Consider the following 55746-nt stretch of genomic DNA (forward strand, 5'->3'; position numbering starts at 1 on the left):
AAAACCCCTTAATGGCCCGCGCAGCTAACAATCCATTATTTTTCCCGGGGGGGCTGGGTGTTTGGTTGGGGGGGGCTCGAAATGACGAAGTCAGTGGACCCCTCGCAAGAGTCCCCCCAAACCCTACGCAAACTCCAAAATCAGCGCGTCCACCGCGAGCGTCGCGCCGGCGGTGGCGTGGATCTTCTTCACGGTACCATCCTGCTCGGCGCGCAGCACGTTCTGCATCTTCATGGCTTCGACCACCGCGAGCGTCTCGCCGGCCTTGACCTCCTGCCCTTCGGTCACCGCGATCGAGACCACGAGGCCGGGCATCGGACAAAGCAGCTTCTTGCCGGTGTCGGCAGCCGTGGTCACCGGCATCAGTCGCGCCGAGGCTGCTTCCGCTTCGGTCCAGACATAGACCGGCACCTCGACGCCCTGATGCGCGAGGCGGATGCCGTTCGCGATCGGGCGCACCTGCACCGCGACGACGTGGCCGTCGATGGTGCCCTGCCAGACCGGATCGCCTGGCTTCCACGGCGACTGCAACAGATGCGCATTGCCGGCCCTGCCGTCGGCATCGAGGAAACGCACCGCGACCGCCTCGCCCTCGCGCGCGATCTCCAGCAGGATCTCCTGGCGGTCGAGCCAGACCGCACGGCGACGCTCGCGCTGCACGATGCGGCCGCCCATCTGACCCGAGATCTGCCGCTTGCGCTCGCCGAGCACGTGATCGATGGCGGCGCCGACCGCGGCAAGCCGCCGTGCGACCTCGCCTTCCGGCACGCGCACGGCAAAGCCCTTGGGGAATTCCTCGGCGATGAAGCCGGTGGAGAGCCGGCCTTCGCGCCAGCGCGGATGATGCATCAGCGCCGACAGGAACGGGATGTTGTGACGGATACCGTCCACGTAGAACGAGTCCAGCGCGGTGGCCTGCGCCTCGATCGCGGCCGCGCGCGACGGCGCGTGAGTGACGAGCTTTGCGATCATCGGATCGTAATGGATCGAGATCTCGCCGCCCTCCTGCACGCCGGTGTCGTTGCGCACGGTGATGCCGTCCTGGCTCGCTTCCGCCGGCGGACGGTATTTCACCAGACGACCGATCGAGGGCAGGAAGTTGCGGAACGGGTCCTCGGCGTAGAGACGCGACTCCACTGCCCAGCCCGTCAGCGTGACGTCCTTCTGCGTGATCGCGAGCTTCTCGCCGGCGGCGACGCGGAGCATCTGCTCGACGAGGTCGACGCCGGTGACGAGCTCGGTAACGGGATGCTCGACCTGGAGGCGCGTGTTCATCTCGAGGAAGTAGAAGCTCTTGTCCTGCCCCGCGACGAATTCGACGGTGCCGGCGGAGTCGTAATTCACCGCCTTAGCGAGTGCGACCGCCTGCTCGCCCATCTTGCGGCGGGTGGCTTCGTCGAGCAGCGGCGACGGCGCTTCCTCGATGACCTTCTGGTTGCGGCGCTGGATCGAGCATTCGCGCTCGCCGAGATAGATCACGTTGCCGTGCTTGTCGCCGAGCAGCTGGATCTCGATATGGCGGGGATCGACAATGAACTTTTCAATGAACACCCGGTCGTCGCCGAACGAGGCCTTGGCCTCGGCCTTGGCGAGGTTGAAGCCCTCGGCGACCTCGGAGGTCGAATGCGCGATGCGCATGCCCTTGCCGCCGCCGCCGGCGGAGGCCTTGATCATCACGGGATAGCCGATCTCGTCGGCGATCTTGACCGCGTGCGTGGCGTCCTCGATGACGCCGAGATAGCCGGGCACGGTCGAGACTTTTGCCTTCGCGGCAGCCCTCTTGGATTCGATCTTGTCGCCCATCGCCGCGATCGCGCCCGGGTTGGGGCCGATGAAGACGATGCCGGCCGCCTCCAGCGCGCGCGGAAACGCCTCGCGCTCGGACAGGAAGCCGTAACCGGGATGCACGGCCTCGGCGCCGGTCTTGCGGCAGGCCTCCACGATCTTCTCGATCACCAGATAACTCTCGGCCGCAGCCGGCGGGCCGATCAGCACGGCCTCGTCGGCCATCTCGACATGCAGAGCGTCGCGGTCGGCCTCGGAATAGACGGCGACCGTTTGAACTCCCATGCGGCGAGCGGTCTTGATGACCCGGCAGGCGATTTCGCCGCGATTGGCGATCAGAATGCGTTTGAACATGCTTTTCTTGAGTCTCGACCTTGGGCGGGACCCTTCCCTGGCCGTTGGAGCCTATGGGATGGGCCGTGTGGCTCCCGTGGTACATCAAAATAGGCCGGAGGCAACGGTCAAAATCCGGCCCCTCTGGCGTACCAGCGCAAGACCGAAGCAAGACCGAAACGGGCTTTGCAAGCTCCCGGACGGCCTACGGCTTCCCGGCCTTGCCCACGTTCCGGACCAGGCCGTGAATGAAGCCGAGCTTGTCGACGACGACCGGCGAGAGGATGAACGGATAGAGGTCGCGCATGCCCATGGCGCGGTTGACGCTGTTCATGGCGAAGGTGAAGGGCAGCCATGCGTTGACGATCGCCTCGACGTCCCTCGCTTCGTAAGGGTTGAAGCGGATGCGCGTCGTCAACTCCCCGTCGCGATCCACCTTGGGCCGCACCTCCATGCCGAACTCGCTAGCCATCTCCAGGGTGTCGACGATGTGAAGATAGTGCGCCCAGGTCTCGGCGAAATCTTCCCACGGATGCGTGGTCGCGTAGGCCGAGACGTAGTTCTGCTGCCAGTCCGGCGGGGCGCCTTCGGCATAGTGGCGCTGCAACGCCTGGCCGTAATCGGCGGAATCGTCGCCGAACACGGCGCGGCATTCGTCCAGCTCGCCGCCGTTGCGCACCAGCACGTCCCAGAAATAGTGCCCGACCTCGTGGCGGAAATGCCCGAGCAGCGTCCGGTAGGGCTCGCCCATCTCCAGCCTGCGCCGCTCGCGCTCGATGTCGTCGGCCTCGGTCAGCGCGATCGTGATCAGGCCGTTGTCGTGGCCGGTCAGGACCTTCTGCCCGCTCTGCGCATCGTCGGCGAGGAAATTGAAGATCAGGCCATGTTCGGGATTGTCCTGCCGGGTCTGGAGCGGCAGCTTCCAGCGGATCAGGGAATAGAACAGCCGGTGCTTCGCCATCTCCAGCTCACGCCAGCCGGCGAGTTGCGCCTGATCCGACAGGTCCGGCACGACGCCGTTATGGCGGCAGGCGCGGCAATAGCCGGTGGTATCACCTGCATCCGTCAGCCAGTTGCACGAATCGTGCTCGGCATTGCTGCACAGCATGCGACTTTCGCCCTTGGTCGCCAGCGTCTTCCAGGCCTCTCCGTCGGGCTCGATCGCCGACATCGTCTCCTTCTCCGGCAGGAAGGCGACCCGATGGCCGCAGCGTTCGCAGGCGCGGTTCTCGAAATAGAGGACGTTGCCGCAGGCCTGGCAGACAAAAAGCTTCAAGATTTAGCCTCTTCGGAAAGGGAGCTTTTGGGAATGAAAGTTGTGGCGCCTCGCGGATACGCGCGCGGAGGGCTCATCGTTCCAAGGTTCGGAACAAATAGCCAGACTTGGCGTTCGTTGATGCCCACCATACTGCATTCGGCGACGCCTTTCTTTCCATATTCCTTTTGAGCAATGGCCATCACGCGTCGTCTGTGTGAATATCGGTCGGCCACGTGCGCTCCCGCATCACAACGGCCAACGCCTTGAACGATCCTTTGCCCGAGACCATCGCCGCCGAAAGGCTGCGCCAGCACCTGGAAGATGTCGCGCGCGAGCGTGACAACGCCTATCGCGCGCTCCAGGAACGCGAAGCCGAGCTTGCGCGCATCCAGCGCATCGGCAAGGTCGGCGGTCTCGAAGTCGACTTCCGCGAAGGCTTCAAGAACCGCCGTTCGCCGGAATATCTGATGCTCCACGGCCTGCCGCCGGAAGCTGCCGGCGAGTCGCACGAGGATTGGATCAATCGCGTTCATCCCGATGACCGCGACGCTGCGGTAAAGCACTTCATCGATGCGCTGTCCGGCACGAGCGAGGACTACACCGCCGAATACCGCATCATCCGTCCCAGCGACGGCGAGACCCGCTGGATCCGAGTCGTCGCCAAGATCGAGCGCGATCGTGACGGCCGTGCCCTCCGCCTCGTGGGCGCCCATATCGACGTCACCGACCAGATGCTGGTGCGCGAGACCCTGCGCGAGAGCGAGGAGCGCTTCCGGCTGATCGCCGACAGCGCGCCGGTGCCGATCTGGGTCACCAAGCTCGACCGCACACGGTCCTTCGCCAACCAGGCCTATGTCGATTTCGTCGGCCTGCCCTACGACCAGGCCATCTCTTTCGACTGGCGCAAGGTGCTGCATCCGGACGACCTGCCGCATGTGCTGCAGCAATCCGTCCAGGGTGAAGCATCGCTCAAACCGTTCGTGCTGGAAGCCCGCTACAAGAATTCCGCCGGCGAGTGGCGCTGGCTGCGTTCGGAATCGCAGCCGCGCTGGGACCCGACCGGCAGGCATATCGGCTTCATCGGCGTTGCCCACGACATCACGGTGGCCAAGCAAGCCGAGATCGAGCTCCGGCAGCTCAATGAGACGCTGGAAGAACGCATCGTCGAGCGCACCGCCGAGCTCGAATCCAACGAGGCGCGGCTGCGCGCGATCCTGGAAACCAGCAACCAATATCAGGGCCTCGTCAATCTCAGGGGCGAGCTGCTTTACGCCAACACGACCGTGCTCGACGCCATCAAAGCGAGCCCTGCGGACGTGATCGGAAAGCCGTTGTGGCAGACGCCCTGGTTCAGCACGACGGAGGGCATGAGCGCACTGGTGCGCGAGGCCTTCGACACCGTGCTCAAGGGCGAAGCCGTGCGGCTGGAGATGCGCCTGCGCCTTCCCATCGGCGAGCGCGATTTCGAGTTCGGCATGCGCCCGGTGCTCGACCGCCACGGCAACATCACCGGCGCGGTGCCCGAGGCTGTCGACATCACCGAGCGCCGCCGCGGTGAGGAAGCGTTGCGGCAATCGCAGAAGATGGAGGCGATCGGCCAGCTCACCGGCGGCGTCGCGCATGACTTCAACAATCTGCTCACCATCATCCGCTCGGCCACCGATTTCCTGCGCCGCCGCGAGCTGCCGGAGGAGCGCCGCCGCCGCTATGTCGATGCCATCTCCGACACCGTCGAGCGTGCCTCCAAGCTGACCGCCCAGCTGCTGGCGTTTGCGCGCCGGCAGCCGCTCAAACCGCAGATCTTCAACGTCGCCAGCCAGGTTGAAGGCGTCGCGCAACTGGTCCGGCCGCTGGTCGGTGCTCGCATCGAAATCGCGGTGGAGGTTCACGATGGCGACTGCTTCACGGTCGCCGATATCGCGCAATTCGAGACCGCGCTGATCAACCTCGCGATCAACGCGCGCGACGCCATGGACGGCGAAGGCCGCCTCACCATCGCGGTCCGGAAGGTTCAGGGCATCCCTAACCTGCGCGCGCAACCGGCGCGCGGCGGCGACTATGTCGCGATCTCGGTCGCCGACACCGGAAGCGGCATCGCGCCTGAAAACATGGAAGCCATCTTCGAACCGTTCTTCACCACCAAGGAGGTCGGCAAGGGCACCGGCCTCGGCCTGAGCCAGGCCTTCGGCTTCGCAAAGCAGTCCGAGGGCGACATCGCCGTGACGAGCAAGCATGGTGAAGGCGCGACCTTCACCATCTATCTGCCGCGGGCGCAAAGCCCCGCGACGGATCAGGAAGCCGCGGCGCTGACCTATGAGGCCGCGTCCACCGGGCGCGGCTATCGCGTGCTCGTAGTGGAAGACGACGACGAGGTCGGCCGGTTCTCCACGGAGCTGCTGGAAGACCTCGGTTATGTCGTCCGCCGCGCCGCCAACGCCAATGCGGCGCTCGCCATCCTCGGCGAGAACGAGTTCGCCGTCGATCTCGTCTTCTCCGACGTCATCATGCCCGGCATGAACGGCGTCGAGCTCGCCGGCATCATCCGCGAACGCTATCCGGGCCTGCCCGTCGTGCTCACCTCTGGTTACAGCAACGTTCTCGCCGAGAACGCCGATCGCGGTTTCGAGCTGATCCAGAAGCCGTATTCGGTCGAAGCGCTGTCGCGCATCTTGCGCAAGGCGATCACGGCAAAGCTGTCGATGGCGCGGTGAGAGTGAACATCGCGAGACGCCTCCACAGATTCCGCCATTGCGAGGAGCTCTTGCGACGAAGCAATCCGGAACTCGCTCCGCGGAGACAGTCTGGATTGCTTCGCTCCGCTCGCAACGACGGCGCTATCGCGGCGCCCTAACCCCACAGGCTTTTGAGCAACATTGTGGACTGAAGCTCGGGCCGAGACGCGGCAAATCGCAGATAGCCGTCCGCGCCCGCGGGGGAAGACATCGGCATCGGCTTCCGCTATCGCTCCCGAATGAAGCCTTCCCACTTCGAGGACTGACCGTGCCGTCTGACGCCATCCTGGCCTGGAGCATCATCGTCGCCGCGACCGCGGGCGTCATCATCCGGCCCTTTCGCCTGCCGGAGGCGATCTGGGCCGTCATCGGCGCCGGCGCGCTGGTGCTGCTCGGCCTGCTGCCGTGGCAGGATGCGCTCACCGGCATCGAGAAAGGCGTCGATGTCTATCTCTTCCTGATCGGCATGATGCTGATCGCCGAACTGGCGCGGCTCGAGGGCCTGTTCGACTATCTCGCAGCGCTCGCCGTGGAATATGCCGGCGGCTCGCCGCAGCGGCTGTTCCTGCTGATCTACATCGTCGGCACGCTCGTCACCGTCCTGCTCTCGAACGACGCCACCGCGATCGTGCTGACGCCCGCCGTCTATGCCGCGACGCGCGCAGCCGGCGCCAAGCCGCTGCCTTATCTCTTCGTCTGCGCCTTCATCGCCAACGCAGCAAGCTTCGTGCTGCCGATCTCCAACCCGGCCAATCTCGTCGTGTTCGGGGCCCACATGCCTGCGCTCACCGAATGGCTGCGCCTGTTCGCCCTGCCCTCGGCGGCCTCGATCCTGCTGACCTACGTCGTGCTGCGCCTGACCCAGCACCGCGCCCTGAAGGAAGAGACGATCGCGCGCAGCGTGCCGCATCCAAAACTCGGCCGCGGCGGCAAGCTGACGGCCATCGGCATCGCGGCGATCGGAATCGTGCTGGTCACGGCCTCCGCGCTGGACAAGCAATTGGGCCTGCCGACCTTCGTCTGCGGCGTGGTGACGGCCGCAATCGTGCTGCTGCTCAACCGGCAATCGCCGCTACCCGTGCTGCGCGGCGTCTCCTGGAGCGTGCTGCCCCTGGTCGGCGGGCTGTTCGTGATGGTGGAAGCGCTGATCAAGACCGGCGTGATCGGGCAGCTCAGCGCGCTGCTGCATGAAGCTGTCGGGCAATCCGTGACGAAGGCGGCCTGGAGCGTCGGCATCGCCACCGCAGTCGCCGACAACATCGCCAACAATCTTCCCGTTGGCCTCGTTGCCGGCTCGGTCGCCGCCAGCCATCATTTACCCGCGCCGGTCGTCAGCGCCATCCTGATCGGCGTCGATCTCGGGCCCAATCTGTCGGTGACCGGTTCGCTCGCCACCATCCTGTGGCTGGTGGCGCTGCGGCGGGAGAAGATCGAGGTCGGCGCCTGGCCGTTCCTCAAGCTCGGACTGCTGGTGACGCCACCGGCCCTGATCGCGGCCTTGGCGGCCGCGATCAGGTAGCTTGCGAGATCAATCGTTCTCGTAGCCGTAGACTTCCGGCAGGATGAAGATCGCGGCGAGCAATCCGATCAGCGGGAAGATCGCGACCATCAGCGTGGCATTCGCCTGCCCGATTGCAGCGAACACCGTCGGGAACAGGAAGATCGCGAGGAACGACGGCAACTTCACGAACATGTAGGCGAAGCCGCTGGCGGTGCCGCGGTATTTCGGCTTGGCGACCATGGTCGGGATCGTCATGCAGTTCGACGCGTCCCAATAATGGCCCCACAGCATGGCGGCAGCCGCGAACGGCAGCAGGATCTTGTTGTCGGTGTAGAGCGCGAAGGCGGCAACCAGCAGCGAGGCCAGCACGATCGAGAAGCCCGCGATCGAGATGCCGCGATGGCCGATCTTCGGCGTCAGCAGCGGACCGACCCAGCCCGACACGGCGGCGAAGGAGAACAGCGCCATCGTCACCAGATTGATGCCGAGCACGCTCGACACGCCGACCATCACAAAGAGCACCGGCAGGTAGAACGCGAAGGTCGAGAACTCGCTGGCCTGCGCGAAGCAGGCGATCCAGCCGTAGATCGTGGCGCGCCAGCGGATCGGATCCTTCTTAAGGTCGGCGAGGAACGCGCGGGTCGAGACCTTGGGCACCTCCACGTCATGGTCCGGCAGCATGGCGAGATCGTCGTTGAACATCTCGCCCGCGACCTGCTTGGCCTCGCGGTAGCGTCCCTTCTGCACCAGCCACACCGCCGTCTCAGGCACGTCGTGGCGCATCACCAGGATGATCAGCGCCGGCAGCGCCCCGAGGCCGAGCGTCACGCGCCACAGCATCTCGTGCTGCATGTCGATCAGCAGGAAGATCACGATGACGCCGATGGTGAGGACTTCACCGACCGCGAACATGAACTGCCAGCGGTTGCCCATGACCTCGCGCTCGCCCTTGGCCATGGATTCCATGATGTAGGTGTAGCCGGTCGAAATATCCGAGCCGAGCGGAACGCCGAGCAGGAAGCGGATCACGACGAGCCAGCCGACGCTGGGCACGAAGGCCTGCGCCAGCGCCAGCACGATGAACATCACCATCGTCACCAGGAACATGACGCGGCGGCCGATCTTGTCGGAGAGCCAGCCGCCGAGCAGCGCACCGATCATGGCGCCGCCTTGCGTACCGGCCGCGGCCAGGCCCAGCATCAGCGGATCGGGATTGTACTGCTCCTTGATGAAGATCAGCACGAAGGCGATCGAATAGAGATCCCAGGCCTCGACCAGGATCGAGGCCATCATCAGCCAGCCGACCTTGTTGCCCTTGGGGCTGTAGTTCGTGATGAGGTAGCGGACCGCGGCTTCGCTCGCGGTCGGTTGTGGCATCGCCATCGTCGACATCTTTGGTCCTCTCTTCAAAACTTTCTAAAGCGCGATGAGATCAGGATCGTCACCGCGCTTTGGCCTAATTGTTTGAGCACGATCTCTTCGGAAAACCGCTGCACACTTTTCCGGATCATGTGCCAAGCAGCGGCTCGATGCTGCAATCGAGCAGGCGCGGGTCGATCCCGACCTCCATGCCGGTGAACATCTCGCCCATGTAGTCGATCAGTGCATCGCTCGCCTTCACTGCGTCCTCGACGCGGCGGCTGGCGACGGCAGCGAGAATGGCGAGGTGATGATCGATCGTGCCCGACAGTTCGGCCTGTCCCGGCATGAACCGGTGGTGGATGTAGCCGATGCGTCGGTACAGCGTGTGCAGCGGCCGCAGCGTGTGCACCAGAAAGGGCTCGCCTGCCGCCTCCAGCACCAGCGCGTCGATGCGGCGGTCGATATGATTGAACTCGTCGAGGGTCAGACTGGCGCGGCGCTCGCGCAAAAGACGCTCGATGTGCAGCGCCTGATTGCGGTGCGAGAGGCTGGCGCGATCGGCCGCGAGCCGGATCACGAAGCGCTCCATGTCGCGGCGCAAGGCCAGCAGCATGCGCTCGCGTGCCAGATCGATCGGCGCAATGCGCAGACCGTGGCGCGGACGGATGATGATCAACGTATCGGCGGAGAGACGATTGACGGCGTGATGAACCGGCGTACGGCCGAAGCCGGTGATGTGCTGCAATTCCAGCATCGTCATGAACTGGCCGGGCTTGAGCTCGCAATGGACGAGCAGCTCTTCGATCCTCTGATAGGCCAGCTCGAAGAAGTTGAGACGGTTGCGCCGGGAGGGCTTGCCCTCGCCGTCGTCGTTCCTCACCACCTCGAGCGCGCGCTTGCGCGTTGCCATCTCGTCTCTCCCCTCAGCCCGCGCCGTCGTTGCAGGGCGGCGCCTTGTTGGTGATATCCCTAAAACATGTTGTGATATATTACAAGCGGGCGTAAGACTCCGCCCGTGCCCGCACCATGCTGCGGTGCAGAATGACAACAAGACGGCGCTGCGCGCCTGCGATGGGAGGAGTATTGCCGTGAAGATCACGTCGATCGAGACGCTGCGCACCGAAGAATTCTCCAACGTCATCTGGGTGCGCGTCCACACCGACACGGGCATGATCGGCCTCGGCGAAACCTTCTACGGCGCCGGCGCGGTCGAGGCCCAGATCCACGACACCTTTGCCGGCCGCCTGCTCGGCCGCAATCCGCTGCACATCGAGGCGATCCATCGCGACATGCTGAACCTGCCGATGGCGCAGTCGTCCACCGGAGTCGAATATCGCGCGGCTTCGGCAATCGACATCGCGCTATGGGACCTGTTCGGCAAGGTCTGCAATCAGCCGGTGCACCAGATGCTCGGCGGCCTCTGCCGCGACAAGCAGCGCATCTACAACACCTGCGCCGGCACCCAATATGTCCGCTCCACCAATATCAGCCCGGTCGCGAATTGGAATCTCGGTGGCTCCAAGGGCCCCTACGAAGACCTCGACGGCTTCATGAACCATGCCGATGCACTTGCCGAAAATCTTCTGGAAAGCGGCATCTCGGCGATGAAGATCTGGCCGTTCGATCCGGCGGCGCAGGAGAACAAGGGTCTCTACATCTCCGCCGCGCAGATGAAGCAGGCGATCGAGCCGTTCGAGAAGATCCGAAAAGCGGTCGGCGACAAGATGGAGATCATGGTCGAGCTTCATTCGCTCTGGAACCTGCCGACCGCAAAACAGATCGCGCGCGCGCTCGAGCCCTACAAGCCGACCTGGTACGAAGACCCCATCCGGATGAACTCGCCGCAGGCGCTGGCCGAATATGCCCGCTGCACCGACGTCTGGGTCTGCGCCAGCGAGACGCTGGGCTCGCGCTTCCCCTACAAGGATATGCTCGACCGCGACGCCATGCATGTGGTGATGGCTGATCTGTGCTGGACCGGCGGTCTCACCGAAGGCCGCAAGATCGCGGCGATGGCCGAGACCTATCACCGGCCCTTCGCACCGCACGACTGCATCGGCCCGATCGGCTTCATCGCCGCCATCCACATGTCGTTCAGCCAGCCCAACACATTGATCCAGGAATCGGTGCGCGCCTTCTACAAGGGCTGGTACAATGAGCTCGTGACCACCATGCCCACGATCAAGGACGGTTTCGTCTATCCGATGGAAGGCCCCGGCCTCGGCGTCGACCTTCTGCCCGCCGTATTCGACCGCTCCGATCTGACCGTGCGCCGTTCCGACGTCTGAGGATTCTTGAGATGAGCACCGCCCTCTTCGACCTTTCCGGCCGCACCGCGCTCGTGACCGGCTCCTCCCGCGGCCTCGGCCGCGCCATCGCCGAGGGCATGGCCAAGGCCGGCGCCAGGATCATCGTCAACGGCGTCGATCCCAAGCGCGTCGAGCAGGCCGTCGCCGAGTTTCGCGCCGCCGGCTACCTCGCGGAAGGCGCCGCGTTCAATGTCACCGACGAGCCCGCGATCGTGGCCGCCTTCAACGACTTCGACAACAAGGGCATCGCGGTCGACATCCTCGTCAACAATGCCGGCATCCAGCACCGCAAGCCGCTGGTGGAGTTCACCACCGACGAGTGGCGCAAGGTGATCGAGACCAACCTCACCAGCGCCTTCGTGATCGGCCGCGAGGCGGCCAAGCGCATGATCCCGCGCAAGCACGGCAAGATCATCAATATCGGCTCGCTCGGCAGCGAGCTCGCGCGTCCGACGATTGCGCCCTACACGGCGGCGAAGGGCGGCATCAAGAACCTGACCCGCTCGATGGCGGTGGAATGGGCCCAGCACGGCATCCAGGCTAACGCGATCGGCCCCGGCTATATGCTGACCGACATGAACGAGGCCCTGGTCAACAACACCGATTTCAACAACTGGCTGATGGGCCGCGTTCCCTCCAAGCGCTGGGGCCGACCGGACGAGCTGGTGGGCGCTGCAATCTTCCTGGCGTCGGATGCCTCGACCTATGTCAACGGCCAGATCATCTATGTCGATGGCGGCATGATCGCTGCGATGTGAGCCGCGAAACGCTGAAGGGAGCCAACCATGCGCGCCGTCGTGATCCACGCACCGAAAGATCTGCGGATCGATCTCTATCCGGATGCAGCGCCCGGTCCGGGTGAAGTCCGCGTCAAGATCGCGAACGGCGGCATCTGCGGGTCCGATCTGCACTACTATCATCACGGCGGCTTCGGCGTCGTGCGCATCCAGCAGCCGATGGCGCTCGGGCACGAGATCGCGGGCGTCGTCGCAGCCGTCGGTGACGGCGTCACGAACGTGAAGCCGGGCACCCGCGTCGCGGTCAATCCGAGCAAGCCGTGCGGCCAGTGCCTGCATTGCCAGGAAGGCATGCGCAACCAGTGCCTCGACATGCGCTTCCTCGGCAGCGCGATGCGCTTTCCCCATGTGCAGGGCGGGTTTCGCGAATTCATCACGGTCGATGCGGCGCAGGCCGTTCCGATCGCCGACAAGCTGTCGCTGGCGGAAGCCGCGGTCGCCGAGCCACTCGCGGTGTGCCTGCATGCCGGCAAGCAGGCCGGGCCCCTGCTCGGCAAGCGCGTGCTGATCACCGGCTGCGGCCCGATCGGTGCGCTGATGATTTTGGTGTCGCGCTTCGGCGGCGCGGCCGAGATCGTGGTCACCGATGTCGCGGACGCGCCGCTTGCGGTCGCCAGGAAGCTCGGCGCCACTCACGCCATCAACGTCGCGGCCGATGCCGCCGCGCTCGATCCCTGGCGCGCCGGCAAGGGCGTGTTCGACACGCTGTTCGAAGCCTCCGGCAATCAGGCCGCGCTCCGGACCGCGCTCGATGTGCTCAGGCCCGGCGCCACGCTCGTGCAGCTCGGGCTCGGCGGCGAGATGACGCTGCCGATCAACTCCATCGTCGCCAAGGAATTGCAGCTCCGCGGCACCTTCCGCTTCGATCCCGAATTCGAGCTGGCGGTGCGGCTGATGGGCGAAGGTCTGATCGACGTCAAGCCGCTGATTACGGCAACCATGCCATTCGAGAACGCGGTCGCGGCGTTCGAGCTCGCCAGCGACCGCTCGCAGTCGATGAAGGTGCAGCTGACGTTCTGAGGCCTATTGCTGCGGCTGGTTCTCGATCATGCGATCGCTGACCAACCGCACGGCACCCCGTTTCCACGAATAGTCCGCGCCCAGGCGCAGGCCGCTGTCGCCGCGTGCCAGCACCGTGCCGGTCCTGGCGTCGCGCACCCGGAAGCCGAGCGTGTACTCGGTGCGGCTGACCCGCCGCACCACGCCGATCAGCGCCTGGTCGGCGCCAAGCTTCTGCGCAATCGCCGCCTCGCAGCCGTTGCAGTCGCGCAACGCGCGCGCCTTCACCGCCTCGCCGCCGATATCGACGATGCGGTAACGGCCGGATTGACCCAGCGCCTCGCGCACGCTGCCGGTGACCTCGGCCAGATATGACGCATCTGACGTGGCTGACGCGCCCGCCGAAGCGGCGGTCGTATCCTCCAGTTCGAAATCGAACACGGCCAGTGCGATCGGCGCGGGCGTGCCAAGCGCGGCCATGATCTCGCGCGACACGAAGATCTCGGCGCGCTCCCATGATTCATCATTGTCGCCGCGGAAGGTGTAGAGCTTGTCCATCACGACCTTTTTGGCGCCGACGTCGATCACGGCGACCTTGGCCCATTGCACCAGCGTGCTCGTCTTCTGGATGCCGCCGATCACCTTGAAGGCCGCGCCGTCCTGGGCCGAGGGCACGAGCCGGTAGCGCCGGTCTCCGCCAATGTCTTGCCGGAGCGCGGCCATGAAAGCTGCCAGCCGTCGCTCGTGGGCGGCGGTCTGGTTGGCGGGTTCAGCCGACGTATCGGTATAGCTGAAGTCGTCCATGGCGATGCCGATGGCGGTTTCGGCGCCGGCCGGCGCATGAAACGCCGGAATCAGGAGAAGGAGACAGACTGAGAGGATCAACCGGCGCAGGTGCATAAATGTGCCTCGTGTGACGGTGCGGCGCGCCAATCTGGACGGCGCAATCAAGCCATGCAGCGGCGCCGGTCCCGGCGATCGCCGGGAAAATTTCACGACGGTGCACCGCACTCACGCCTGGCGGCTTTGCGCCGGATGCGTTCTGCCGTTTAATGCGGACGCGACTAACCCGTTCGCACCAGGTGCCCGCCGATGTGGAACCGCTCGAGGTTCGATCTCAAAGTCCGTCTGACGTTGCGCGTGGCCGCGATATCGGCCGCCTGCTTCGCCGCCATCTCCGCTTATTTCCTGATTACGGCCGACCGCGCGGCGCATGCGCGCCTCGACGATATCGCCGCGATCGTGGCCAAGACGCTGGAGCTGCAGCAGGGCAAGATCCAGTGGGTGGCGAGCCCCCGCTCGGACTTTCCCAACCTCGACCCCGTTTCGGCTTATGTGATGACGCCCGGCCTGTGCCTGGCGTTCCGCGGCACGAGCGGCGACATCCTCCAGCGTTTCTGCAGCGGCGCGCCCGCCCCGGCGAACCCGCCGCCGCAAGCTTTCACGGCCTTCTATCGCAGCCTGTTCGACCCCGGCCGCGAAGCCGCACGGCCTGTGATCGTGCGCGGAGCGAAGCTCGGCGACGCCGTCGTCTCGGTCGAGCCGGCCGTGCAGACCGCGGAGGCCTGGCACGAGGCCGGCCGCCTGATGCTGGCGCTGGCAATCGCGCTGCCGCTGCTCTGCGCGCTGGTCTACGCCGCATTGGCACGCGCGCTGCGCCCCACCCGCATGATCCGCACCGGCCTCGAGCGGATTGCCGCCAACGACCTCACCACGCGGTTGCCGCCGTTCGACCTTGCCGAACTCTCCGCGATCCGCGACGGCTTCAACCATCTCGCCGAAAGCCTCGAGACCGCGCTTGCCGAACGCAGCGAGCTGACGCGGAAGCTGATCGCGCTCCAGGACGAAGAGCGCCGCCATCTCGCGCGCGAGCTGCATGACGAGTTCGGCCAGTCGCTCGCGGCCATCCGCGCGCTCGCCTCCTCCGCTCGGCAGACCGCCGCGCAGGACTGCCCTTCCCTGCTTGGCGAATGCGACGGCATCGCGCGGACCGCAACCGGCATGATGGAGACGTTGCGCGGCACGCTGTTCCGGCTGCGGCCGCCCGATGTCGAGGAACTCGGGCTCGTCGCCAGCCTCGAAGGCCTCGTCGCGGGCTGGAACGGACGCAGCCGCGGCGAGACGCGCTTCTCGATCCGGTTCGACGGCGCATTCGAGACCCTGCCGGCCACGATCAGCGCCAGCCTCTACCGGATCGTGCAGGAGGCGCTCACCAATGCCGCCAAGCATGCCGTCGCCACGCGGGTCAGCCTGGAATTGACGATGGGGGCCAGCGAGATCGCGCTGGCGATCGACGATGACGGACGCGCGAGCGATCCCGTCGCGAAATCCGGAATGGGCCTGCTCGGCATGCGCGAGCGCGTCGCAGCCTTGCGCGGCCAATTGAGCTTCGAGGCCGCGCCGAACGGCGGCTCCGCACTGCGCGTGGTCATTCCGCTCGCAGCCGCCGATCGGCCGCCGCTGGAGCATGCCGCATGAGCGCGGCCGATGCCACCATTCTGCTGGTCGACGACCATTCCGTCGTCCGCGAAGGCTATCGTTCCGTGCTCCAGAAGCAGCCGGGACTTCGCGTCATCGCCGAAGCCGCCGACGGCGCGGAGGCCTATCGTCTCTACAAATCGGAGGCGCCCGACCTCGTCATCATGGATCTGAGCATGCCCGGCATCGGCGGCATCGAGGCGGTCAGGCGCATCAGGCAGTGGGACAAGAGCGCGAGAATCCTCGTCTTCACCATGCATGAAAATGCCGGCTTTGCCGTGCAGGCGATCCGCGCCGGTGCCAGGGGCTATGTCACCAAGACCAGTCCCCCGGAGACGCTGGTGCGCGCCGTGATGGACGTGCTCGCCGGCAAGATCGCGATTAGTCCCGACATCGATCATGAGCTCGCGCTGAGCCGGCTCGCCGGGGAAAGCTCTGCCGCCGACGTCCTCACGCCGCGCGAGTTCGAGGTGCTGCGGCTGCTGCTCGCCGAGAACACGACAGAGGAGATCGCCGAGACGCTCCATGTCAGCCCGAAGACGGTGGCGAACCTGCATTCCCTGATCAAGGACAAGCTCGGCGTCGGATCCGACATCGAGCTAGTCCGGCTGGCGCTGCGTCAGGGCATCTTGACGGAGGTCGATCTCGGCGAGGCCTGATCGCTCAGGCCAGATAGCGCGTGAGATAGCCTTCCATCGCGTAGAGCGCACAGAGCGCGAGGCTCGACCACACGGCGGCGGTGAAATACAGGAACATCCAGGTCAGCTCGCCCTTCCAGTGCGCGATGTCGTGGGTCACGACCCAGCGCGTCGAGACGTCATGCAGGCCTTCGAGGAAGCCGAGCAACCTGTTGCCCTCTTCGTGCCCTGCCCGCCAGCGGCTGAGATACATCGGCACGTCGACGGTGACGAGGAAGGCCAGGAAGCAGGCGATGCCGATGATGCCGGCAATCAGCGCCCACCGCACCGGTCCCTGGAATTCCGGCATCAGTCGGCACAGCGCGATGCCCGCGAGGAAGAATGTCACCGCCCACAGCGAGTTCTCGATCGCGTTGAAGAGAAAGTTGGTCGTCACCACCGCATACCAGGAGAAGCACTCCGCGATGATGATGATGGGCACGATCACCCACGCGATGTTCACGACCGTCTCGGCGCCCGTCATGGTCCCGAGTTGATGCAGGATGACCGCCCATTGCGCGGCGAAGCACAGTTCGGCCACGGTCGCGACCGTGCGGCCGACGAAGACGCTGGAGAGCCAGGTGTCGAACAGACAGATCCGCTGCACGTCGGCGCGCGGCAGGAACGAGCGGAACGCACAGCCGAAGACATAGCCGGCGCAGAGCAGGAACATCAGCCCGATGTCGGAGCCGCCACTGAGGCTGCCGGCGGGCGTCGGGTAGAATTCGCGGTACAGCATGAACCAGACGAGAATGTTGGCAGCACTGACCAGCGTCAGGGACCCCCACCACCATGCGAGGGGATTTGTCCGCGCCTGCCACTGCAACATGAATCGCTCCGCTGTAGTCAAATTTGACATCCAAGGTAGCAATTCTGTCATAAATCCGTCGTTCCAAGCGACAAAAACTTCGTTATCGCGCTGTCATAATTGACCTGCGCGCTGTCATATTCGTCGTTGCGGCGATATTCCGGAGGCCCTCGTCGAGCCTCCGGACGAGCGTTGGCGCTACCTCTTCATTCCGCCCACATAGGCCGCGAGCTTGTCGAGCGTCTGGTAGCCGTATTCGACGGCACCGAAGCTGATCATACCGTCGCGCTGCACCGTGCTCGACGCCAGCTGCCGCATCATCAGAACCGTCTTGCCATTGCTCTGTTCGGCGAAAGTGATGGTGAAACGGAACAGGCCGGGATCGTCGTCCTGGTCGGCGCCATGGTCCATCTCCATCAGCGACGGCCGTTCGATGCGGCGGAAGCGCATGCGGTTCGGGTAGACCGTGCCGTCCGGGCCGATCATGTTGAAGCGCCAGACGCCGCCAACCCGCACGTCGATCTCGAAGGTCTCGAGCTTGAAATCCTTCGGCCCGAACCATTGCGGCAAATGCTTGGGGTCAGACCAGGCCTCGAACACCAGATCGCGCGGCGCGTCGATCACGCGCGACATCACGATCTCGCGGTCGAGCGACCATTGCGACAGGGCGGGATTGGCAGAATTCGTCATCATCAGGAACCTTTCCGTTTGATCGTCTTGTTACTTGTCTTGGACGGCCGCTTGGCAGCCGTCCGCTCTTTCTTCAGCTTCATCACATAGGCTTCGAAGCGATCGAGCCGCGCCTCCCAGATCGCACGCTGGTGCTGGAACCAGTCTTCCGCAGTGAGGAGTGCGTCAGGACTGAGGCGGCAGGTGCGCACGCGGCCGGATTTCTCCGACAGGACGAGCCCGCTCGTCTCCAGCACGTGGATGTGTTTCATGAAGCTCGGCAGCGCCATCTCGAAGGGATCGGCAAGCTCGCCGACCGACGCCTCGCCGGCGCAGAGCCGCATCACGATCGCCCGCCGGGTGGGATCGGCAAGGGCCGCGAAAACCTGATCGAGTCGGGATAATTGGTTAGCCATGGAGCTAACTATAGGGCTGCCGCCATCCGGCGTCAATAATTGTTAGCCAATTAGCTAAGTTAAATTTTGCCGACGGGTAACCTGGGTGGAGCGAAGCGTAATCCAGGAATCTCTCCGTGAGGCGATAACCCGGATTGCGCTTCGCTCCATCCAGGCTACGAACCATTCGCGCGGAACCCACCACGCGCAATCGTGAATAGGGAGGCACGGTCCTTCCCGCTACAAGAGACCGGGGGCGCATCGAATCCTGCGCCAGAGCCGTGCCGTCTGTTGTCACCTCATCGTATCTCACCCGACGGGCCCTGGCCCGGGCTGCGCTCGTTCCGCTCGCGCTTGCCTGGCCGCGCGGCGCCGCCGCGGATTCCGACATGATCGCGCAGATGCGCGACATCGTCGCGAACGAGCTGGCGCCGACCGCAACACCGGACCAGCCGGGCGGTCTCGCCGCCGCGCTTTATGCCGGCAGCCATGTCGAGTTCTTCAACTACGGCTTTGCCGACGACGCCACGCAAAGGCCGGTCACGCCGGATACGCTGTTCAACCTCGGTTCCCTGCGTAAGCCGTTCGAGGCGACGCTGGTCGCGCTCGGCACCCTCCGCGGCGAGCTGCGGCTCGACGATCGTCTGGCGAAATATCTCCCGGAGCTCACCGGCGACTATGTCCGCCGCGTCACCGTTGGCGAGCTCGTGACGCACACCTCAGGCATGCTGCTGCCGACCGACCATCCGCCCTGGCCGAGCGACACGTTTTCCCGCGCGCAGCTCATCGACATGTTCAACAGCTGGCGACCGCAAGCCGGCGAGGTGCCGGGCAAGCAGCGCGTCTACAGCCACGCCGGCTATGTACTGCTTCAGCTCGTGCTCGAGTGCTGTTACGGCGCTCCGATCGCGACCCTGCTCGAACAACGTATCCTCAAGCCGATCGGCATGAATGCGACCTCCGTGCCCGAACGCGGCGAAGACGGCCGTGCCGTCATGGACGCGGCCTGGATGCAGCGCGCGGTCCAGGGCTACTCGGATCAGGGCATGGCGATCGGCCCCATCGGCAACCAGCAGAGTTATTTTGATTTTCCCGGCACGGGCCAGATGTTTTCCTCGCCGCGGGATCTCGCGACATTCGTTGCGGCCTGCGTCGACGGGCGGTCGATCGATCCTCACTTGCGCGAGGCATTGCGGATGACACAGCACGAGATCTTCCGCGTCGACGAGAAGTTCGGACAGGGAATGGCCTGGGAGACGGTGCGTCTTCCAGGCGCCACCGTCGTCGATAAGCCGGGTGGGCTCAACAACGCCTCCGGCTATATCGGCCTCGTGCCGGCGCAGCGGATCGGGATCGTGCTGCTCGCCAATCGGGGCGAATATCCCCACGAGATCGCGCGCTACAGGATCCTGCCGGCGTTGGCGCGCCTCGTGGCTTCGCACTGAACCCCCGGCCCGCGAAAACTGGAAAGCCCCGGCCCCAGGCCGGGGCTTTCCAGCCAGGGATGGAACGGGATGCTCAGTATCTGGCGACGACCGGTCCGCCGAATTTGTAGTTCACGCCGACGCGCACGATGTTCGACTTGAGATCGACCGAGTGGGTGAAGAGGTTGGTCGGAAATGCGCCGCCAAGCAGATTGGTGCTGGTCACGGTGCTGCGTCCAAGATCGACGTAGAGATATTCCGCCTTGAGCGACCAACCGCCGCCGACGGCGTATTCGGTGCCGACGCCCGCGGTCCAGCCGAGGCGTGTGTCGCGGAATGCGGTCGACTCCGCCGCCGCGGCGAACGTGTCGGTGAAGTTGAAATTGCCCTTCACCTCGGCGATGGCCGCGCCGCCGGTGGCATAAAGCAGCCAGGTCGGAGCCGCGAGGAAGCCGATGCGGCCGCGGATCGTGGCGAGCCAGTCGGCCGAGACCTGCGAGGACACGGTGAAGCCGGTCGGGGCGCAGCAGGGATAGAGCGCCGAACCCGTCGCGCTGCCCTTGAAGCCGAAATAGTTGATGTCGCCTTCGAGGCCGAGCACGGCGTTATTGAGTTGCCAGTTGTAGCCGGCGGTAAAACCGCCCGTGACGCTGGAGCTGTTGACGCGCTGGGCGCCGACTGCCGCAATCGCGGAAACACTGGAGCTCGCGAAATAGGCGGCGGGATCGAACGCAGTCGAGGTGGCCGGATCGGCGCTGCCCCATTGTCCGCCGACATTGCCGCCGACGTAAAAGCCGGTCCAGTTATAGGCCGTCGCCATCATCGGCGCTTTGGTATAGTGCGCCGCGAGGTCGGCAGCCTGCAAGGATGCGGAGCCCAAGACAACCCCGGCAGCCGCCAGCAAAAACTTCTTCATTCCAGTCTCCTTGCCTCACGCGATTGATCTCGCGTTTCGAATGCGCGCGGGCGGAAGTTGTCCGGCGCAGATCGGGCATAGGGCGTGGACTGCTTGCCGTCTTGGGCTGCGGCGAAGTTCATAGCGACTGTGACGTAGTGCGGGCCGTGCGGCGCGCGAACGCGCGACGGGTGTGACCGAGGGGCCACGAGTTATCCCTCATCCGCGGCGCAGGACGCACGGCCGTGTCGCATCGCGACAAGGGCGCTAAACGCGATTCGAATCCCCGCGTCTCAGACCGAACGCGTCAGTCCGCCGTCGACGCGGATATTCTGTCCGGTGATGTAGGCCGCGCCGTCGGATGCCAGGAACGAGATCGTCGCGGCGATCTCCTCGACCTTGCCGTAGCGCCGCATCGGCACGCTGTCGCGGCGCGCATCTACCTGCGGCAGGCTGTCGATCCAGCCCGGCAGCACGTTGTTCATGCGAATGTTGTCGGCGCCATGGGTGTCGGTGAAGATCTTCGTGAAGGCGGCGAGGCCGGCGCGGAACACCGCCGAGGTCGGAAACATCGCACTCGGCTCGAATGCCCAGGCGGTCGAGATGTTGATGATGGCGCCGGCCTTCTGCGTCTGCATGATCGGCATCACCAGCCGGGTCGGACGGATCACGTTGAGCAGATAGGTGTCGAGGCCGGTGTGCCATTGCTCGTCGGTAATCTCCGTGATCGCCGCCCGGGGCCCATGGCCCGCGCTGTTGACGAGCACGTCGATGCGTCCCCATTTGGCCATCGCGCCATCGACCAGCCGCTTCAGATCGTCGTTCGACTTGTTGGAGCCGGTGACCCCCAGCCCGCCGAGCTCGGTTGCCAGCGCCTCGCCCTTGCCGGAAGAAGACAGGATGGCGATGCGAAAGCCGTCGGCTGCGAGCCGGCGCGCGGCCCCTGCCCCCATGCCGCTGCCGCCGGCGGTCACGAGTGCGACCTTCTCTGCTGCCATCTCTGCTGCCATGACCGATCATCCTCTATGATATCGTGGAGGCGAGCCGCGGGCTCGGCCTATCATGAGGCCTTCTACCGCCGGACCAGCCGGAAGGTCCACCGTCGAAAGCGACCTGAAAGATGAGCGATTTGCAGATCCGCAATTTGCGGCCCGAGGAGATCGCCATCGCGGTCGACTGGGCCGCGGCGGAAGGCTGGAATCCGGGCCTCTCCGATGCCGCCTGTTTCGCGATCCCGGACGCGAGGGGCTTCTTCGTCGGCGAGATCGACGGCGAGCCGGTCGCGACCGTCTCCTGCGTCAACTACGACGATCGCTTTGCATTTCTCGGATTCTACATCGTGCGATCGGGTTTTCGCGACAGAGGCCACGGCCTGCGCATCTGGAACGCGGCGATCGCGCATGCGGGCGCTCGCGTGATCGGCCTCGACGGCGTGGTGGCGCAGCAGGACAATTACAGAAAGTCCGGCTTCCAGCTTGCCTACGCCAATGTCCGCTATGGCGGCTTCGTCGCCGCGCCACCGAGGCCGCCCGCCGATGTCGTTGCGCTCGACACGATCCCGTTTACGTTCGTTGAAGCCGACGATGCCACGGTGTTCCCGGCTCCGCGCGGCGCCTTCCTGCGTGCCTGGATCGGCACATCAGGACATGTCGGTCGCGCGCTGCTGCGCGACGGCAAGCTCGCCGCATGGGGCGTGATCCGACCGTGCCGGGCCGGCCGTAAGATCGGCCCGCTCGTCGCCGACGATCGCGCGGCGGCGGACGCAATCGTGCAGGCCCTGCTGGCGAGCACAAACGGCGGCGAGATCTTCCTCGACGTCCCCGCCGTCAATCGCGAGGCGATTGCGCTCGCGGAAAAGCTCGGGCTGAAGCCGGTGTTCGAGACGGCGCGGATGTACACAGGACCGATCGCGCGGCTGCGGATCGACCGCGTCTTCGGCGTGACCAGTTTTGAGCTGGGCTAGCTCAGTAGCAGCGCATGATGTTGACGGTGTGCTCGCCGCCGCCGCGGCCGGGCACAGTCACCTGCTCCGTCGGACAGCTCGGCACGTAAGGCCGGTCGGACGGCACCACGTTCGGCGGGAAGCGATGCGTCCAATCCCAGGGAACGTCGTACGTATAGGTGTAGCGAACGTCGCTGGAGACGGGCTGGGCGGTCTCGGCGAAAGGCTGACCGTAGCCTGCATTGTCATAGTAGAACCCGCCGCCGCCCGGCCAGTAGACCCAGGGCGTGTTGCGGCCACGGAACCTGGCGCCCGGCGCAATCGGCGGACGCACCGCCGGACCGGAAGGCGTGGCGGCATGTGCGACGGCGCCACCGGGCCTGGCAAAACTGTCGCTGGGGGCAAGGAGCAGCGCGGCTGCGCTGAGCGAGGCGAGCAACGCCCCAAATGATCTGGACATCATGATACGCACCAACTCGTTTGGCTTCGCGGATAGCGGCTCCCCGCGACACGCTAGGCCGGGCTGTCGCCCACCCGCAAACGTATAATTAATTATTGGTTAAGGCACGGGATTAACAGGGAACAGACTGCGGCAAGACGCCCGGGAATCCCGACTGATGTGGCAGGTGTTCCGGGAAAACGGACTTCATAACCAGTTGATCGGAGTTGATCGCTTCGGCCGACAACGCCCGGAACGCTCCCGCACTGCGGTCGTTGGCTCCCGACACCAGCAAGGAGCATCTCCAATGCAGAACAAATCGAAACTCCTCTGCCTGATCACGGCTTCACTCGTCGCGGGCACGGCGGCCGCCTCGGCCCAGGGCTATGATTGGAACGGACCGCGCGCGGGATGGGACCGCACCGCTCCCGCTTACCAACCGGTTCAGCCACGCGCGTACTATCCGGATGTCGCCGGACCTTACGGTGCGCTCAACGGCACCAACCATCCGGCGCCGAGCTCGACGCAGGGCGATGTCGGCCCGGAGGGCAACAACAACGGCACCGTGACCGGCGTCTATCGCAGCTGGTAGCGCTCGCTCACGACGTGGCCCATCGTCCATCACGGACGATGGGCCTTCGTGCGTCAGCGGCCCTGCTGCTTGCGCAGCCAGTCCAGCATATCCTGCGGATTTCCGGTGCCCTGCGACACGATGGCGGTGTTGCCGCCGCTGCGGCGATAGACCGTCGTGCGCCCAGGCTCCTTCTCGATCTTGACCTCGGCCTGCGCCGGATCGCCGCTCTGGGTAATGACGGACGTGCCATTCTCGTCCTGAACAATTGTGGTATGGCCGTCACCCGACTCGCCAGCTCCGGCCGGCCCGGCTGTCATCGCCGTCATGATGCTCATTCCTGCTGCAAGTACGATGAACCTCATGTTGCACCTCACCTTCGCGATCACCGGCTGAACTGAAATATCGACAGCCAGTTGAAGCGCCCGAATTGTCGCACCGTTCCCGTGTTCATATCTCCGATCTGGAGCAGGAGGGCGTTGGTGGAATTGCCGACCTGAGTGATGTCGGCAATATTGCTCACGCCCGACTGACCGATCGCCACATTGGTGGTGCCACCCACCTGGATCACATCGACATAATTGCGCGTGCCGTTCTGGATGATCGTCGCATCGACTGTTCCCGTACCACCGATCTGGATGACACGCGCAATATTGATGCGGCTGTTCTCTTCGATCGTGACCGGCTGGACATCGTTGCCGAATTGCACGATCGTTTCGATGCTTACGTTCCGGTTTGTCACGCCGCGCTGGACGGATCCGGCGGATGCCTCGGACGCGACGCTGACGGCGAACAATGCCGCCAATGCCAGGAGTAGCCTAGCGCATTTCATCGCTTGCCCCCATTCCATTTCTGACGACGAGGCCGCGCCGGCTCAATGGCTATTCTGGACAACAGTCGCCGAGTTGAACGCACCGAACTGGGACAGGAAACTGCTGGTGGACTGGCCGGCCTGGCCGACGAACGCGATATTATTCACGCCCGCCTGCCCGACCGATGCCGACGTCGTCCCGCCGAATTGCAGGATTCCGGTCGCGTTGTTCGTCCCGTTCTGAGTGACGGTCGCGCTGGTGCTGCCGCCGATCATGAACACGCCGGCCATGTTGAGCTGGCTGTTCTGGTTCAGCACGACCGGCGGGCCGCCGAGCGACACGATGGTCTTGATGTCGGCGGTCTGGGCACCGGCCGAGCCGGCGCCCACGCAACACAAGGTGAGAAATGCGCCACAGGCGGCGCCTGAAAAATGCCTCATGACATGCCTCGCTATCGAAAAAGATTTGCGATCAAGGAGTCTGCTGCAAAATCGTCGAGCCGTTCAGAATTCCGAGCTGTCCGACGGCCGCCGCGTTGTTCGCGCCGATCTGGCCGATCAGGCTCGAATTGGAGCCACCGGCCTGGCCGAGTAACGCGGTGTTGGACGCCGTCGCGGTGGTGCCGCCCTGCCCGATTACCGAGGTGTTGACGGTCAGGAGCGAACCCATCTGCAACGTGGTCGCAGTATTGGTGGCGCCGAATTGCATCGTGGTGGCGCTGTTGTTGGTGCCGCCACTCTGCGAGATGAAGGAGTTGTTGGTGGTGCCGAATTGCAGCACGCTGGCCGAGTTGCCGGCCTGGGCATCGACGGCGGTCAGCAGGCTGAACGCGACGATCGTGGCAACGAGATATTTTTGATGCATGACATTTCCTCCGCGAAAGTCGGCGGACAAGCTCTTACCGAGTCGTCCCGCCCGAGGCGGTGCTTTCAAGGATGGCACGGACGCGCCGCAGTTGACGCGTCCGGCCAAACGGGGCTGGCTTAGTGCGCCGTCTGCGAGACGGTGCTGCCGTTGATGCCGAACACGCTGAGCTGTCCGACGGCGGCGGCGTTGTTCTGGAGCGCGGCAGGCCCGAACGAGTTCTGGGTGATCGCGCTGCCGTTGTTGCCCAACGCCACCTGGCCGGTCGTCGCCGAGTTCTGCACGCCGATCTGGTTCACCGTGCTGCCGTTGTTGAGCGAGACCGCGCTGGTGCCCTGCATCGTGGTCGCACTGTTGATGATGCCGAGCTGGCTGGTCGACGAGGTGTCGTTGGTGAGGCCCTGCTGCGAGACGCTGGAACCGTTCACGGCGCCCACTTGCACGGTGGTCGAAGTGTTGGCGGCCTGCGCGGCGGAGGACAGGGCGAGCACGGCAACGGAAGCAAAAAACAATTTGCGCATGGAATATCCTTTCTGGCTAAGTTCTCTGACTGGGTTCGGATGCCGTCTTGGAGGAGGCCGACATCGCAGGACAGACTTTGAACCGATCGTGCTGCGTGCGACAGACTGCAGTTCATGCTAATCGCTACGGACTAGACGTTGCACGGCGGCTTGGTGCCAGCGGCACTAGCTGTAAGGTTGTCCCGTGCCGATTCGTGACGTCTCTTCTTCGCGTCCCATGCTGTCGACCAACCGCACCACCTCGATCGGCGAACGAAGCTCCAGCTTTCGCATCATCCTGGTGCGATGGACCTTGGCCGTCACTTCGCTCACCCCGAGTCTCGCTGCGATCGGCTTGGCGACGAGACCTTCCGCCATCAACAGCATGATCTCGCGCTCCCTCGCCGTCAGCGTCTCGACGCGCTGGCGAGCTTCGCGCACGCTATCTTCGCGTTCGAGCCGCCTGCGGTCGCGCTCGATGCCATGCCTGATCGCGTCGAGGATCTCCTGCTCGCGAAAGGGTTTTGGAAGAAACTCGACTGCGCCGCGCTTCATGGCCTCAACCGAGACGCGGACGTCGGAATGGCCGCTGATGAAGACGATCGGGATGAGCACGCCGGTCTCGGCGAGCCGGCGCTGAAGCTCGAGGCCGGTCGGCGCCGTGCCGGGAAAGCGGACGTCGAGCACGAGGCATGAAGGTCCGCCGGAAATACTCTCCCCGAGAAACTCGTCGGTCGACGCAAACAATTTCACCTGGTGCCCGGTCTCCTCGCAGAGATTTCCAATCGCAGTTCGAATCTGAATTTCGTCGTCAATAATATAAACTGTAGCTTGACCTGAACTCATGGCAACGGGCTCCCCGGCTTGGGGCTCGATGAACAAGCAACGAGCCATCCATTCTTCTTGCAAGCGAGATCAAGGTGCTTGGATGAATTCGCGGGGATCGAGCGAGTCGCTCCGATCCGCCGCTTCGACGTCTTAGGGCCAACACCCGTTCAAGACGAGTGAAGGCGTTCACATATCGGGTTTCGTGATTGGGGGGATTCGCCCTCGCGACCTGCGGCATCATGGCGAGGCGCAATATCGACAATGCGACAATCGGGAGCGCAACGACCGGGAATGCGACGATCTGGCGTCGGAACTTCGGTATCGCCGACTGCGTCATGGCGTCGCCACCCACGTGCCGACTTGAACGCCCAGCGCTGGCCGCTTCGGCCAGAACAGACGGGACGTTCAGTCAGCTTGTCGAGTTCGATACCGCGCGCGTCATATCGATACGCTCCGTATGCATTTCCGGCAAGTCACGAAAGACAGCACCCCGCGGACTTTACTTCTGGATCATCAAGCGCGCCCGACCGTCGCCCCTACAGCGGCGACACACTGACGATCGACTGCGTTTTCTGAGATTTACAACCATAGCGCGTTTACAACCATAGCGCGATATTTGTCCTTGCCGCCAACGACGCCATTTCAAGAGGCGGGTTTTTGATATGCGATTTGTGCCAGTTATTGCCTTGCTCGGAACTGCATGTGGCCTCGCCGCGGTCTACGCCGCCCGGCCAGCCGTGATCAGCGACGCGGCCGGGAGCGCCGCGGAGAAGGCGGCCCGCGCCTATGAATCGACCCAGCGGCTGCTCAAACCCGTCGGGCGGGACGCACGGAGCTTCGGATCGGACGCCCCCGTATTCCGCTATGCCTCGATCCAGCGCGGCAGCATCGAGCAGACCATCACCGTCACCGGCGCCCTGCAGCCGGTCAAGACGATCGAGGTGGGTTCCCAGTTGTCCGGGCAGCTCGCCCGGGTCTATGTCGATTTCAACGACACCGTCACCAAGGATCAACCGCTCGCCCTGATCGATCCGCGCAGCTTTGCGGCCAAGGTCGACGAAGCCAGGGCGGCGGTGGCGGTGGCGAACTCCTTTGTCGACATCGAGCGGGCCAAGCTCGACCGCGCCAGGATCGATCTGCAAAACGCCAGGGGCAGCAGAGACGTCCTCGTAGCCAAGCTCGACAGCGCGCAGGCGGTCAAGGCGTCGGCGCAGAAGACCTTGCAGCGCAAGCTGGCTCTACAGTCACAAAACGTCGTGGCGGTAACGGCGGTGGATGACGCCCAGACGGAGTTCACCGCGAGGCTTGCCCAAGAGCGCGAAGCCGAAGTCCTCATGTCCCTGAACGCCTACTCAGTCGACGGCGCGCAGGCCGATATCCGCCGGATCGAGGCGGAATTGCAGCAGGCACGCATGGCCGTGCCGGAGAAGGCGGCCGTTCTCGCTGCCGCCCAGGCCGATCTCGACCGCACCGTGATCCGCTCGCCGATCGATGGCGTCGTCGTTGGCAGGTTCGTCAACGAGGGTCAGACGCTCGCGGTCGGACTGGAATCGCGCACCACGTTCGTGGTCGCGCACCGACTGGAGGACATGGAAATTCACGCGCAGGTCGACGAAGCCGATATCGGGCGTATCGCCCCCGACCAGCGCGCCCATTTCACGGTGGATGCCTACCCGGACCGCCGCTTCGAGGCGGTGGTGCGGCAGGTGCGCAAGGCACCGCAGAACCAGCAGCACGTCGTGACCTACACCGTCGTCCTGGCGACCTCCAATCTCGACGGCGCGTTGCTGCCCGGCATGACGGCCCTGGTGAAGATCGTGATCGAGCGGCAGGATGACGTGCTGAAAGTGCCGCTTGCCGCGTTGCGCTTCCAGCCCTCCGGCACGCAGCCGGATGCCGCGGCGCGCAGCGGGGTGTGGGCGCGCACCGCAAGCGGCTCACTCCGGCGTATTCCCGTGACTGTCGGCGCGGCCGGCACCGAACAGGTCGCGCTCAGGAGCGGAGACCTCGTCGAGGGCAGCCAGGTCGCCGTGGGTCAGGCCATCCGGCCAGCCGGCATGGAGTTTCTCGCCATCAGGTTCGGATCATGACGGCCCCCCAGCCCCTCATCAGCTTGCAGTCGGTCTCCAGGACCTATCGCGCCGACGGAGTAGCGGTGGCTGCGGTGCGCAATGTCAGCTTCGACATCGAACGAGGCGAGATCGTCGCGGTGATGGGACCGTCCGGCTCGGGAAAATCGACGCTGATGAACATGATCGGGCTGCTCGACCTGCCGAGCGAGGGTGCGCTCTATCTCGAGGGAGCCGACGTCGCCGATCTCTCGGAAGACCACCGGTCGTCCCTGCGCGCCCGCAGCATCGGCTTCGTATTCCAGTCCTACAATCTGCTCGCGCGCCACAATGCGATTGAGAACGTCGCGCTGCCGCTGGTCTATTGCGGCATCAGCCGCAAGGAGCGTCTGGCCCGCGCCGAGCAGAGCCTGGAGGCTGTCGGCATGGTGCACCGGGCCCACCACTTCCCACGGCAGCTCTCGGGCGGTGAGCAGCAGCGCGTCGCGATCGCGCGCGCTCTGATCGCCTCACCGCTGATCGTGCTCGCCGACGAACAGACCGGCGCGCTCGACAGCCGTACCGGCGCCGAGATACTGGCCCTGTTCGCCGCGCTCAACCGGACCGGCCAGACCATCGTGATGATCACGCATGATCCTGGGATCGCGACCCAGTGCCGGCGCACGATCCGCCTGCATGACGGCGCGCTCGTTGCTGACGAAACGCTGGCTCCGATCCTGCCGAAACGGAGTTCTGCGCCATGACGATGCTCCAGGGCTTTCAGATCGCGTTGCACGCCTTGCGCCTCAATCCGTTGCGCAGCATCCTCACCATGCTCGGCATCGTGATCGGCGTTGCCTCCATCGTGACCGTGTTTGCGATCGGGTCCGGCGCGCAGCTTCGCCTGCAGGAGCAGATTCGCTCGATCGGCGCCAACGTGCTGATGATCAACCCCGGCGCGGTCTACCAGGGCGGCGTGCGTCTCAAGGATGGCAGCAAGCTGACCATGACCGAGAGCGACGTGCAGGCGATTCTCGAGCAGATCCCCGAGATCCAGGCCGCGGCCGGTTCGATTGCAGGAACGGCGCAGGTCATTCACGAGAGCAAGAACTGGAACACGACCATCAACGGGACGACGACCGGGCACTTCATGGTGCGCGACTGGCAGCTTGCGACCGGGCGCTATTTTTCCGGCAGCGAGGAGGCAGGCGCCGGCAAGGTCGTGATCCTCGGCAGCACGGTGGCGCATGAGCTGTTCGCGCCCGGCGAGGACCCGATCGGCGCACAGATCAGGATCATGAAGGTGCCGCTCGAAGTGGTCGGCGTCCTCGATCGCAAGGGACCGGCGCAGGACGACGTTGCCTTCGTGCCGCTCACCACCGCCAAGCTGCGCTTCCTCGGCAGCGCAAGCAACATCAACCGGGATTCGGTCGCCTACATCATCGCCAAGGTGGCTGCGGACGGACAGATGGCGGGGGCGCGAACGGAGATCGAAAACCTGCTGCGGCAGCGGCACCGTATTCCCGCCGGCCAGGAGGACGACTTCAAGGTCCAGGATCCGGCCGCCGCCATGGAAGCGCAGCAGGGAGCGATCCGCACCGTCGCGCTCCTGCTCGTCGCCATCGCCTCGGTCTCGCTGCTGGTTGGCGGCATCAGCATCATGAATGTCATGATCGTGTCGGTCACCGAGCGCACGCGCGAAATCGGAATCCGCCGCGCGCTTGGCGGGCGGATGCGGGACATCCGGCTTCAGTTTCTCTGCGAGGCGCTCGTGCTCTGTCTGCTCGGCGGGGCGATCGGCGTCGGTGCCGGCGTCACGCTCTCGATGACGGTCGCTCGCATGGCAGGATGGATCACCTCGATTGATGGCCAGGCGATCGGCCTTGCCCTCGCCTTCTCGATCGCGACCGGCCTGATCTTCGGTTTTTATCCCGCCCACAAGGCATCCAAGCTCAGTCCGATCGAGGCACTCAAGACGGAGTGAGAACATGCTGGGGTGTTCGCGTCGACCAGAGGCCACGGAGGAGCAGTCATGAGTCCGGATTCGAAACATCCGATCACACCAACGCCACGCGAGCGGGACCTGATGATGCTGATCGCACGCGGAATGCAGAACAAGAACATTGCGTACGAGCTCAAAATCTCGGAGAACACGGTGCGGGCGCATATCGGCAACATCATGCGCAAATACCGCCTCCAGAACCGGACCCAGATCGCGATCATCTTTGCCCTGCAGGCGGCGCCGCCATCGCTTCGCCGCAACCTGGCCAATGGCGGCCGCAATTCCACGGCGGCAGCGCCGGCTAAGGCGGTCGCGCAGAATACGCCGGTGCCGACCGCGCCGGATTGACCGCTCCGGCCACAATCTCTTGCGTCGTCTCAGACGAAACACCCAAATCCGGGGTCAACGGACCGGCGACAAAATATTTCTCTTTATTAGAATTCGGATTTTTGTTAGGAATTTTCTCACTCCGACCCAAGGAAGAGGGGCGTATCGCGATCGTCACGAACGCGGGCCGGACGGCGGTGGACGTGGGCCACATCGGCGCGAAGGGTTTCGCAGGGCGGGCAACCGTGAGCGAAGCCGCCGCGCACACGACCGGTGTGATCGGCGTACGGCGAAATCGTGTGGTCCTGGCGCCCGGGGTCTGTGCGCCAAGCGTTGCGGTGATGTGGGGTGCCCAACCGGGCACACGGATCAGCCATCCGCAAGGCGACGGGGGCAATAGTGCATCGCTCCCCGGGGAGAGCGCGACATAAGCCGTAAAACCACTGCGCAGGGAAGGCCGGATGTTTTGGCTTCACCTGTATGCCGCTGTGCATTGTTCTTACGACAATCTCGCACAGTGGACCGCGGGTGCCAGCCGGCACCCGGTCTTCCCTGCGCCCTCTTTCAATCGAGGGTGAGGCGACGAAGCAAAGCTCGGGCGAATGCGCCGCGAGGATGCGAAGGTGCGTCTGCGATCGAAAATGTGAATGGAAGCGTGACGCTGCCGCCCAGAGACTCCGTCATTGCGAGCGCAGCGAAGCAATCCAGTCTGCCGCCGCGGAGAGATTCTGGATTGCGTCGCTGCGCTCGCAATGACGATGCTGATGCAGCGGTGCGCCAAAGCTTCGGTCTCACGCGCCTCCTACGCAACGCCTTCGCAAAACCGTCACAGTCTCTAACGCCCACTAACCAACGCCCGACTTTAAACTGTCATAATCGCCGAACGGAACCCGCGCTCGTGCGCTCTTTACACGCCGTTAAGCGCGGCTGCATTGGATGCAGCGGAAAGTGCGTTGGGGACTGCCATGAGTGCCGTGAAGAAAGTGTCGGGAAAACCGGCCGCCGAAATGTTCGACGACATCCCGGTGCTTCAGCGCAAATGGCGTGCCGCGTTGAAGCCGGGCGAACGGCTGCCGCGCTACGAGGACGTGATGCTCGGCAGCCTGGGACGGCTCGCCGACCACATCGCGCTGCTCAAGGGCGACGGCGCGCTCGAACTGTCGCGCAGCGGACGCTACGTGCAGAAATGGCTCGGCGAAGAGCGCTGGGACATCCCGGTTGCCGCGCTCTCGCCCGATTGCGCTACCGCGCTGTTGGAAGCCGCGGCGAGCGCGCTCGCCAACGGGCGGCCACACCTGGCCAGCGCCCATTGCGTGCGCGACGGCATGGTCAGGACGTTTGATGTGCTGGCGCTTCCGACCGCATCGCGCTGGGGCGCGACGCTGGTCGGCGCCTACATCAACGAACGCGGCGCGCAATACAATCTCCTGGACGCGATCTTCGCTTCGACCGACGACGCGGTGGTCTCGCTGGCGACGCTGCGCGACGCGGATGGCAAGCCGTTCGATCTCCAGGTCGTGCACCACAACAAGAGTGCGGCGCTGCTGCTGAAGGCCGAAGGGGCGAGCCTGCTGTGGCGCCGCATCGGCGAGGGGGACACGCTGCTGGCCTCGGTTGAAGTCATGGAATTCTTGCTCAAAGCCGTCTCCGGCGGTCGCGGCGAGCAGCTCGAGATCGAGAGCGACGGACGCCATCTCCGGCTGAGCGCCACCGCGTTTGCCGACGTGGTCTCGCTGACGATCTCGGATGTCACTGTGTTGAAGCGGCGCGACGCCTCTTTCCGCCTGCTGTTCGACAACAACCCGATGCCGATGTGGGTGTTCGACGCCGCGAGCAAGCAGTTTCTCAGCGTCAACGACGCCGCGGTCCAGCATTACGGCTACAGCCGCGCCACCTTCCTGCGCATGAAATTGCACGAAATCTGGCCGCAGGACGAATGGGGCAGCCACGCCGAGGCGCTCGAACGCGTCGGCGACGCCTATCACTCCTCGCGCAACTGGCGGCATCTGCGCGCCGACGGCAGCGAGATCGAGGTGCTGACCTTCGGCCGCCGCGTCGCCTTCGACGATCGCGACGGATATCTGGTCGCGGTGGTCGACATCACCGAACGGCGCAAGGCCGAGGCGCGGATCGCCCACATGGCGCACCATGACGGGCTCACCGATCTGCCGAACCGCGAATATTTCCAGGAGCGCTTGAAGCAGGCGCTCGACCAGGCCAGCGGAAAGCGGGTCGGCGTGCTCTACCTCGACCTCGACCTGTTCAAGAACGTCAACGATTCCTTCGGCCATCCGGTGGGCGACCGCCTGTTGAAGGAGGTTGCCACCCGTCTGAGCACCGCGGTCCGCGGCGCCAATCTCGCGGCCCGGCTCGGCGGTGACGAGTTCGCGGTGATCCTGGCGGCCGACGTCACGCCCAACGAGGCCAGCGCCTGCGCGGGCTTGCTGATCGACCTGCTGAAGGCGCCCTACGAGATCGAGGGTCAGGAGATGGTGATCGGCGCCAGCATCGGCATCGCGCTATCGCCGGGCGACGGTACGACGTCGGAAGAGTTGATGCGCAACGCCGATATGGCGCTGTACCGGGCGAAATCCGACGGCGGCGGCGTGCATCATTTCTTCGAGCGCGAGATGGATCTGCAGGCGCAGAAGCGCCGTGACATGGAGCTCGATCTGCGCCGCGCGTTTGCCAATGGCGAGTTCGAGCTGCACTACCAGCCGCTGGTCTCGATCGCCTCCGACCGCATCTCCGGCTTCGAGTCGCTGCTGCGCTGGCATCACCCCGACAAGGGCATGATCTCGCCGGCGGAGTTCATTCCGGTCGCCGAGGACATCGGCCTGATCACCCAGCTTGGTGAGTGGGTGCTGCGCGTAGCTTGCTCCGAGGCGGTGAAATGGCCCGTCGACGTCAAGGTCGCGGTCAATCTGTCGCCGGCGCAGTTCCGAAGCCGCAATCTGGTTCAGGTCGTGATCTCGGCACTGGCGCAGTCCGGCCTGTCGCCGAAGCGGCTCGAGCTGGAGATCACTGAGTCGATCTTCCTGGCCGAGACCGACGCCAATCTCGCCATCCTGCATCAGTTGCGCGAGCTCGGCGTCAGCATCTCCATGGATGATTTCGGCACCGGCTATTCCAGCCTCAGCTATCTCCGCAGCTTCCCCTTCGACAAGATCAAGATCGACCGCTCCTTCGTCAAGGATCTGGCAGGGCGGCCCGATTGCGTCGCGATCGTTCGCGCGATCTCGGGGCTTGGCCGCAGCCTCAACATCACCACGACCGCGGAAGGCGTCGAGACCGAGGATCAGCTCGCGTGGTTGCGCGCCGAAGGCTGCAACGAAGTGCAGGGCTTCTTGTTCAGCGCTGCGCGGCCCGCGGCCGAGATCGCAAAGCTGCTCGCCGATTTCGGCCAGCGTGCTTCACGGGCGGCGTAACTCGGACGGATAACAATCATAGACCAGCGCTTTGAAGGCGGGCGTGATGCGGCTGCGTTCGTTCTGGGTCTGCTGCATCAGCAGGTAGACCATGTCGAGCTTGGGATCGACGCCGAAATAGGTGCCGCTGCCACTGTCCCATTTCAACTCGCCGAGCGAGCCCGGCGGCGGCGGTCTGGCGTTGCCGGGATCGGTCCGCACCGCGAGGCCATAGCCATAGCCGAAGCCGTCGCCCGGAAAATAGAAGTAATCGCGTCCGACGCCCGAGCCCGGCCCGACGTGATCGGTCGTCATGGCCTTGAACGCGGCGGGGCTCAGATAGCGTTTGCCGTCGAACTCGCCGCCATTGAGCAGCATCTGCGCGAAGCGCTGATAGTCGGTGATGGTCGAGAGCAGCCCGCCGCCGCCGGACTGCCATTCGGGATGGTCGAGGCGCTCGCGCTCGGCGGCGAGCAGGATGTTGTCGTTCGGCAGCGGCCGCGCCATCCGCGCGAGCTCGTCCTCGGTCGCCAGCGCGAACTTGGTGCTGCTCATGCCGAGCGGATCGAAGATGCGCTGCTTGAGGAATGCGTACAGCGTCTGGCCCGAGATGATCTCGATGACGCTGCCGAGCACGTCGGTGGAATGACCGTAGCGCCACAGGGTCCCCGGCTGCCGCGCCAGCGGCAGCTTCGCGATGCGTTGGGCGAATTCCCTGTTGTCGAATTGACCTTCGAAGATATTGGCGGCCTTGTAGGCCTGCTCGACCCATTTGCCCCCGATGTAGTCGTAGCTGATGCCGGAGGTGTGCCGCAGCAGATCCTCGATGTTGACGGGACGGATCGGCGCCACGAGATCCAGATGCAACTTGCCGTCGGGATTGGTGACCTCAAGTCCCACCTTGGTATCGGCAAAGAGGGGAACGTATTTCGACACCGGGTCGGTGAGCGCGAGCTTACCCTCGTCGATCAGCATCATCGCGCCAAGGCACGTGACCGGCTTGGTCATCGAGTGGATGGCGAAGATCGTATCGGGCGTCATCGCGAGGCCCGTCCTGGTGTCGCGCACGCCGAAAGTCTTCAGATAGACCGGCTTGCCGTGCTGCTGGACCAGGACCACGGCGCCCGGCAGCCGGCCGCTCGTCACCTCGTTGTCAAAGTACGCGGTGATGCGGTCGAGCCCCTCGGACGACGGAGCGGGGATGTCGGCGGCGCGGGCCCGCGCCATCGTGCCGGCCAGCAGCGCGGCTCCGACCAGAAATTCACGACGCTTCATCCGGGCTTCCTCCCTTGCCGGGATCAAAGCCGCAAGACGTCGAAGGCGTCAACACGCCTTCGATTAAAATCGCGTCACGATTTCGGAAAGGACCGGTCGCGGACGGTCCTCGCTCGGCCTGGTCGGCTTGCCGATATGGACGAAGCCGGCGAGTTTCTCGTCCGGTTTGAGGCCGAGGCCATCCAGCACGTCGCGATCGAACGCGAACCAGCCGGTCAGCCAGCACGCGCCGTAGCCGAGCGCGGTCGCGGCCGTGACGATGTTCATGACGCTGGCGCCGGCCGACAATTCCTGCTCGAAGGCCGGCACCTTCGGATGCGGCTTGGTGAAGCTGACGATGCCGATCACCAGCGGCGCATCCGTGAGGCGCTTGCGCTCGGTCTCGACATCGGCCGCCGCCGCGCCGGGATTCTTCCGGGCAAACACCTTCGCGATCACCTCGCCGGCGCGCTGGCGCGCATCGCCCTCGAAGATGATGAAGCGCCAGGGCGCGAGCTTGCCATGGTCGGGCACGCGCGCGCCGATGGTGAGGATGGTCTCGAGCTCGGCCGGGGAGGGGCCGGGTCCGGACATCTCGCGCGGCTTGACCGAGCGGCGGGTCTTCAGGAGTTCGATGGCATCGGGCACTGCGGTTTCCTCTTCGGCTGGTCGTCGGGCGTGCAGTCCCCACATAGGAATGCACGCCCGCAACCGAAAGCGAGTTTAGACCGATTTCAGATGTCAGGCCGCGCCGCGGCTCCGCTTCACATCCGGCGGGGTCGCCTCGTCGACGAGGGCGGCGATGGCCTCCGCCGTCGTCGTCACTTGCTGACCGTCGCTGCCGAGCCGGCGGATCGAGACCGACTGCGTCTCGGCCTCTTTCTTGCCGACCACGAGCAGTGCCGGAATCTTGGCCAGCGAATGCTCGCGGACCTTGTAGTTGATCTTTTCGTTGCGCAGGTCGATCTCGGCCCGAAGTCCCGCACGCCGGACTTGCTCCAACACCTGCTTGGCGTATTCGTCGGCTTCCGACGTGATGGTGGTGACCACCACCTGCACCGGCGACAGCCAGAGCGGGAAGTTGCCGGCATAGTGCTCGATCAGGATGCCGATGAAGCGCTCCATCGAACCGCAGATCGCGCGGTGCACCATGACCGGCGGCTTCTTGCCGCTGTCGTGGTCGATGTAGAACGCACCGAACCGTTCCGGCAGGTTGAAGTCGACCTGCGTGGTGCCGCACTGCCAGTCGCGGCCGATGGCGTCGCGCAGCACATATTCGAACTTCGGCCCATAGAAGGCGCCTTCGCCCGGATTGATCTCGGTCTTGATGTGATTGTTCTGCGACTGGATCTCGCGCAGCACCGTCGCCATCACGCGCTCGGCGTGATCCCACATCGCGTCGGTGCCGACGCGTTTCTCCGGCCGGGTCGACAGCTTCACCGTGAGATCGCCGGTGAAGCCGAAATCGGCGTAGGTCGACAGGATCAGCTCGTTGATCTTCAGGCACTCGTCGGCGAGCTGATCCTCCATGCAGAAGATGTGCGCGTCGTCCTGGGTGAAACCGCGCACGCGCATCAATCCGTGCATCGCGCCGGACGGTTCGTAGCGGTGCACCACGCCGAACTCGGCGAGCCGCAGCGGCAGGTCGCGGTAGCTCTTCAGGCCATGCTTGAAGATCTGCACGTGGCCGGGGCAGTTCATCGGCTTCAGCGCGAACCAGCGCTTGTCCTCGGCCTCCTCGCCGGCCGACTGCGCCGCGAACATGTTTTCGCGGTACCAGCCCCAATGGCCGGAGGTCTCCCACAACGACTTGTCGAGGATCTGCGGGGCGTTGACCTCGCTGTAGTCGCCGGCGAGGCGTCGCCGCATATAGGCGATCAGCTGCTGGAAGATGGTCCAGCCCTTGGCGTGCCAGAACACGACGCCCGGGCCTTCCTCCTGGAAGTGGAAGAGGTCGAGCTCGCGTCCGAGCTTACGATGGTCGCGCTTCTCCGCTTCCTCGATCTGCTTCAGATAAGCGTCGAGGTCCTCCTGCTTGGCGAATGCCGTGCCGTAGATGCGAGTCAGCATCGGGTTGTTGCTGTCGCCGCGCCAATAGGCGCCGGCCACCTTCATCAGCTTGAAGGCGTTGCCGACCTTGCCGGTCGAGGTCATGTGCGGGCCGCGGCAGAGATCGAACCAGTCGCCCTGGTAATAGATTTTGATCGGCTCGTTGCCGGGAATGGCGTCGACCAGCTCGACCTTGAACGCCTCGCCCTTGTCGCGGAACACCCGTTTGGTCTTTTCGCGATCCCAAACCTCCTTCGTAAAAGGCTTGTCGCGCGCGATGAGCTCGCGCATCTTTTTCTCGATCGCGGCAAAGTCTTCCGGCGTGAACGGCTCGTTGCGGAAGAAATCGTAATAAAAGCCGTTCTCGATCACGGGGCCGATGGTGACCTGCGTGCCCGGCCACAGCGTCTGCACGGCTTCGGCAAGCACGTGGGCGCAGTCATGGCGGATCAGCTCGAGCGCGCGCGGATCGTCGCGGTTGATCAGCTCGATCCTGGCATCGGCTTCGATGGGATCGTCGAGGTCGGAGATCACGCCGTCGAGCGCCATCGCGACCGTGCGCTTGGCCAGCGACGGCGAAATGCCCTTGGCAAGTTCAAGGCCGGTGATGCTCTTGGCGTATTCGCGCCGGGCGCCGTCGGGGAAGGTGAGGGTGATTTTTTCCGGCGGGGTCACGGGTCTCAAATTGCTGAGGCTGTACTGAAAGCCGGATTCGGATTTGGGCTGCTCGGACTTGGATTGGTCCTTGGATTGGTCCGTGGGCTGGTCGGTCATGGCATGTCTCCTGAGGCTCACTCCTGCGAACGAGCGCAGGTAAGCGGGAACGAGCGATATATCAGGCGATTCGGCCTGCGCAATCCGGCATTTCCAAGAAAACGGCGCGCAAAAGCGGGGGCGCTGCACGAACTATTCCGGGCAATGCCCTTTAACTGGTCGCAAGGCGGTTCTACATGCGTTTGCATGGAAAATGCACGCGCCGGCCGTTTCGCGCCAACCGCCCTGATGCTCGGCAATCTCGTCACCGGCTGCTCGGTCTTGGCACCGGCCGGCATGCTGCCGGAATTGGCGACGGGGCTCGACGTCAGCATCCATGCGGCCGCGCTCCTGATCACCTTCGGGGCTGTCATCCTGTGCATCGGCTCGCCGCTGACGGCCTGGCTCACCAGCCGCATCGAGCGCCGGGCGCTGCTCACCACGACGCTGGCGGTGCTCGCCTTTGGCAACCTCGCTTCGGCCTTTGCGCCCGACTATGCAAGCCTCCTCGTCATCCGCCTGGTGCTGCTCGCGGTCGGCGCGCTTTACACGCCGCAGGCCGCCGGCACGGCGGCGCTGATCGTGCCGGTGGAGCGTCGCGGCAGCACGATTGCCTACATCTTTCTCGGCTGGTCGCTCGCTGCCGCCGTCGGCCTGCCGCTGATCACCTTCATCGCCAGCCGCTATGGCTGGCGCGCGGCCTATGGCGGGATCGGCGCGCTCGGTTGCGTCAGCCTGCTGCTGTTGCTGATGCGGCTGCCGGCGGGCTTGAAGGGGGCGCCGGTGGACCTGAAGACCTGGAGCGCGGTCGGTCGCAACAGAACGATCCTGCTGCTGCTTGCGATCACGATGTTGCAGATGTCCGGGCAGTTCGTGGTGTTCACCTTCATGGGGCCGCTGCTCAACAAGCTGACCGGCGCAGGGCCCGATGCGATCGGCCTGGTGTTCGCTCTCTATGGCGTCTGTGGCTTCCTCGGCGTTGTCATCGCGACCCGCATCGTCGACACATCAGGACCCTATCGCACCTCGCTGTTGTTCACCTGCCTGCTGCTTGCGGGGATCACGGGCTGGGCGCTCGGCGCCGGTACGCTCGCGTTGATGGCGGGTGCGGTCGCGATCTGGGGCCTCGGCTTTGCCTCGACCAATTCGATGCAGCAGGTGCGGCTGGTCTCGGCCGCACCATCGCTGGCATCGGCGACTGTCGCACTCAACACCTCCGTCCTCTATATCGGCCAGGCGATCGGCTCTGCCGTCGGTGGACTGTTGTTCGCCCGCGGGCTCCTGCACACGCTCGGCTTCGTCGCGGTCGGTTTCGTCGTGGTCGCGCTGATCCTGGTGGTCCTGACCCGGCCCCAGCCGGCAACTGCCGCCCCGGCCTGAACGGAAGCGTGTCCGTGTGCGCAAGGTGCTTGGCAAACCGCGCGCGGGAGCGCTAGAAGGCGAGGCATGGGGACCAAAGAGGGTTGACTGAAATGAGGATGATTCTGGCGGTTGTCGCGGTGCTCTATTCAGCCTCCGCTTTCGCGCAAGCCGACAAGCCACCGCCGATGGTCGGGGACAAGCCGTTGGTGCAAGTCAAGCCCAAGGGCACCAAGGCGGGGACCAAGGAGGCGGCGGCCAAGCCGGCCGCGGCGCCGAAGGGCAAGCCACAATCGATCGCGGCGCGGCTCCAGGCTTGCCTCGACCTCGATGACGGCACCAAGGACCGGCTCAATTGCTACGACGCCGTGATCCCCCCGGCGCCAAAGCCGAAGCCGGCGAAGGCCAAGGGCTACGCCGATTGCCGTTTCTTCAAGGAAGAGGACGAGCGGCTGGCCTGCTTCAATGGGTTTGCCGAGAGCATTCCGAAGCTGCCAAAGAGCTGAGCGACAGACGTAGGCTTAGCGAGTCACGTCCAATCAGCGACTCGATGCGGATGACGCCGTAGCTGCGACGCGCGTCAGCGCCAGTGCCGGCGTCGCTGACATCTTCACCAGCACGTCCTTGAGCGGATATTGCGTCCAGGCGCGATTGACATAGTCACGATGGGTGATGCCGTCCCCGGTTTCGACGAACACCACGCTGCCCGGACGCAAGGGGCCGTCCATGTCTTCGGAGACGGTGATGCCCTTCTGCCGCAGCGTGCTCATCAGTTCGCGGTCGCGCCGCGCGGTGTAGCGGGTGTAGGAGCTGACGAAGAAGCCGGAGCGGTGGCTCTCGATCCATGAGGCGAACTTGTCCATCTCGCCATAGACGGCGTCGAGCAACACGACGCCGCGGACGCGGTCGCTGATGCCACCAACCTCGAGACTCCAGGCGGTCGGCAGGAAGCCGCCGCTGTAGCCGACGATCACGATCGGCATGTTGGCGAAGGCGCGGGCGCTGTTGGGATCGCCCGTGAGCCGGGCCAGATGGTTCGCCGACTCGTCGATGAAGCGCTTGAGGCCGCCGGCCTGCCAGAATTTTCCTGCGCTGGAATCGGCGGCGTCGACCGCCATCTGCGGTGCGAGCAGGATGGCATTGGCGCCGGAATCGGTGATCTGTTGCGGCACCAGCTGGCGGTCGCGCACGTCGCGCTCCAGCGTCGCGCCATTGCCGTGGAAGAACACCACGATCACGCCGGGCTTCCGCACGTCGAAATGTTCGGGCACGTGCATCAAGACGCGGTTGTCGTTGTAAGTCTCGTCCTGCCAGAACACGCGCCCGGAATAGCTGCGGTGGCCGCGGCGGTCGCCCTTGGAGATGTTGAGGAATGGCGCGTCGGAGGCAGGGTTGTTGCCGAAATAGGGGAAAGCTGACGATTTCATGCTGACGAGCGTCGTCAGGTCCTCGCGTGGCGGACGCTGGTAGGGGGCCTGCGGCGCGAGCGAAGCGACCTTGTAGGGCGCCTGCTCCGGCTGCTGCTGCACGGCGCGCTTGGGTGAGAAGTCGGACATCTGCCGTTGCAGAAAACCCTCGCTCGCGGATGGGAAGCGCTCCTTGAACTGGGGGGCCGGGAAGCGATCCTCGAACGTGTCGCCGCTTGCGACTTGCTGGCTTGTCTTCGCGACGACCTGGACGTTGGCTGGGACGTTGCCTTGGACATTGGCCTGCGAGTTCGCCGCGAGCGCTGCCGGATTGGGCGCCTTGCCGCATTGAACCAGCGTCAGCGACAACGGCACCAAGGCTGAGATCAGAGCGGTCCGAAGCGCACGACCGCGTGCGCCGGACGTGGTCCGGTCGGCGCGGATGTCAGCTCTCGGTTTCGGAACGGCCCCGACCATTCACCCATGACCCCAAGTCATGACCACAAGTCCATCGGCAATCATTAAGGCAATTGAGCCGACGGGCGTTTAGGCGACGTTAAGTGTCCGGAGAAACTTCCCCACATCCGGAACGCTCGAAGGGACCACGCAATCGTGTCGTGATTGTGGGGGGGGGAGGCGGGATGTCCCGGTGTTTACGAAGCTTTATTGCCCGGATGGTGCATTAATGGTGCTGCAGTACCGATTTGGCCCCGCCTCATTTAACCCTTGTTAACCCTGCTTGAATTGACTGGACCGAGCTGCACGATGCTTCCCACGAGGCGTGACGCCTGAGGTTGAGGACGGCGATGACGGCATCAGATGCGGGTACTGCACCCTGGACCGGCCGGCTGACCGGACGCGGGTCGGGGGTCTCCGTTCTGGTCGCAACCGCCATCGTCGTGGCCGACATGATCGGGGTCGGCGTCTTCACCAGCCTCGGCTTCCAGGTCAAGGACATCCCCTCAGGCTTCTCGATCCTCTTGCTGTGGACCGTCGGCGGCATCGTCGCGCTATGCGGGGTATTCTCCTACAGCGAGCTCGGCGCGATGTTTCCGCGCTCGAGCGGCGAGTACAATTTCCTCGGCCGCGCCTATCATCCCGCCTTCGGCTTTCTCGCCGGCTGGGTGTCGGCGACCGTTGGCTTTGCAGCACCCGTCGCGCTCGCCGCGATGGCCTTCGGCGAATACGCCAAATCGGTCGTGCCCGGTGTGCCGCCGATCCCGCTTGCCATCGCCGTGGTGTGGCTGGTCTCGCTCGTGCAACTGACCGGGGTCAGGCACTCCTCGACCTTCCAGTTGATCTCGACCATCCTGAAGGTCGTGCTGATCGTTGCCTTCCTGGTTGCAGGATTCATTGTCGGCGTGCCGCAGCCGATCGCCTTCACGCCGCAGGCGGGCGATCTCGCGCATATCGTCAGCGCGCCCTTCGCGATCGGGCTCGTCTTCGTGATGTATTCGTTCTCGGGCTGGAATGCCGCAACCTACATCATCGGCGAGATGAACATGCCGCAGCGGGACCTGCCGCGTGCGCTGCTCGCGGGCACGCTGATCGTGCTCGTGCTGTACGTCGCGCTGAATGCGGTGTTTCTCCATTCGACGCCGGTCGGCGCGCTCGCGGGTCAGCTCGACGTCGCCAGCGTCGCCGGCAGCGCGATTTTCGGCAATCTCGGCGGCCGGATCGTCGGCGCGATGATCTGTTTCGGCCTGATCTCCTCGATCAGCGCGATGATGTGGATCGGCCCGCGCGTGATGATGACGATGGGGGAGGACATTCCGGCGCTGCGCGTGTTCTCGCAGAGATCGGTGCGCGGCGCGCCGGCCTATGCGATCCTGTTTCAGCTCGCCGTCGCCAATCTGCTGCTGTTCACGCGCAGCTTCGAGGCCGTGCTCGACTTCATCCAGTTCGCGCTGCTGTTCTGCTCGTTCTTCACGGTCGCCGGCGTCATCAAGCTGCGCATCACGGATCCCGATTTGCCGCGGCCCTATCGCGCCTGGGGATACCCGTTCACGCCGCTCGTTTTCCTGCTCGTGACCGGGTTCATGATGTACTATTTGTTGACCGAGCGGCTCGTGCAATCGCTGTCGGGGATGCTCGTCATGCTCTCGGGCCTGTTGATTTATGCTGTTTTCCGCAGGCGGCCGGTCGCCGCTGGCACGTCACACAATCGCGAATAGACATGTTTCGACCCATGAGAATTGCGGCCGTGGCTCTCGCCTTGCTGGCTGCGGCCGTCCCGTCCGCACGTGCTGCCGAGGCAACCTTCGACGACACCGCGCGCTTCCTCGCGGGCATGCAGCCTTCGGCGGATTCGCCGCTGGTGCCGCTCACAAAGGACCCGGGCTGGCAGCGCCACGCGAGATTCTTCGACGGCGCCTTCGCCCAGCTTGAGGAGCGCCAGCTCTCGAAGATCCGCAACTGGGCCGACGTCAATCTGGCGGCGCCCAGACCGACCATGTTTTATTTGTTCAGCGGCCCCGACTTCCTCTACGCCAACGCCTTCTATTCGAAGGCCAGCACTTACGTGCTCGGCGCGCTGGAGCCGGTCGGTGCGGTGGCTGACCTGACGCGATTGCCACGCGGTTCGGTCGGCGCCGCGCTCTACAATGTCGAGCGCTCGCTCGGCTCGATCCTGAGTTTTTCCTTCTTCATCACCAAGCAAATGAAGGTCGACCTGCACACCAACCAGGTCAACGGCACCTTGCCGATCCTCTACGTCTTCCTCGTCCGCTCCGGCAAGACCATCCGCAATGTCGAAATGGTTGCACTCGACGACAAGGGCGGGATGCATGTCGGCAACGACAACCCCGGACCGAACGCGACGCGCGGCGCCCGCATCACCTTTGCAGGCCCCGACGGCGAGGCGCGCACGCTGTATTATTTCTCGACCGATCTCTCCAATTCAGGTGCACGCGCAGCCGGCTTCCTGAAGTTCTGCGAGACGCTCGGCCCCGGCAACAGCCTGATCAAGAGCGCGTCTTATCTGCTGCACTCCGGCAATTTCACCGTCGCGCGCGACTGGTTGCTCGCCAACAGCGCGACCATCGTCCAGGACGATTCCGGCATTCCGCTTTCGAGCTACAATTCGCGGCAATGGCGCTTCTTCCCGTTCGGCCGCTATCTCGGACCCATCAGCGAATTTCCCGGCCGCTACCAGGAACGCTACGCCGCGCTGTTCACGCGCGCCCAGCCGATCGATTTCGGCGTCGGCTACCGCTGGCGGATGCACGAATCGAACTTGCTGCTGGCGGTGAAGGTGCCGGCAAGCGAGACAGCCCCCGGCGCGGAGACCACCTCGTCCGCCGAGCCCTCGCCGAAACCACCGCGTCCGAAGCGGCCACGTCCGCCCGAGCCGGTCCCGCCGCCACCCGGGCGCTTTTTCTGGTCCCGCTAAACCTGGTGCTCGGCCGGCGTTACGCCGCCGGGCTCTGGGCGACCACAACCAGGACCTCCGCCTTCTGTCGGCCGAGGCTCCTGACCTCGTGCGGTGTCTCGCCTGAAAAATATAGGCAATCGCCCTTGCCGAGGACGAGTTCTTCGCCGTCGAGCTTGATCGCGATCTTGCCGTTGATGACAAACAGCAACTCCTCGCCCGCATGCGAGGCGCGCGTCGCCGACTTGTGCGGCGGGCTCAGGAGGAACGGCTCCATCATCTTGCGGGTGCGGCCGGTTGCCAGTGGCACTACGCCAAAGGTGTCCTGAAACAGCGGCACGCTGCCGCCTTCACGGCGGAACAGCGTGTAGCGCGGCGCGGGCTCGGCGTTCGGGTCGAAGAAGGTCGCGACGTTGACCTCGAGCGCGGCTGCCATCCGTAGCAGGGCGGCGAGCGAAGGGATCTTCAGGTTGCGCTCGACCAGCGAGATATAGCCGCGCGTGAGATCACTCTGTTTGGCAAGCTGGTCCAGTGTCAGGCCCTTGGCGATGCGCGCCTGGCGAATGTTGGCCCCGACGGCTGCCGCTTTGCTGACGTCAAGCACGCATGAGTCTCCCGAATTGCTGACGTCTCTTTTGCAACAGATGCCGCTCGACTGCCAGTCCGGCGGGTGCGCGCTGTCCCTTCCGTGTACGCGCCGGCTGTATTCCAAAGGAAAACATATGTGCAGAAATTTAGAGCAAGGTCGCAGATATTGTAAGCAAAGACTCTGGTTTATCGCCTAAATCAGCTCAATTAAAGGGCAATAAGCGTGCTTTGCCGCTCCGGACGGCATTTGCCGCGTTCCGCACCGTTGATTTCCAATAGTAAACATGATCGATTTTTACCGTCCGGCTGCCGATGGGCTCCGCGGACAGAACCAACTGCTTTCCCTGGCGCCGGTACTTTTTGGAGACATCGATGACCGTAGCAGACGACGTAACCCTGAACGTAGCCCCGGACGAGGCGGCGAGCTTGCGGCGGATCGTGTGGTCGAGCGTGATCGGCACCGCGGTCGAATGGTACGACTTCCTCATCTACGGCACGGCGACCGCGCTGGTCTTCAACAAGGTCTTCTTCGCTGCCGGCAACCCCGCGCTCGCCACGATCGCGGCCTTCGGCACTTATGCGGTCGGCTTTCTGGCGCGACCGCTTGGCGCCGCGATCTTCGGTCACTACGGCGACAGGGTGGGCCGCAAGGCGATGCTCGCGATCACGATCATGGTGATGGGCATCGGCACCTTTCTGATCGGCTTGCTTCCGACCTATCAGCAGATCGGGATCGCCGCGCCGCTGCTCTTGATCGGCCTGCGATTCCTCCAGGGCATTGGCCTCGGCGGCGAATGGGGTGGTGCGGTGCTGATGGTGGTGGAGAATTGTCCGACGCACCGCCGCGGCCTGCTCGGCAGCATGGTGCAGGTCGGCAATCCCATCGGCAATCTCGCCGCGATCGGCATGTTTGCGCTGGTGGCGAGCCTGCCAGAAAGTGAGTTCATGTCCTATGGCTGGCGCATTCCGTTCCTGATCTCGATCTTGCTGGTCGGCGTCGGTCTCTACATCCGCCTCAACATGGAAGAGACCGTGGCCTTCCGCCAGGTCCAGGCCAAAAAGGAGGTCGCAAGTCTGCCGCTGGTCGAGATCTTCAGGCATCACCGCCGTCCTTTCTTTACCGCGGTCGGACTGAAGATCTCGGAGATCGCCTATGCCAGCATCGGCGGCGTGTTCGTGATGTCCTACGCCACCGCGAATCTTGGCTTATCGCGTACGGTGGTGTTGAACGGCGCCTTCGCGGCATCGCTGGTCGCGCTGCTCGCCATTCCGCTGTTCGGTTGGCTGTCCGACATCGTCGGGCGCAAAAAGATGTTCTATGCAAGCTGTCTGTTTTCGGCGCTGTTTGCCTTTCCGCTGTTCTGGCTGCTCAACACCCGCGATCCCACCATCGTCATCTGGACCATCGTGGTGGCGATTACTTTCGGGCAGATGGTGATGTTCGGCATCGGCGCGCCCTGGTACTCCGAGCTGTTTTCCGCGCGGCTGCGCTATAGCGGCGCCTCGCTCGGGTTCCAGGTCGGGGCCGCCATCAGTGGCGGATTGACGCCGCTGATTGCGGCGGCTCTGATGGGCTGGAGTGGCGGCGCCACCTGGCCGGTTTCGCTGCTGCTGATTGGCTGCGCCGCCATCACGGCGACCGCGACCACGTTCGCGCCGGAAATGGCGAACAAGGAACTGACCTGATCCCGCGGCGCGCCGCTGCCGGCGGCGCGCCATCGCTTCTCACAAGGATTTTGTCATGCTCGATGAGATAGGCGCCGGCTCGGCCGATAGCACAGCACGCCTCGGCTGGACTGGCTTGGTCCGCTTCCTCCATCTCGCTCCACGCGCGTTCCTGCCAATGCGCGCGATGGAGCAGCTCGTTCTCGTCGCCGGCCAAGGGATAGAAGGCGACCGCTACATGATCGGGCGCGAGGAAGGATTTTATTCGCACAAGCCCGAAGAGGGCCGGCAGGTCACCTTGTTCGAGCTCGAAACCTTGGTTGCGCTCAAGCGCGACGCGGGAATCGAACTCAGTCCCGAGGAGCATCGCCGCAACGTGACGGTCGAGGGCGTGCCGTTGAACCATCTGGTCGGCCGCCGCTTCTGGTTAGGTGAGACCTTGCTGGAAGCAACCCGATTATCGATCCCATGCCGGCATATCGAGGAGATCACCGGCAAGGCGATCTTCGATCCGCTCATCAACCGCTCGGGCCTCAACTGCAGGATATTGCAAGGCGGCATCGTCAGGGTCGGCGACACCGTGCGGAACATGGCATGAGCGCACGGCCGATAACGACGATCAAGACGGTTGTCGCCGGCATCGAAGAGGCCGGTGCGGGGATCAAGGTGTTCACGTTGGCCGATCCCGACCGTTGGGACCTGCCGCCGTTCAAGCCCGGCGCCCACATCGACCTGCATCTGCCGAACGGTCTCGTGCGGACCTATTCGCTGTGCAACGAGCCCGCCGACAACTCGCGTTACGTCATCGCGGTCAAACGCGAGGCCGATGGGCGCGGCGGTTCGCGCGCGCTTCACGACGAGGTTGGCATAGGCGACGTCATCGGCGTGTCACTGCCGCGCGGCGGGCTGGAGCCGGGTGCGGACATTGCGCATCATGTGTTCGTCGCCGGTGGCATCGGTGTAACGCCGTTCTTGTCGATGGCCCGTCACCTCCTGCAGATTGGCAATACAGGCTTTGTGCTGCACCTCATCGTGCGCGAGGAGGTGCCGCTTGCCGCACACCTCGCGCCGCTGATCGATGAGGGGCGTGTCGTCGTGCACCGCACGTCCTGCGCCGGGCGTCCGAATCTCGCTTCGCTGGTCGGCGAAGTTGGGGGGCAGACGATGGTCGCCTGCTGCGGGCCGGAAGGCATGACCGACGAGTTCGAGCGCCTGACCGCAGCCTGGCCCGCAGCCAATGTTCACATCGAGCGTTTCGTCGCGCCGCCACCGGTGATCGACCCTGACGCAAAGCCCTTCACGCTGTTGCTGGCGCGTACGGGGACCGAAATCCCGGTTCGCGCCGGCCAGACCATGCTGGCGGCCTTGCAGGAAGGAGGAATCGATATATCGACGTCCTGCTGCGGCGGTATCTGTGGCGCCTGTAGGGTCGGCTGGATCGAGGGCAAGCCCGTGCACCGCGACCGCGTCTTGTCGCCGTATGAGCGCGAACGCTTTCTCATGATCTGCGTCGCCGGATCGGATGCCGACCGGCTGGTGCTGGACCTCTAAAGTCTAGCTCTACCAGTGCACGCTCTGGCTCGGCACGATGAACGCCGTCGTACTGGGCGGCGTGGCAGTGCTCGTGGCCAGATACCAGCCGGAGCCGACCGCGAGCATCAAGAGGACAATGATGGCGAGCATGTCGAGGGTTCTGGGATCGTGGCCTCGCGAACCAATCCGCGAATCCGGTCCAGACCTGAAGTGAAAATGAGGGCTGATTTTCCAGCGCATTGTTTTTCCTCCCGCGGGAGCATCACATCAACGCGAGGGGAGAATTTCGGTTCCACTCAAGGTAGCGACGCGTGAGGCGCCGCGCCGTGCTTAGGATGCATTGACACCGCGCCAGCGGCCGTAGCGCCAGGGCGAGTACCAGCGCGCGCCCTGTGGCGCGGTGAGGGGCACGTTGTCGATGCCCGAGGTGCCGAAGGGATTGCAACGGAGCAGGCGCGCCAGCGTCATCCAGCCGCCGGCCCACAGCCCGAACCTTTCGATCGCCTCGTCGCCATAGGCGGAGCAGGTCGGCAGGTGCCGGCAATTGTAGCCAACCAAGGGCGAGAGCGTGTGGCGGTAGATCCAGATCAGCGCGCGGCCGAATCTGCGCGGAAGCCGGAGCGCGCCCGCGACGGAATTGGAACAGTGCTCGCAGGCTGATTGCTTCATGGGCGCTTTGCAGAGATCGTGGGCGAGGTTTTGCGTGGTTCCGATGCAGGGAACTGTAAGCTGTTGTTTGCACGCCATATTTTGCGTGCTTTTTGGGAGCAGTGCAGCAAGTACCTATGGACGATCTGTATTCCCCCGGATACCATTTTTGTGACGCCCATGTGAGACTCATGGAACGTCAGAACGGGGCTTGCCTGAATCGGCTTTGGCTTATTGCTTTGGGCTTGGGGAAGGGACCAGTTTGAAACTTCTGAAGGCGCTCAATCTTCGCGGCTGGTTGCTGGTAGGAACCGCCGCTTGTGGGGTCGTGCTGGCTGGCGCCGTCGCGACGCTCGGGTCGTCGGCTCGGGCCGGTGCTGCCCTCGAAGAACGCAAGCTGCCGATGAAGTTCAATTGGGTCGCCTGCGAACCGAATTGCCGCGGGTGGGTCAGTGCGGTGGGTATCATCACCGCCGATACGCCCCGGGACTTCGAAGAATTTTCCCGCGGACGCCAGCTCGGCGGCGCCACCGTGGTGCTCGATTCCAGTGGCGGTTCCGTCAACGACGCGATCACGCTCGGCCGGCGCTTTCGCAATCTCGGACTTTTGACCACGGTCGGTATCAGCGTTCAGACCCGCGGCGGGCAGACGGTTCGGCCGGCGGTCGCGCCCGAGGCCTATTGCGAATCCATGTGCGTGTTCCTGCTGCTGGCGGGCAAGAAGCGCTACGTGCCGGAAGCGGCCCATGTGCGGGTCCATCAGATTTGGATGGGTGATCGCGCCGACGATGCCAAGGCCGCGAGCTACAGCGCGCAGGACCTGATGATCGTGGAGCGCGATATCGGCCGGCTCGCCAAATACACGTTCGACATGGGCGGTGCCGGCGACCTGCTGTCGCTCGCGCTCAGCGTCCCGCCGTGGGAAGATTTGCACGAGCTCGATGCGGGCGAGCTCAAGCTTACCAATCTCGTGACGACGGATCTCGTGGCCGACGTGTTGCCGCATGTCGATATCTCCGCGCCGGCAATGGCGGAGCTTGCACCGAAGACCCAGGCGAGGTTCGGTGCGGAACCGGAGCAGCCTGCCAAGTCGACCAAGACGGCGGAAGCCCTGGTGCCGACGGGCCGCGTGGCCACGCCGGTCGCGGCATCGCAGAAGTAGCCTCGGAATCTCTGATCTATATCCGGGCCCAGCGACGAGCCCGGGATCAACCTCCGCCGGAATCAGCCTTGCGCCGCAGCCGGCTGCTTCGCCTTCGCCTCGATCTGGCCGATGGCATCGACCACGGCATCGAAGGTCAGGAGCGTCGAGGCGTGGCGCGCCTTGTAGTCGCGGACCGGCTCGAGGAACTTGATCTCTTCCCATTTGCCTTCAGGAGGCGCGCCGTTCTCCTTCAGCATCTTGCGAACAGTTTCGCGTAACTCACGGAGTTCGCTCGCAGTCGATCCGACGATCTGACTTGCCATGATGGATGAAGAAGCCTGTCCCAGCGCGCAGGCCTTCACGTCGTGGGCAAAGTCAGTGACCTTCTCGCCCTCCATCTTGAGGTCGACCTTGACGGTCGAGCCGCACAGCTTGGAATGGGCGGTGGCGGTGGCATCGGGATCCGGCAACCGCCCGAGCCGCGGAATATTCCCGGCCAGTTCGATGATCCGCTTGTTATAAATGTCGTTCAGCATGTGATGGAGTCCAGCAGGATCGGCCTTGGCGTGCGCCGTCCACGGCCTTATATAGGGTCGGAACTGGCGGAAAAACAGTCCAGCGCTGCAGCAGTGGTGTGATGCAGAACCCTGCTGCCGGCGTTACAGCTTGCAGATTTTTTCGCCGAAACTGTTCTCTCAGGCGTCCGGCGGTTCGCCGCCCCGTCTGCCGGTGACACTCCGGCCGCAAGGCCGTCGAACGGAGTCGACATGGACGCTACCATCAAATCCATCCGCCCCAACAAGCCCTCCGACCGGCAGCCCGAGAGCCGTCCGGCGGAGCTTGATCCTTCCGAATTCCTCGCCGCCGCCGTCCGGGCCGACCAGCCGCGCCCCGCGCGCGCCGAGGCCGAGCAGGCAGTGAAGACGCTGCTCGCCTATATCGGCGAGAACACCAACCGCGAGGGCCTGCTCGACACGCCGCGCCGCGTGGTCGAGGCTTTCGACGAACTCTATCAGGGCTATCACCAGTGCCCGGCCGAAGTGCTCGATCGCACCTTCGGCGAGACCGCCGGCTATGATGATTTCGTGCTTGTGCGCGACATCGAGTTCACCTCGCAATGCGAGCATCACATGATGCCGTTCTACGGCAAGGCGCACATCGCCTACACGCCGGTGGAACGCGTGGTCGGGCTGTCGAAGCTTGCGCGCCTCACCGACATCTTCGCCCGCAGGCTCCAGACCCAGGAGCACATGACCGCGCAGATCGCGGCGGCGATCGACGAGATCCTCAAGCCGCGCGGCGTCGCCGTGCTGATCGAGGCCGAGCATACCTGCATGTCGGTGCGCGGCGTCGCCAAGCATGGCGCCTCCACCTTCACCAGCCGCTTCACCGGCATGTTCCGCGACAATCCGGCGGAGCAGGCTCGTTTTCTGTCCCTGGTGCGAGGTCTGCAGCGCTGACCTCGCGAATAGACCGGCGAGGGCGTTGTGTCTGCTCACTCCCATGAAACCGAGGAAGGTCTCGCCTTCCTTCCCAGGTTCGACGCGGCCGGCCTCGTGACCGTCGTCGCGACCGACGTCGCCACTGGCGACGTGCTGATGGTCGCGCACATGAATGACGAGGCGCTGCGCAAGACCATCGCGACCGGCGAGGCCTGGTACTTCAGCCGCTCGCGCAATGCCTTGTGGCGAAAAGGTGAGACCTCAGGTCAGACCCAGCGCGTGGTCGAGATCCGCACCGATTGCGATCAGGATGCGGTCTGGCTCCGTGTCGAGCAGATCGGCGCGGCGTGTCACACCGGCCGCCGGTCCTGCTTCTACCGCAAGGTCGAGGCCGAAGGCGGCGGCGCCAGGCTCGTCTTTGTCGATGCGGACAGGCTGTTCGATCCGGACGCGGTGTACAAGAAATAATCCTGCCGTCATTGAGGGTAGGGCTGACGGCCGAATTAACCCCGCATTAACCATACCTGTCCCACGGTGAGACGACAGGGCGCCGAATTGCCGGCGCCACTCAACGCCGTGCGGTGCGGGCACTTCATTATGTCGGTCGACAACTCCAGTGCCTCTCAGACGGCGGTTCTCGATCCGTCGCGGGCACGCGTCGCCGGTGCGATCAATCAGGTCTCCAACCGGACCGGCATCAGCTTCCAGTACATGCTGACCACCGCCAAGATGGAATCGGATTTCGATCCCACGGCGGCGGCGACTACGTCATCCGCGCACGGGCTCTACCAGTTCATCGACCAGACCTGGCTCGGCACGGTGAAGGAAGCCGGCACCCAGCTCGGCTATGGCAATTATTCCGACGCCATCACCAGGACGTCGTCGGGCACCTACACCGTCGATGATCCCGCGATGAAGCGGTCGATCATGAAGCTGCGCGACGATCCGGAGGCCGCCTCCAGCATGGCGGCGGCGCTGACGCAGTCGAACAGCTTCAAGCTCACCGGCCTGCTCGGCCGCAGGCCGTCCGACAGCGAACTCTACATGGCGCATTTCATGGGCGTCGGCGGCGCCGCGAAACTGATCGCCAATGCCGAGGACAATCCGCAAGCGGTCGGCGCGCGTTTGTTTCCCAACGCGGCGTCCGCCAATCGCTCTATCTTCTACGCCAAGGACGGCCGCGCGCGCAGCGTTTCCGAGGTCTATTCGGTGCTGGATGCACGCTACGCCGGCGCGGCAAATTCGAAAACCACCCGCAGCGCGATGGCGATGTATGGCGGCACGCCGTCGACCACGCAGGTCGCGAGCGCCAACGGCGTACAGCCTGCCGCGCCGCTGATCGACAATGCCGCGTATCTCCAGTCCTTTCCGAACACACGCGCGGTGACGCCGGTCAGCGCGACGGCGCCGACGACGGTCGCGGACAATGCACCGAGCACGCCGGTGTTTCGCTCGATCTATCAGCCCGGCGACACCACCCAGCCGGTCTCGACGACCGTGCAGAAATTGTGGGGCAACAATGCCTCGCTCACTTCGGTCGCACCCGCGACCTCGGCCGCGTCGGCAACGCCCGACGTCCGGCCGCCGCAGCCTCTTGATCTCTTCAGCGATCGCAGCGGCACGTTCTCAAGCTAATTCGCGCGCCCGTGTCTCGGATACGTCGCAGCGTGAACGCTGCGCGCAGGTCCCGGTGCGTGAACGGGCCGCCTTTGTTCCCTTAACAAAACGTCAATAAAACCAGCCAGTTATGGTGAACGCTTTGTTAAGCGTCGTGGTTTATTTTGTGTTGCAGGTGACAAGCCGTCACCGCTTCGTCTTCGTTGCGTAAGCCGGAAGCACCATGATTGTTCGGCAGTTCATCAATTGGATCAGGACGGCGCCCGCTGGCGAGCGGGCCGAGGCAACGCGGGCGCTGGCCCGGGCCTGGCTGATCTCAGACCTTTCCCATGATGACCGTGTTGCCGCTGAAGGCGCGCTTCTGATGCTGCTCGACGATCCCTCGCCGCTGGTGCGGCAGGCGATGGCCGAGGCGTTTGCGCGCAGTACCGAGGCGCCCGCGTCGATCGTGCGGGCGCTGTCGGGGGACCAGCCGACCGTCGCGTTGCCCGTGCTCGAACATTCTCCGCTGCTGATCGACGCCGATCTCGTCGACATCGTCGCGACCGGCAACGACGAGGTGCAGTGCGCAGTCGCGCGCCGCATCGCGCTGCCGGTATCGGTCTGCGCCGCCATTGCCGAAGTCGGCTGCGCGGCGGCAGCGCTCGAGCTGATCGAAAATCCTCATGCCGAGCTTGCGCCGTTCTCCTGGGATCGCATCGTCGAGCGTCACGGCCATCTCGCCGCGATCCGCGAGGCGATGCTGGTGCTGGAGGATCTGCCGTCCGCAACGCGCGCCGCGCTGGTGGCAAAACTCTCGGAGACGCTGGCTCAATTCGTCGTCGCCCGGAACTGGCTGACTGCCGACCGCGCCGAGCGCATCGCGACCGAGGCCCGCGATCGCTCCACCATGAACATCGCGGCGCGCTCGCGCGGCGAAGACATGGAAGGGCTTGTTCGGCACCTGCGCATCACCGGCCAGCTCACCGCGGGTCTCATTCTGCGCGCGCTGCTGTCGAGCAATCTGGATCTCTTCCATGCGGCGCTGGCTGAGCTCGCCGAGCTGCCGCTGGCGCGCGTGTCCGCGCTGCTGCACGATCGCGGCGGCAATAGCCTGCACGCGCTGCTCCGCCGCGCCGGGCTTCCCGAGGCGACGTTTGCGGCCTTCCAGGTCGCGCTCGATGCCTGCCACGAGCAGGGCTTCGTCGACAGCGATGACAATGCGGCGAGGCTGCGCCGCCGCATGGTCGAGCGCGTGCTCACCCATTGCGAGACCGACCGCGGCGCGACCGAGCCGCTGATGGTCCTGCTGCGCCGCTTCGCCACCGAATCCGCACGCGAAGAGGCAAGGCTGTTCTGCGACGAGCTGGTCGCGGAGGAGATGGTTGATCCGGTGTATGGCGAGCTGATTGCAGCGTAACGAGACGACGTAGGGTGGGCAAAGGCGCATTGCGCCGTGCCCACCGTCTCTCCGCACAACTCATGGCGACTGGTGGGCACGCTTCGCTTTGCCCACCCTACCACACCTCGCGAACGGCGAAGCTACCCCGCCGGCGCGATGCTCGGCGCCAGGATCACCTCGAGATGCTCGGGGCGATCGCGGTTGGCGTCGGCGAGATAATCGTCGGCGACCTTGCGCAGGCGCCGGCTGAGCTCGGCGGAGACGCTGATGCTGTCGAGCTTGGTGTTCTCGTGCACGATGGCGAGGATGGCGTTGATGTGGTGCGTGAACAGCTCGGCCGGCACCTTTTCGAGATCGGGCGCGTGCTCGATGACGCGGCACAGGCTCTCGGCTACGCCCGCCGCCGCCGGATAGCCGAAAGTCGCGGCATCGCCCTTGATGTCGTGCGCGGCGCGAAACAACTCGTCGCGCCTGTCCTTGGTGAAGCCGTCGTGCCGGATGGCGACGTAGGCCGCCGACAGCCGGTTGATCTCGGTCGCCATCCAGTCCTTGAACTCGCCGGCAAGGCCCGCGAGCGCCTGTTCGGCGCGGCCGACCGGATCGTCCATGTCCTTGTCTTCGACGCGGCGCAGGACCGACCGCAGCGGGTTGGGCTGCGTGATGATTTGATGCGTGGCGAAGGCCTTGATCTCGATGTCTCTTGCGCTGTTCTTCGCCATGATATCGGCCTCGATCGTGAGAGACGTTGCGCTAGATGGTGGAGCGGGCCTTGTCGAGCAGCGAGGGCTGCTGCAGCACCTCGTGCTTTTCGCCGACGCGGCGCTCGGGGCCCATATAGGCGGAGTTGATGTTGCGGCGCCGGTCCGGGCCGAAATAGGTCTTGGTTTTGATGAAGGGGCGGGGACTGGCGACCACGTTGAGGATGCGCTGGTAGAGCCCCTTGGCCGAGATCGGCTTGGCCAGGAATTCGGTGACGCCGGCATCGCGCGCCACCGTGACGCGGCGCTTCTCGGAATGGCCGGTCAGCATGATGATCGGCGCGTAGGGATTGCCCTTGGATTCCGGCTGCCGGATCATCTGCGCCAGCTCGAGCCCGTCGAAGATCGGCATCGCCCAGTCGGTGATGACGATGTCGGGCACGTAATGGCTGTACATTTCCAGCGCCGTGGCGCCGTCCTCGGCCTCGTAGACTTCACGCGCGCCAAACGAATGCAGCAGCGTCCGCAGGATGCGGCGCATGTGCGGATTGTCGTCGCAGACGAGGAAACGCAGCTTGTTGAAATCGATGCGGAACATGGAGCCCGGGCCGGAGCGGTCAACTTTCGTTAACCATATCTCGCCGGGGGTTAATGAAGGGTTGCGATCGGCAGTCCGG

General features: G+C 64.6%; 55 protein-coding genes. 27 read left to right on the plus strand and 28 right to left on the minus strand.

The features are described 5' to 3' along the window. Positions 1-123: 123 nt before the first annotated feature. From AC0L3K_RS18400 to AC0L3K_RS18410, 3 genes are all read right to left on the minus strand, one after another. Positions 124-2139 carry an acetyl-CoA carboxylase biotin carboxylase subunit gene (locus AC0L3K_RS18400; protein ID WP_219684000.1) on the minus strand — a complete coding sequence of 672 codons (2016 nt, stop codon included), beginning with the start codon at positions 2137-2139 and terminating at the stop codon, positions 124-126. Between the two features lie 184 nt (positions 2140-2323). Next, entirely contained in the window at positions 2324-3394 is a 1071-nt protein-coding gene (locus tag AC0L3K_RS18405; protein WP_219684001.1) for a zinc-binding metallopeptidase family protein, read from the minus strand. Continuing rightward, positions 3391-3576 (minus strand): hypothetical protein, encoded by a 186-nt coding sequence (locus AC0L3K_RS18410; protein ID WP_354201856.1) that lies wholly within the window; start codon positions 3574-3576, stop codon positions 3391-3393. The genes AC0L3K_RS18405 and AC0L3K_RS18410 overlap by 4 nt, the downstream gene beginning before the upstream one ends. Before the next feature lie 33 nt (positions 3577-3609). On the opposite strand from AC0L3K_RS18410, the gene AC0L3K_RS18415 reads away from it, so the two are divergent. Further along, positions 3610-6087, plus strand: coding sequence for a PAS domain-containing hybrid sensor histidine kinase/response regulator (locus AC0L3K_RS18415; RefSeq protein WP_219684003.1), 2478 nt, complete (start codon positions 3610-3612; stop codon positions 6085-6087). Positions 6088-6376: 289 nt separating this feature from the next. Continuing rightward, complete coding sequence (locus AC0L3K_RS18420) at positions 6377-7627, plus strand: arsenic transporter (protein WP_219684004.1); 1251 nt, start codon at positions 6377-6379, stop codon at positions 7625-7627. Positions 7628-7636: 9 nt separating this feature from the next. On the opposite strand, the gene AC0L3K_RS18425 is transcribed toward AC0L3K_RS18420, so the two are convergent. Then, entirely contained in the window at positions 7637-9001 is a 1365-nt protein-coding gene (locus tag AC0L3K_RS18425; protein WP_473366562.1) for an MFS transporter, read from the minus strand. Positions 9002-9116: 115 nt separating this feature from the next. Next, a complete protein-coding gene (locus tag AC0L3K_RS18430; RefSeq protein ID WP_219684005.1) occupies positions 9117-9881 on the minus strand; it encodes a GntR family transcriptional regulator in 765 nt (254 codons plus the stop codon). Between the two features lie 178 nt (positions 9882-10059). On the opposite strand from AC0L3K_RS18430, the gene AC0L3K_RS18435 reads away from it, so the two are divergent. From AC0L3K_RS18435 to AC0L3K_RS18445, 3 genes are read left to right on the plus strand one after another with little or no spacing between them, the layout of a single operon-like run. Further along, positions 10060-11259 (plus strand): mandelate racemase/muconate lactonizing enzyme family protein, encoded by a 1200-nt coding sequence (locus AC0L3K_RS18435; protein WP_219684006.1) that lies wholly within the window; start codon positions 10060-10062, stop codon positions 11257-11259. A gap of 11 nt (positions 11260-11270) precedes the next feature. After that, positions 11271-12038: an SDR family oxidoreductase gene (locus tag AC0L3K_RS18440; protein WP_219684007.1), complete on the plus strand. Its 768-nt coding sequence runs from the start codon at positions 11271-11273 to the stop codon at positions 12036-12038. 27 nt (positions 12039-12065) lie between these two features. Continuing rightward, positions 12066-13097, plus strand: a complete 1032-nt coding sequence (locus tag AC0L3K_RS18445) for an L-idonate 5-dehydrogenase (RefSeq protein ID WP_219684008.1) — start codon at positions 12066-12068, stop codon at positions 13095-13097. Positions 13098-13100: 3 nt separating this feature from the next. Here AC0L3K_RS18445 and AC0L3K_RS18450 read toward each other — a convergent pair whose 3' ends face one another. Further along, entirely contained in the window at positions 13101-13976 is an 876-nt protein-coding gene (locus AC0L3K_RS18450) for a DUF3280 domain-containing protein (protein WP_219684009.1), read from the minus strand. A gap of 192 nt (positions 13977-14168) precedes the next feature. On the opposite strand from AC0L3K_RS18450, the gene AC0L3K_RS18455 reads away from it, so the two are divergent. Then, on the plus strand, positions 14169-15554 hold the full coding sequence (locus tag AC0L3K_RS18455; protein WP_354128530.1) for a HAMP domain-containing sensor histidine kinase: 1386 nt from the start codon (positions 14169-14171) through the stop codon (positions 15552-15554). After that, on the plus strand, positions 15551-16213 hold the full coding sequence (locus AC0L3K_RS18460) for a response regulator (RefSeq protein WP_007603140.1): 663 nt from the start codon (positions 15551-15553) through the stop codon (positions 16211-16213). Before AC0L3K_RS18455 ends, AC0L3K_RS18460 begins: the two co-directional genes overlap by 4 nt. A gap of 4 nt (positions 16214-16217) precedes the next feature. Here AC0L3K_RS18460 and AC0L3K_RS18465 read toward each other — a convergent pair whose 3' ends face one another. From AC0L3K_RS18465 to AC0L3K_RS18475, 3 genes are all read right to left on the minus strand, one after another. Then, complete coding sequence (locus tag AC0L3K_RS18465) at positions 16218-17060, minus strand: hypothetical protein (RefSeq protein WP_007603139.1); 843 nt, start codon at positions 17058-17060, stop codon at positions 16218-16220. Between the two features lie 177 nt (positions 17061-17237). Further along, positions 17238-17729 (minus strand): SRPBCC family protein, encoded by a 492-nt coding sequence (locus AC0L3K_RS18470; protein ID WP_035995752.1) that lies wholly within the window; start codon positions 17727-17729, stop codon positions 17238-17240. A gap of 2 nt (positions 17730-17731) precedes the next feature. Beyond that, positions 17732-18124: an ArsR/SmtB family transcription factor gene (locus AC0L3K_RS18475; protein WP_007603136.1), complete on the minus strand. Its 393-nt coding sequence runs from the start codon at positions 18122-18124 to the stop codon at positions 17732-17734. Positions 18125-18384: 260 nt separating this feature from the next. Between AC0L3K_RS18475 and AC0L3K_RS18480 the strand changes: the two genes are divergently transcribed. Continuing rightward, positions 18385-19548 (plus strand): serine hydrolase, encoded by a 1164-nt coding sequence (locus AC0L3K_RS18480; protein ID WP_007603134.1) that lies wholly within the window; start codon positions 18385-18387, stop codon positions 19546-19548. Between the two features lie 73 nt (positions 19549-19621). Here the strand turns inward: AC0L3K_RS18480 and AC0L3K_RS18485 are convergent, their stop codons facing one another. After that, the gene (locus AC0L3K_RS18485) at positions 19622-20443 is read right to left on the minus strand and encodes an outer membrane protein (protein ID WP_007603132.1); all 822 of its coding nucleotides are present in this window, start codon (positions 20441-20443) and stop codon (positions 19622-19624) included. 272 nt (positions 20444-20715) lie between these two features. Beyond that, positions 20716-21420: an SDR family oxidoreductase gene (locus tag AC0L3K_RS18490; protein ID WP_035994733.1), complete on the minus strand. Its 705-nt coding sequence runs from the start codon at positions 21418-21420 to the stop codon at positions 20716-20718. A 122-nt stretch (positions 21421-21542) separates the two neighbouring features. On the opposite strand from AC0L3K_RS18490, the gene AC0L3K_RS18495 reads away from it, so the two are divergent. Continuing rightward, positions 21543-22385, plus strand: a complete 843-nt coding sequence (locus AC0L3K_RS18495) for a GNAT family N-acetyltransferase (protein ID WP_007603129.1) — start codon at positions 21543-21545, stop codon at positions 22383-22385. Between the two features lies 1 nt (position 22386). On the opposite strand, the gene AC0L3K_RS18500 is transcribed toward AC0L3K_RS18495, so the two are convergent. Next, positions 22387-22827, minus strand: a complete 441-nt coding sequence (locus tag AC0L3K_RS18500) for a hypothetical protein (protein WP_007603127.1) — start codon at positions 22825-22827, stop codon at positions 22387-22389. A gap of 283 nt (positions 22828-23110) precedes the next feature. Between AC0L3K_RS18500 and AC0L3K_RS18505 the strand changes: the two genes are divergently transcribed. Further along, entirely contained in the window at positions 23111-23395 is a 285-nt protein-coding gene (locus AC0L3K_RS18505; protein WP_007603125.1) for a hypothetical protein, read from the plus strand. Positions 23396-23448: 53 nt separating this feature from the next. Here the strand turns inward: AC0L3K_RS18505 and AC0L3K_RS18510 are convergent, their stop codons facing one another. The 6 genes from AC0L3K_RS18510 to AC0L3K_RS18535 all read right to left on the minus strand — a co-directional run bounded on the left by AC0L3K_RS18510 (position 23449) and on the right by AC0L3K_RS18535 (position 26396). Then, entirely contained in the window at positions 23449-23739 is a 291-nt protein-coding gene (locus tag AC0L3K_RS18510; protein ID WP_007603124.1) for a hypothetical protein, read from the minus strand. 20 nt (positions 23740-23759) lie between these two features. Then, a complete protein-coding gene (locus AC0L3K_RS18515; protein ID WP_283843468.1) occupies positions 23760-24179 on the minus strand; it encodes a curlin in 420 nt (139 codons plus the stop codon). 69 nt (positions 24180-24248) lie between these two features. Continuing rightward, positions 24249-24626, minus strand: a complete 378-nt coding sequence (locus AC0L3K_RS18520; protein ID WP_035994730.1) for a curlin — start codon at positions 24624-24626, stop codon at positions 24249-24251. Between the two features lie 31 nt (positions 24627-24657). Further along, entirely contained in the window at positions 24658-25050 is a 393-nt protein-coding gene (locus tag AC0L3K_RS18525) for a curlin (protein ID WP_035994727.1), read from the minus strand. A 119-nt stretch (positions 25051-25169) separates the two neighbouring features. Beyond that, a complete protein-coding gene (locus AC0L3K_RS18530) occupies positions 25170-25571 on the minus strand; it encodes a hypothetical protein (protein ID WP_007603123.1) in 402 nt (133 codons plus the stop codon). Between the two features lie 165 nt (positions 25572-25736). Beyond that, positions 25737-26396 carry a response regulator transcription factor gene (locus AC0L3K_RS18535; protein WP_473366563.1) on the minus strand — a complete coding sequence of 220 codons (660 nt, stop codon included), beginning with the start codon at positions 26394-26396 and terminating at the stop codon, positions 25737-25739. 644 nt (positions 26397-27040) lie between these two features. Here AC0L3K_RS18535 and AC0L3K_RS18540 point away from each other — a divergent pair. The 5 genes from AC0L3K_RS18540 (at position 27041) to AC0L3K_RS18560 (ending at position 34183) form a co-directional block, all read left to right on the plus strand. Further along, positions 27041-28468: an efflux RND transporter periplasmic adaptor subunit gene (locus AC0L3K_RS18540; protein ID WP_473366564.1), complete on the plus strand. Its 1428-nt coding sequence runs from the start codon at positions 27041-27043 to the stop codon at positions 28466-28468. Next, positions 28465-29190 carry an ABC transporter ATP-binding protein gene (locus AC0L3K_RS18545; RefSeq protein WP_473366565.1) on the plus strand — a complete coding sequence of 242 codons (726 nt, stop codon included), beginning with the start codon at positions 28465-28467 and terminating at the stop codon, positions 29188-29190. The genes AC0L3K_RS18540 and AC0L3K_RS18545 overlap by 4 nt, the downstream gene beginning before the upstream one ends. Then, complete coding sequence (locus AC0L3K_RS18550) at positions 29187-30410, plus strand: ABC transporter permease (RefSeq protein WP_106944263.1); 1224 nt, start codon at positions 29187-29189, stop codon at positions 30408-30410. The genes AC0L3K_RS18545 and AC0L3K_RS18550 overlap by 4 nt, the downstream gene beginning before the upstream one ends. A 48-nt stretch (positions 30411-30458) precedes the next feature. Next, positions 30459-30776: a response regulator transcription factor gene (locus tag AC0L3K_RS18555; protein ID WP_035994724.1), complete on the plus strand. Its 318-nt coding sequence runs from the start codon at positions 30459-30461 to the stop codon at positions 30774-30776. Positions 30777-31720: 944 nt separating this feature from the next. Then, a complete protein-coding gene (locus AC0L3K_RS18560) occupies positions 31721-34183 on the plus strand; it encodes a putative bifunctional diguanylate cyclase/phosphodiesterase (RefSeq protein WP_219683828.1) in 2463 nt (820 codons plus the stop codon). Here the strand turns inward: AC0L3K_RS18560 and AC0L3K_RS18565 are convergent. The 3 genes from AC0L3K_RS18565 to thrS all read right to left on the minus strand — a co-directional run bounded on the left by AC0L3K_RS18565 (position 34169) and on the right by thrS (position 38239). Continuing rightward, complete coding sequence (locus tag AC0L3K_RS18565) at positions 34169-35437, minus strand: serine hydrolase domain-containing protein (protein WP_473366566.1); 1269 nt, start codon at positions 35435-35437, stop codon at positions 34169-34171. The two genes, AC0L3K_RS18560 and AC0L3K_RS18565, sit on opposite strands and share 15 nt — an antisense overlap. A 63-nt stretch (positions 35438-35500) precedes the next feature. Further along, entirely contained in the window at positions 35501-36064 is a 564-nt protein-coding gene (locus tag AC0L3K_RS18570; RefSeq protein WP_007602608.1) for a nitroreductase family protein, read from the minus strand. A gap of 93 nt (positions 36065-36157) precedes the next feature. Continuing rightward, entirely contained in the window at positions 36158-38239 is a 2082-nt protein-coding gene (gene thrS / locus AC0L3K_RS18575) for a threonine--tRNA ligase (RefSeq protein ID WP_219683827.1), read from the minus strand. Between the two features lie 186 nt (positions 38240-38425). Between thrS and AC0L3K_RS18580 the strand changes: the two genes are divergently transcribed. Both AC0L3K_RS18580 and AC0L3K_RS18585 read left to right on the plus strand, forming a co-directional pair. Then, positions 38426-39598 carry an MFS transporter gene (locus AC0L3K_RS18580; protein ID WP_219683826.1) on the plus strand — a complete coding sequence of 391 codons (1173 nt, stop codon included), beginning with the start codon at positions 38426-38428 and terminating at the stop codon, positions 39596-39598. 92 nt (positions 39599-39690) lie between these two features. Next, complete coding sequence (locus AC0L3K_RS18585) at positions 39691-40083, plus strand: hypothetical protein (protein WP_219683825.1); 393 nt, start codon at positions 39691-39693, stop codon at positions 40081-40083. Between the two features lie 33 nt (positions 40084-40116). Here AC0L3K_RS18585 and AC0L3K_RS18590 read toward each other — a convergent pair whose 3' ends face one another. Beyond that, on the minus strand, positions 40117-41460 hold the full coding sequence (locus AC0L3K_RS18590; protein WP_007602614.1) for an alpha/beta hydrolase: 1344 nt from the start codon (positions 41458-41460) through the stop codon (positions 40117-40119). A gap of 329 nt (positions 41461-41789) precedes the next feature. Here AC0L3K_RS18590 and AC0L3K_RS18595 point away from each other — a divergent pair, with 329 nt between their 5' ends. Together AC0L3K_RS18595 and AC0L3K_RS18600 are read left to right on the plus strand one after the other, a co-directional pair. After that, on the plus strand, positions 41790-43157 hold the full coding sequence (locus AC0L3K_RS18595) for an APC family permease (RefSeq protein ID WP_007602618.1): 1368 nt from the start codon (positions 41790-41792) through the stop codon (positions 43155-43157). A gap of 2 nt (positions 43158-43159) precedes the next feature. Continuing rightward, the gene (locus AC0L3K_RS18600; RefSeq protein WP_219683824.1) at positions 43160-44374 is read left to right on the plus strand and encodes a hypothetical protein; all 1215 of its coding nucleotides are present in this window, start codon (positions 43160-43162) and stop codon (positions 44372-44374) included. Between the two features lie 19 nt (positions 44375-44393). On the opposite strand, the gene AC0L3K_RS18605 is transcribed toward AC0L3K_RS18600, so the two are convergent. Beyond that, positions 44394-44957, minus strand: a complete 564-nt coding sequence (locus tag AC0L3K_RS18605) for a helix-turn-helix domain-containing protein (RefSeq protein WP_007602622.1) — start codon at positions 44955-44957, stop codon at positions 44394-44396. Between the two features lie 356 nt (positions 44958-45313). Here AC0L3K_RS18605 and AC0L3K_RS18610 point away from each other — a divergent pair, with 356 nt between their 5' ends. The 3 genes from AC0L3K_RS18610 to AC0L3K_RS18620 are packed head-to-tail and all read left to right on the plus strand — an operon-like array spanning position 45314 to position 48157. Further along, positions 45314-46627 carry an MFS transporter gene (locus tag AC0L3K_RS18610; RefSeq protein WP_219683823.1) on the plus strand — a complete coding sequence of 438 codons (1314 nt, stop codon included), beginning with the start codon at positions 45314-45316 and terminating at the stop codon, positions 46625-46627. Positions 46628-46682: 55 nt separating this feature from the next. Continuing rightward, entirely contained in the window at positions 46683-47204 is a 522-nt protein-coding gene (locus tag AC0L3K_RS18615; RefSeq protein ID WP_219683822.1) for an MOSC domain-containing protein, read from the plus strand. Beyond that, on the plus strand, positions 47201-48157 hold the full coding sequence (locus tag AC0L3K_RS18620; RefSeq protein ID WP_007602625.1) for a PDR/VanB family oxidoreductase: 957 nt from the start codon (positions 47201-47203) through the stop codon (positions 48155-48157). Before AC0L3K_RS18615 ends, AC0L3K_RS18620 begins: the two co-directional genes overlap by 4 nt. A gap of 9 nt (positions 48158-48166) precedes the next feature. On the opposite strand, the gene AC0L3K_RS18625 is transcribed toward AC0L3K_RS18620, so the two are convergent. Together AC0L3K_RS18625 and yidD are read right to left on the minus strand one after the other, a co-directional pair. After that, entirely contained in the window at positions 48167-48379 is a 213-nt protein-coding gene (locus AC0L3K_RS18625; protein WP_007602626.1) for a hypothetical protein, read from the minus strand. A gap of 90 nt (positions 48380-48469) precedes the next feature. Further along, positions 48470-48808: a membrane protein insertion efficiency factor YidD gene (yidD, locus tag AC0L3K_RS18630; protein WP_035994626.1), complete on the minus strand. Its 339-nt coding sequence runs from the start codon at positions 48806-48808 to the stop codon at positions 48470-48472. A 241-nt stretch (positions 48809-49049) separates the two neighbouring features. Between yidD and AC0L3K_RS18635 the strand changes: the two genes are divergently transcribed. Continuing rightward, a complete protein-coding gene (locus AC0L3K_RS18635; protein ID WP_219683820.1) occupies positions 49050-49949 on the plus strand; it encodes a COG3904 family protein in 900 nt (299 codons plus the stop codon). A 62-nt stretch (positions 49950-50011) separates the two neighbouring features. On the opposite strand, the gene AC0L3K_RS18640 is transcribed toward AC0L3K_RS18635, so the two are convergent. Continuing rightward, positions 50012-50467, minus strand: a complete 456-nt coding sequence (locus tag AC0L3K_RS18640) for an iron-sulfur cluster assembly scaffold protein (RefSeq protein WP_007602629.1) — start codon at positions 50465-50467, stop codon at positions 50012-50014. 231 nt (positions 50468-50698) lie between these two features. On the opposite strand from AC0L3K_RS18640, the gene folE reads away from it, so the two are divergent. The 4 genes from folE to AC0L3K_RS18660 all read left to right on the plus strand — a co-directional run bounded on the left by folE (position 50699) and on the right by AC0L3K_RS18660 (position 54389). Continuing rightward, the gene (gene folE / locus AC0L3K_RS18645) at positions 50699-51391 is read left to right on the plus strand and encodes a GTP cyclohydrolase I FolE (protein WP_007602630.1); all 693 of its coding nucleotides are present in this window, start codon (positions 50699-50701) and stop codon (positions 51389-51391) included. A 27-nt stretch (positions 51392-51418) separates the two neighbouring features. Next, positions 51419-51841 carry a phosphoribosyl-AMP cyclohydrolase gene (gene hisI, locus AC0L3K_RS18650; protein WP_219683818.1) on the plus strand — a complete coding sequence of 141 codons (423 nt, stop codon included), beginning with the start codon at positions 51419-51421 and terminating at the stop codon, positions 51839-51841. A gap of 87 nt (positions 51842-51928) precedes the next feature. Next, positions 51929-53008, plus strand: coding sequence for a lytic transglycosylase domain-containing protein (locus AC0L3K_RS18655; protein ID WP_219683816.1), 1080 nt, complete (start codon positions 51929-51931; stop codon positions 53006-53008). Positions 53009-53213: 205 nt separating this feature from the next. Beyond that, positions 53214-54389 (plus strand): DUF2336 domain-containing protein, encoded by a 1176-nt coding sequence (locus AC0L3K_RS18660; RefSeq protein ID WP_219683814.1) that lies wholly within the window; start codon positions 53214-53216, stop codon positions 54387-54389. Positions 54390-54511: 122 nt separating this feature from the next. On the opposite strand, the gene AC0L3K_RS18665 is transcribed toward AC0L3K_RS18660, so the two are convergent. Then, the gene (locus AC0L3K_RS18665; RefSeq protein WP_219683812.1) at positions 54512-55090 is read right to left on the minus strand and encodes an Hpt domain-containing protein; all 579 of its coding nucleotides are present in this window, start codon (positions 55088-55090) and stop codon (positions 54512-54514) included. 31 nt (positions 55091-55121) lie between these two features. After that, positions 55122-55667 carry a response regulator gene (locus AC0L3K_RS18670; protein ID WP_007602647.1) on the minus strand — a complete coding sequence of 182 codons (546 nt, stop codon included), beginning with the start codon at positions 55665-55667 and terminating at the stop codon, positions 55122-55124. Positions 55668-55746: the final 79 nt, after the last annotated feature.

It is taken from the genome of Bradyrhizobium sp. MI1.10, assembly GCF_055811035.1.

Excerpts from the sequence above, each read along its gene's own strand:
- AC0L3K_RS18400 (WP_219684000.1), bottom strand. The coding sequence starts at position 2,139 with ATGTTCAAACGCATTCTGATCGCCAATCGCGGCGAAATCGCCTGCCGG.
- AC0L3K_RS18410 (WP_354201856.1), bottom strand. The coding sequence starts at position 3,576 with ATGGCCATTGCTCAAAAGGAATATGGAAAGAAAGGCGTCGCCGAATGC.
- AC0L3K_RS18425 (WP_473366562.1), bottom strand. The coding sequence starts at position 9,001 with ATGTCGACGATGGCGATGCCACAACCGACCGCGAGCGAAGCCGCGGTC.
- AC0L3K_RS18430 (WP_219684005.1), bottom strand. The coding sequence starts at position 9,881 with ATGGCAACGCGCAAGCGCGCGCTCGAGGTGGTGAGGAACGACGACGGC.
- AC0L3K_RS18440 (WP_219684007.1), top strand. The coding sequence starts at position 11,271 with ATGAGCACCGCCCTCTTCGACCTTTCCGGCCGCACCGCGCTCGTGACC.
- AC0L3K_RS18445 (WP_219684008.1), top strand. The coding sequence starts at position 12,066 with ATGCGCGCCGTCGTGATCCACGCACCGAAAGATCTGCGGATCGATCTC.
- AC0L3K_RS18450 (WP_219684009.1), bottom strand. The coding sequence starts at position 13,976 with ATGCACCTGCGCCGGTTGATCCTCTCAGTCTGTCTCCTTCTCCTGATT.
- AC0L3K_RS18455 (WP_354128530.1), top strand. The coding sequence starts at position 14,169 with ATGTGGAACCGCTCGAGGTTCGATCTCAAAGTCCGTCTGACGTTGCGC.
- AC0L3K_RS18460 (WP_007603140.1), top strand. The coding sequence starts at position 15,551 with ATGAGCGCGGCCGATGCCACCATTCTGCTGGTCGACGACCATTCCGTC.
- AC0L3K_RS18465 (WP_007603139.1), bottom strand. The coding sequence starts at position 17,060 with ATGTTGCAGTGGCAGGCGCGGACAAATCCCCTCGCATGGTGGTGGGGG.
- AC0L3K_RS18470 (WP_035995752.1), bottom strand. The coding sequence starts at position 17,729 with ATGACGAATTCTGCCAATCCCGCCCTGTCGCAATGGTCGCTCGACCGC.
- AC0L3K_RS18475 (WP_007603136.1), bottom strand. The coding sequence starts at position 18,124 with ATGGCTAACCAATTATCCCGACTCGATCAGGTTTTCGCGGCCCTTGCC.
- AC0L3K_RS18485 (WP_007603132.1), bottom strand. The coding sequence starts at position 20,443 with ATGAAGAAGTTTTTGCTGGCGGCTGCCGGGGTTGTCTTGGGCTCCGCA.
- AC0L3K_RS18490 (WP_035994733.1), bottom strand. The coding sequence starts at position 21,420 with ATGGCAGCAGAGAAGGTCGCACTCGTGACCGCCGGCGGCAGCGGCATG.
- AC0L3K_RS18495 (WP_007603129.1), top strand. The coding sequence starts at position 21,543 with ATGAGCGATTTGCAGATCCGCAATTTGCGGCCCGAGGAGATCGCCATC.
- AC0L3K_RS18500 (WP_007603127.1), bottom strand. The coding sequence starts at position 22,827 with ATGATGTCCAGATCATTTGGGGCGTTGCTCGCCTCGCTCAGCGCAGCC.
- AC0L3K_RS18505 (WP_007603125.1), top strand. The coding sequence starts at position 23,111 with ATGCAGAACAAATCGAAACTCCTCTGCCTGATCACGGCTTCACTCGTC.
- AC0L3K_RS18510 (WP_007603124.1), bottom strand. The coding sequence starts at position 23,739 with ATGAGGTTCATCGTACTTGCAGCAGGAATGAGCATCATGACGGCGATG.
- AC0L3K_RS18520 (WP_035994730.1), bottom strand. The coding sequence starts at position 24,626 with ATGAGGCATTTTTCAGGCGCCGCCTGTGGCGCATTTCTCACCTTGTGT.
- AC0L3K_RS18525 (WP_035994727.1), bottom strand. The coding sequence starts at position 25,050 with ATGCATCAAAAATATCTCGTTGCCACGATCGTCGCGTTCAGCCTGCTG.
- AC0L3K_RS18530 (WP_007603123.1), bottom strand. The coding sequence starts at position 25,571 with ATGCGCAAATTGTTTTTTGCTTCCGTTGCCGTGCTCGCCCTGTCCTCC.
- AC0L3K_RS18535 (WP_473366563.1), bottom strand. The coding sequence starts at position 26,396 with ATGAGTTCAGGTCAAGCTACAGTTTATATTATTGACGACGAAATTCAG.
- AC0L3K_RS18540 (WP_473366564.1), top strand. The coding sequence starts at position 27,041 with ATGCGATTTGTGCCAGTTATTGCCTTGCTCGGAACTGCATGTGGCCTC.
- AC0L3K_RS18545 (WP_473366565.1), top strand. The coding sequence starts at position 28,465 with ATGACGGCCCCCCAGCCCCTCATCAGCTTGCAGTCGGTCTCCAGGACC.
- AC0L3K_RS18550 (WP_106944263.1), top strand. The coding sequence starts at position 29,187 with ATGACGATGCTCCAGGGCTTTCAGATCGCGTTGCACGCCTTGCGCCTC.
- AC0L3K_RS18555 (WP_035994724.1), top strand. The coding sequence starts at position 30,459 with ATGAGTCCGGATTCGAAACATCCGATCACACCAACGCCACGCGAGCGG.
- AC0L3K_RS18560 (WP_219683828.1), top strand. The coding sequence starts at position 31,721 with ATGAGTGCCGTGAAGAAAGTGTCGGGAAAACCGGCCGCCGAAATGTTC.
- AC0L3K_RS18565 (WP_473366566.1), bottom strand. The coding sequence starts at position 35,437 with ATGAAGCGTCGTGAATTTCTGGTCGGAGCCGCGCTGCTGGCCGGCACG.
- thrS (WP_219683827.1), bottom strand. The coding sequence starts at position 38,239 with ATGACCGACCAGCCCACGGACCAATCCAAGGACCAATCCAAGTCCGAG.
- AC0L3K_RS18580 (WP_219683826.1), top strand. The coding sequence starts at position 38,426 with ATGGAAAATGCACGCGCCGGCCGTTTCGCGCCAACCGCCCTGATGCTC.
- AC0L3K_RS18585 (WP_219683825.1), top strand. The coding sequence starts at position 39,691 with ATGAGGATGATTCTGGCGGTTGTCGCGGTGCTCTATTCAGCCTCCGCT.
- AC0L3K_RS18590 (WP_007602614.1), bottom strand. The coding sequence starts at position 41,460 with ATGGTCGGGGCCGTTCCGAAACCGAGAGCTGACATCCGCGCCGACCGG.
- AC0L3K_RS18595 (WP_007602618.1), top strand. The coding sequence starts at position 41,790 with ATGACGGCATCAGATGCGGGTACTGCACCCTGGACCGGCCGGCTGACC.
- AC0L3K_RS18600 (WP_219683824.1), top strand. The coding sequence starts at position 43,160 with ATGTTTCGACCCATGAGAATTGCGGCCGTGGCTCTCGCCTTGCTGGCT.
- AC0L3K_RS18610 (WP_219683823.1), top strand. The coding sequence starts at position 45,314 with ATGACCGTAGCAGACGACGTAACCCTGAACGTAGCCCCGGACGAGGCG.
- AC0L3K_RS18615 (WP_219683822.1), top strand. The coding sequence starts at position 46,683 with ATGCTCGATGAGATAGGCGCCGGCTCGGCCGATAGCACAGCACGCCTC.
- AC0L3K_RS18620 (WP_007602625.1), top strand. The coding sequence starts at position 47,201 with ATGAGCGCACGGCCGATAACGACGATCAAGACGGTTGTCGCCGGCATC.
- AC0L3K_RS18625 (WP_007602626.1), bottom strand. The coding sequence starts at position 48,379 with ATGCGCTGGAAAATCAGCCCTCATTTTCACTTCAGGTCTGGACCGGAT.
- yidD (WP_035994626.1), bottom strand. The coding sequence starts at position 48,808 with ATGAAGCAATCAGCCTGCGAGCACTGTTCCAATTCCGTCGCGGGCGCG.
- AC0L3K_RS18640 (WP_007602629.1), bottom strand. The coding sequence starts at position 50,467 with ATGCTGAACGACATTTATAACAAGCGGATCATCGAACTGGCCGGGAAT.
- folE (WP_007602630.1), top strand. The coding sequence starts at position 50,699 with ATGGACGCTACCATCAAATCCATCCGCCCCAACAAGCCCTCCGACCGG.
- AC0L3K_RS18660 (WP_219683814.1), top strand. The coding sequence starts at position 53,214 with ATGATTGTTCGGCAGTTCATCAATTGGATCAGGACGGCGCCCGCTGGC.
- AC0L3K_RS18665 (WP_219683812.1), bottom strand. The coding sequence starts at position 55,090 with ATGGCGAAGAACAGCGCAAGAGACATCGAGATCAAGGCCTTCGCCACG.
- AC0L3K_RS18670 (WP_007602647.1), bottom strand. The coding sequence starts at position 55,667 with ATGTTCCGCATCGATTTCAACAAGCTGCGTTTCCTCGTCTGCGACGAC.